The following is a 57,671-nucleotide window of genomic DNA, read 5'->3' as shown; positions in this document are numbered from 1 at the left end:
AATTTGAAGTAATTAAAAACTTAGATGGCGCTATTAAAGCATTGACTAATAACACAGCAGATTATTTCATGTGGGAACATTTTACAACCAAACCACTTGTAGACGATAATATATTTAGAAGAGTTGCAGACTGCCCTACTCCTTGGCCCTGTTTTGTAATAGCTGTTAGAGAGAAGGTTTTAGACTCCCACTTAGTTCAGATCCAAAACATTTTAGAAATAATCAATACTACCACATTGGATTTCAAAAAAATCCCTAGTATCGACAAAACACTTTCTTATCGTTATGATCAACAATTAACTGATATTCAAGAATGGTTACAGCTTACTGAATGGAGTCAATCTTTAATAGATGTTAAAACATTGGAAAAAGTCCAAAATCAACTACTTGAATTAAAAATTATAGATAAAACTGTGGCATCTAAAAATTTAATTTTCGAAATATAAGCAACCTTTTTGCATATCAGACATCTTGCTTACAAAGGAAAACAACTTAATTATTATGAAACCACTTTTAATTGTTAGCATCGTTTTATGCTCGTTTCAATTTGCTCTTGCACAGGATCAATCCAACCTTCCTAAAAGAGACATTAATAAAAATGAACTTAGTCTCAACCCATTAAATATAATCGCTTTTGGAGCTCTCGACGTTGGTTATGAAAGAGTATTAAATAATAATAGCACTATTGGTTTCGATTTATTTTATCGATTAGCAGATAGAGATGACGATGATTCTTTTGATAGTGATGATATATTTGAAAAAGAAATTGCTTTTACAACAAAGTTTAAATACTTTTTTGGTGATCGAGTAGCTAGAGGGTTTTATGTAGAAGGTTTTGGAATGCTTTCTTCGGGAGAGGATGAAAAATTTATAGATGTTTTTGATACTCAAGGAAATTTTATAAGAGTAGACGAAATAGAAGAGGATTTTACAGATTTTGCATTAGGGTTTGGAGTTGGTGGAAAATTTGTAGCTCGTAATGGATTTTTAATAGATATAGGTTTTGGAATTGGACGAAATCTATTTAATAATGATGCTCCAGAGATTATAATAAGACCTAATTTATATATCGGATATCGTTTTTAAAGATTGGATTGAATAAATCTTAATAGAATTAGAGACTGCATATTCTTTCCCGTCAATAATATTCTAGAAAAAATAATAACCTTCCCTACCAAGTTTATAGTTTTTTGGTAGGGTATTTTATATAGTATTTGTTTTAGGTGTAATCTACAAAACGTGGGTACTATAAATTAAAAAACAAAAAAATGAGATTATTATTAATTACCATTATTACCTTATTAACTTCATATATATCTTTTTCGCAAGACACTACAAATAAGTTTCCAAGAGACATTAATAAAAATGAAATTGGAATAAATCCTATTAATATCATTGCTTTTGCGGCATTAGATGTTTCTTATGAAAGAGTCTTAACAAGCAATAACAGTATCGGTGTTGACTTATTTTACAGATTTAGTGAGGATATAGATAATGATGGAGATATTGTAGATAGAGATGGTATTTTTGACAAAAAATTAGCTATAACGGGACATTATAAATATTTTTTTGGTAGCAGAGTAGCAAGAGGTTTTTATCTTGAAGGATTTGGAATGTTATCTACAGGTGATTCTGACAATACCGTTAGAGTATTGAACACTGATGGAGAATTAACAGGCTTTAGAGATATTTCTGAGGATTTCACAGATTTTGCCTTAGGTTTTGGCGTTGGGGGAAAATTTGTTACTAAAAATGGTTTTTTTCTTGATATAGGCTTTGGTATAGGAAGAAATTTATTCAGCGATAAAAGCCCTGAGATCATTGTAAGACCCAACTTATATTTAGGTTATAGATTTTAAAGGTAGGGTATAGAAGAATATAAGCGTTACATAAATAGCGGTAATCGTGGTAAATGTTTAAATTTTTAATATTTTTTTAGCAGATCATAAATTTTATATAATAAATCTTTAAGATATGATGAAATCTAAAGATTACGGGCTTTCCACAGTCTATGAATTAAATATTTTTGTACATTTGCCACGCCTACCCCAATAATCAATTATGAAAGTGTACGCAACCTTATCAAGGTTTTTACATCTAATGATTAACTAACAAATCAATTATGGCAACATTCTTACTAATACTTGGAGGATTAATAGCTTTCAATTTTGTACTTCTAAAATTTAGTGTTCAATCAGTTGATACTAATAAAAAGAAGGCTAAAGCTCTTAAATCGGCATCTGAGACCAAGATTGGAAAAGCTAAAACAACTAGAATAGCAAAAGCTGCATAAATAAATCGATTTTACCATTTAATTGGCGATCTATTTGACTCCTGTAGATATTCATTTGTTTTACTAAAGTGTTTATTACCAAACCAAAATCCTCTGTTAGCACTTAATGGTGATGGATGACCACTATTGAGAACTAAATGTTTCTGGGTATCTATTTTAGCTCCTTTTTTCTTAGCAAAACCACCCCATAGCAAGAAGACAACATCTTTTTTATTATTTGATATCAATTGTATAACTGCGTCTGTGAATTTTTCCCAGCCTTTTCCTTGATGAGAACCAGCCTGATGGGCTCGAACTGTTAAAGTCGCGTTTAATAATAAAACTCCTTGTTTTGCCCAACGTTCTAAATTACCATTTGGAGGAAAGGCTACATTTAAATCCGTTTCTATTTCTTTAAAAATATTTATCAAAGATGGAGGCATTGCAATTCCCTCATTAACTGAAAAACATAAACCATGAGCTTGTCCAACTCCATGATAAGGATCTTGACCTATAATGACTACTTTCACATCATCGTAACTACAATGATCAAACGCTGCAAAAATCTCTGAACCTTTAGGAAAACAAGTTTGTGTTTTATACTCTGTTTTTACAAAATCAACCAAAGTTTTAAAGTATGGCTTATCAAATTCAGTTGTTAATTGTGCTTTCCAGCTATCTTCAATATTTACATCCATGTTAGTATCAAAAAAATATGCAATTGTTTACATTTGCTTCGTCGTAAAATTATGACAAATACTTTTTAAAAATTATACCTTATTTCAAGTTTTATAACAAAGAAATTAACATTTAAAGAATATATCCTAAAAAGATTAGGGCCAAAACATGATTCGCATTTCAGAAAAAACGCTTAAAGACTTAGAATTCGACACCGTATTAAATCATATCGAAGAGTTATGCAATACCGAGTATGGAAAAGCGAAAGCTTTAAACATTGTTCCATTTTCCAAAAAGGAAGATTTGCATATAGCTCTACAAGAGGTTTTTGAATACAAATCTTCTTATTTAAATGATGCTAGGATTCCNAATCATGGATTTGATAGTATTGATACTGAATTAAAGTTATTAGGAATTGAAAATACGTTTTTGGAAAGCTTTAATCTAAAGAAAATCACCTCTATAAATCTAACCACAAATGAATTACTGAGTTTTTTTAATAAGAATAAAGAACTTTATCCAGTACTTCATCAGACATCAGAGAACATAACTCATACTAAGGAAATAATACACCTGATAGATTCGGTTATTGATAAATTTGGTGATATCAGAGATGACGCCTCTCCTACTCTTAAAGTGCTTCGAAAAAATATACACGAAGTACAAGGGAAATTAAATGGAAGTTTCGGAAGAGATCTTAGTAGATATAATAGCTTAGGATATCTGGACGAAATAAAAGAAAGTGTAGTTGACAATAGAAGAGTTTTAGCCGTTAAAGCCATGTATCGTAAAAAAGTTAAAGGAGCGATTATGGGCAATTCTAAAACAGGAAGTATTGTATATATAGAACCTGAAGCTACATTACAATTTAGTCGAACTTTAAGTAACCTTCAATATGAAGAACGTGAAGAAATAGTCAAAATACTCAAAGTACTTACCAATAAAATTAGGCCTTTTATAGAGCTATTAAAAGAATTTCAAGAATATTTGAGCCATGTAGATGTTGTAGCTGCTAAAACTAAATATGCTACTAAATTAAATGGTGTTTTGCCGAAAATAACAGAAGATCGAGAACTAACCATTAAAGATGCGTATCATCCCCTTCTCTACTTAAATAATCTTGAAAAAGGTGAAAAGACACATCCACAAACCATTTCTTTAGATAAAAACAACCGGATTATTGTAATTTCAGGGCCAAATGCTGGTGGAAAAAGTATTACCCTAAAAACTGTTGGATTACTGCAAATCATGTTACAAAGTGGTATGTTAATACCTGTTCATGAATATAGTAGAATGTGCTTGTTTACTACCATACTCACTGATATTGGAGATAATCAATCTATCGAAAATCATCTAAGTACCTACAGTTATCGCCTAAAAAACATGAACTATTTTCTTAGAAAATGTAATGATAAAACACTATTCCTTATTGATGAGTTTGGAACTGGAAGTGATCCTGAACTAGGTGGAGCTTTGGCGGAAGCTTTTTTAGAAGTATTTTACGAACGTGAATCATTTGGTATTATTACCACACATTATGCTAACTTAAAAATGTTAGCTAATGAACTTCCTAATATGACAAATGCCAATATGCTTTTTGATTCTCGTACTTTAGAACCACTTTTTAAACTTTACCTTGGAGAAGCTGGAAGCTCTTTCACTTTTGAAGTGGCTCAAAAAAATGGGATTCCCTATAGCCTAATAAATAAAGCAAAAAAGAAAGTAGAACGTGGTAAAATTAGATTTGACAAAAGCATTGCAAATCTTCAACGAGAACGATCAAAACTACAGAAAACTACTTCTTCTCTTAAAACTAAAGAGCAAAAAGCAGAAGAAGAAAAAGAACGATTAGATAAGATCAATCAACGATTACAGTTAAAATTAGAAAGCTACCAAGAATTATATGACAGTAATCAACGAATGATCTATCTTGGGCAAAAACTAAATGAAATCAGCGAAAAGTACTTTCACACTAAGAAGAAAAGAGAACTTATCGATGAATTTATGAAAATTGTACAGGTAGAAAACTCTAAGCGAAAAAAACAAACTGCCAAACAGAGAAAAGCTAAAAAAGCAAGGCAAGAAAAGGTAGTTAAGGAAGTTGAAAAAAAGGTAGAAGTAATTAGGGAAAAGAAAAAAGAACAAAAGAAGGAGGAAGAAAAAATAGAACAGGCAAAACCAAAAATGGTACTCAAAATTGGAGATCGAGTGCGTATGATTGATGGAAAGTCTATAGGTACCATAGATACGTTGGAAAAGGGAAAGGCAGTAGTAAACTATGGTATTTTTACTACCAATGTAGCTATAGAACAGCTTGAATTTGTGGAGAGAAAAAAATAGCTGAAAAACTAAATAGTTGAACCAAAAGCAAAGGCCATTAGTAAAACACTAATGGCCTTTTTACATAGGTTAAGTCAAGTGATTATTACTTCCCTCCTGCTAATAACACAAATGAATTTTTTGAAATAGGAGATACATTGTAGCTCTTTACTCTTTTTAAGGTTTTTATATACTTTTCTGCTTCTATAAACGCTAATTCCATCGCACTTAAAGAAGCTTCTTCATTAATTTCAATTGTTTTAGAAATAACATCTCCATTAGAATACTCAACTGTCATTTTCCATTTTTTAATAGAATGAAAATTCCTTGAAACCAAGGCGTTTTCTTCTTTCTCATTTTTCTTTTCCTTTTTATCCTTCTCATTTACTGGATTCGAATACAGACAAGCAGCGTTTCCAAAGGTTACACAAAATAATGCAATTACTAATACGAGTTTCATTTTTAGGCGGTTTTGATTTGTATGATTCGAATATACAATTATTATTTGAATAATCAAATATTTTTTTAATAAAAATTTATTTGTATATTTATTCTATATAACACTATTAACAATGGTTAACAGGAAACTAAAAAAGCTTTTAAAAAAAAGTAAAGGAAGCAAAACTGTTTATGGAATTTCTAAGGCATTAGGAATTACACCTCAAGCTGGAGACTATATTGTGAAAAAGAAAAATCTAGCAAAAGATTTTGAACGTTTACAAAAAATTGCAGACTACATGGAAGTAGATGTAATTGATATTGTGGATATTAAAAAAAAGTAATACCATACATAAGCATGTTCAAAAACGTCTTTACAAGAATTTACCATTGTAATGACTTTCAAAATTGTTGTATTTAGTTATTTTTGATCTACATCAATCATCTGCTTTCTATGCAAATCTATCTTTACTTAGTTTCTTATTGTATACTTATCATTGGTATATCTATATATTTATCAAGATCTTCTACAAAAGAAGATTTTTTAATAGGAGGTAGAAATCGCAGTGGTTGGGCCATTTTGTTCTCCAAATTTGCTGGAGCGATTGGTGTAAGCACCTTAATTACTTATACTGGCTATGCCTATAAATTTGGATGGGGACTTTTTGCAATGTCCATTGGTTCTGTAATCGGTTATCTACTATTTGCATTTTGGGCGGCTCCAAAAATTAAGGGCTTATCTCTAAAAGGGAACTTTTATACACAAGGTGATTTACCAGCTTTTGTTACTAATAATACAACCACATCATTAATTACCAATATAATTACAGTAGTTGTACAATTCTTTTGGATATTATTATCATTAGCTGGTGGAGCAAAAGTGATTGAATATTTTGGGTTATTTTCCTATGATATATCGCTTATTATCACGGCTTCTGTTGTTTTAATCTATGTTTTGTTTTCTGGCTTTAAAGCAGTGATCATTACAGATATTATTCAAGCAGTTATTATCATAATATTTCTATGTTTATTGCTTTTTAATATGTTTGATTTAAATGATTTTACTACCATTATATCTACTAAGCCAAGTGAAAGTGTACAAATCGGAAGTATATTAGGACTAACTTTGTATGGAGGGTTATCTGTATTTGGATTAGCCGACAGATATCAGCTTTGTTATGCTGCAAAAGACATTAAGTCATTAAAAAAAGGGTTAGGTTTAGCCATTATACCTGTACTTTTTATTGCATTTTTATTATTGTTAGTTGGACTTTATGTGTATCAACAGAATGCTGGTTTGGATCCTGATATGGTATTTATTTATGCAATGCAAAACCTGGTTTCAACTTCATGGTTACCTATATTACTAGTCCTATTTTTTGCAGGATTAATGAGTACTGCTGATACTTCTGTTTTTGCAGTATCTTCTCATCTCATTTATCAATCTTCAGAAAAGCGAAAGGTACTATTATTACGTTATACTACAGTTATCACAATTATTATAGCTTTCATCATTGCTCATTTCTGGAAAAGCATAGTAGATATTACAATTGTAGGTGCAGCATTGAGAATGACACTTTCTGTTGCTATGATATATGTGATACGTAATAAGAAAAATAGTGGTCGTTTTATCGCAAGCGCTCTTGGTGGAGTTACCGGATTGATAATAGGCTTAGTTATTTTTGGGCCTAAACCTACTATAGCTATCACTGTTCTTTTAGGATCACTATTAGGACTGATCTATAGATCTAAGTAGTGCTGTTAAAGTATCCTTAAACCTAAAAGCTGAGAATTTTATCTTTTTATATTTGGGAAATACTCAAAATAAGTTTCAATTCAATTATTATGCGAAAATTACTATTTGTAATAGCATTGAGCGCTATTTCTATATATACTGCTGAAGCACAACGACCTGAAAAGCCTAATTCTGTTCAAATCCATGAAGCAATTAAAAAATTAAACTTTTTAGGATCCGTGTTATATGTTGCTGCACACCCAGATGATGAAAACACAAGACTTATTTCTTATATGGCTAATGCAGTAAAAGCAAGAACTGCATATTTATCGCTTACACGTGGTGATGGAGGTCAGAATTTAATTGGACCAGAGATCAGAGAATTATTAGGTGTCATACGAACCCAAGAATTGCTAGCAGCCCGTAATACAGATGGTGGAGAGCAAATATTTACACGTGCTAATGATTTTGGGTTTTCCAAGCATCCAGATGAAACATTGGCTATTTGGGATAAAAAAGAGGTTTTAGATGATGTGATTTGGGCGATAAGAAAGTTTCAGCCTGATGTGATTATTAATCGATTTAATCATAGAACTCCAGGAACAACGCATGGACATCATACTACATCTGCCATGTTAAGTGTTGAAGCATTTGACTTGGTTGCAGATCCAACTGTTTATCCAGAACAATTAAAACATGTACAACCTTGGCAACCTAAACGATTGTTTTTTAATACTTCATGGTGGTTCTATGGTAGTAGAAAGAATTTCGAAAAAGCTGATAAATCGAAATTTCTAGAGTTTGATACCGGAGTGTATTATTCTAATTTAGGACTTTCCAATACCGAAATAGCATCTCTTAGTAGAAGCCAACATAAATCTCAAGGGTTTGGAAGTACTGGTGTAAGAGGAAAACAGAAAGAATATGTAGAATTAATAAAAGGAGACTTACCGAAAGATAAAACTAATATTTTTGATGGAATTGATACTTCTTGGAACCGGATTAAAGGTGGAAAAGCTATTGGTGATATTTTGTATGATGTTGAAAAAAACTTTGATTTTAGAAATCCATCAGCCTCAATTAATCAACTGGTTAAAGCGTATCAATTAATCCAGCAATTAGAAGATCAGCATTGGAAGACGATCAAAACCAAAGAGATAAAAGCAATCATAGCAGCATCAACAGGACTTTATTTAGAAGCTGCGGCTACTGATCCATATACAACTGCCAATAGTGAAGTAACAGTAAAAATAGAAGCTATTAACAGAAGTAGTGTTCCAATTGGTTTAAAATCTGTCGATATTGCTACTATTGGCTCTTCTGTTACTCCAGATATTTCTTTAGAAGTAAATAAAAGAACCAATTTAGAATTAAAAGGAAAAATTGTCGCTGAAACTCAAAACACTACTCCGTATTGGTTAAATAATAAAGCTACTTTAGGAATGTATAGCGTAGCGAATCAAAAACTAATTGGAAATCCAGAAACAAAACATCAGACAGAAGCGGTTTTTTATATAGAAATTGGTGGAACGATTATACCATATTCAAAAGATGTTATTTATAAAACTAATGATCCAGTAAAAGGAGAAGTTTATAAACCTTTTGAAATTGTACCAGCCATTTCAGCTAGTATTGCGGATAAAGTAATTATTTATGCTAATGATCTTTCAAAGGAAATACCTATTACTATCAAAGCTTCAGAAGCTAATCTTAATGGAACTGTAACATTAGCACATCCAAATGGTTGGAAAGTTACGCCAGAAAGTTTTGATTTTAACCTTACTCAAAAAGGAGAAGAAAAGATAGTAACTTTTACGGTTACACCTCCTTCAAATCAGAGTGAAGGTTTTATTTCACCGCAAATAAAACTAACCAATGGAAAAACATATTCTGATGAGGTAATTACAATAGATTATGATCATATACCGTTTCAAACAGTTATTCTTCCTTCAGAAACAAAAGTAGTACGACTAGACATCAAAAAGAAGGGTCAAAATATAGGGTATATCGAAGGTGCTGGAGATGTAGTTCCAGAGAGTCTACAACAAATTGGTTATCAAGTAACAACTATTTCTCCAGAATCAATCTCTCAGAAAACTTTAGAACCATTTGATGCGATTGTAGTTGGAATTAGAGCGTATAATACTGTTGAAGAGTTAAAATTTGGACAAAAATATTTATTAGAATACGTTAAAAATGGAGGGAACCTTGTTATTCAGTATAACACAAATAGAAGATTAAAAGTAACTGATAATCTAGGGCCATATCCATTAAAATTATCCAGAGATAGAGTTACTGATGAAAATGCTGCTATCAAATTACTAGCAAAAGATCATGCTGTTCTGAATACACCTAATAAAATAACGAATAAAGATTTTGAAGGTTGGGTACAAGAAAGAGGTTTATATTTTCCAAATGAATGGTCTAACGAATACACACCTATAATAGCAGCAAATGACAAAGGAGAATCTTCGAAAAAAGGAGCTTTATTAGTGGCCAAATATGGAAAAGGATATTATGTGTATACCGGACTAAGCTTCTTTAGGGAGTTCCCTGCCGGAGTATCTGGAGCTTATCGATTATTTGCAAATATGTTATCTTTAGGAAAGTAAAATCAATTAAGATTTTTATAAGATTCATAAATCTTAAATTTCTAAGGAATTCATAGCGATTCAATAAGTTTAATAAATAATATTTCTTGAGATCATTTTTGCATGGAATGAGCCATAACAATTAGTTGATACCCATCTAAATGATTATTGGGGAATTCCATATGAGGATTGAAGAAAAAATAAAACAGAAACAGATGAAAGACTCATCTAAAATAATTTGGAAAAAACTTTATACGATTGTTTTAATAGCTAACATCGTATACTTAGCATTTTTTTATTGGATTACTACAACTTTTTCTTGATAATTCTAAATCTTAAAACTATCTAAGTACTAACAGTCATTTTTTTGACAAAAGACAACTAACTAACATATGCAACTCGTAGACTGGATCATACTTATTGGAACTTTATTATTTATAGTTTTATATGGTGTATGGAAAACAAGAGGTAGTAAAAATGTACAAGATTACATACGTGGTGGAAATGAAGCCAAATGGTGGACCATAGGTCTTTCAGTAATGGCAACACAAGCTTCTGCAATTACTTTTTTATCTACTCCAGGACAAGCATTTCATAGCGGAATGGGGTTTGTTCAGTTTTATTTTGGTTTACCCATTGCAATGATCATTATATGTATTGTATTCATTCCATTGTACCATAAATTAAAAGTATATACTGCATATGAATATTTGGAAAACCGATTTGATCTTAAAACAAGAACCATAACAGCATTTTTCTTTCTAATCCAAAGAGGATTGGGAGCTGGAATTACCATATTTGCGCCCGCTATCATATTATCAGCTGTGTTAGGATGGGATTTAACAACCTTAAATATTATCATAGGTATTTTAGTTATTATCTATACAGTTTCTGGAGGGACAAAGGCGGTAAGTGTTACTCAAAAGCAGCAAATGGCCATCATATTTACAGGTATGTTTATAGCTTTTTTCCTGATTATTAGCTACCTACCTGAAGATATTACTTTTTCTAAAGCCCTTGATATCGCAGGAATTAGTGGGAAAATGGAGGTTTTGGATTTTTCTTTTGATTTAAGTAATCGATATACCGTTTGGACTGGTATTATAGGAGGAACATTTTTAATGCTTTCTTATTTTGGAACTGATCAAAGTCAGGTTCAACGGTATTTATCGGGACGATCTATACGCGAAAGCCAACTAGGATTGTTATTTAATGGTTTATTAAAAATACCGATGCAGTTTTTTATACTCTTAGTAGGTGTTATGGTATTTGTATTCTATCAATTTAATGCAGCTCCACTAAATTTTAATCCTGCAGCTAGTACCGCAATTCAGAACACACAATATGCCGAAGAATATAGTGCATTAGAAGATAAATTATCGGAAATTCAAGAATATAAAAAAACATCCATCCAAAATTATTTGAATTCCAATACTTCGAAAGAAGCTTCGGATGCAAGAAAATTAATGATTGCACTAGAAAGTTCTGAAAAGAAAACAAGACAAAGCGCTAAGGATCTGATAAAAGAAGCAGATGATACCGTAGAAACGAATGACAAAGATTATGTATTTATTCATTTTATTCTAAATAACCTTCCTAGAGGTTTGATAGGTCTATTACTTGCTGTAATCCTTTCTGCAGCAATGTCTTCTACAGCTTCAGAATTAAACGCTTTAGCTTCTACCACTGCTATTGATCTCTACAAGAGAAATATTACCGAGGAAAAAAGTGAGCAACATTATGTGTCAGCTTCTAAACTCTTTACATTGATCTGGGGAATTATAGCAATTTTAGTTGCTTGTTTTGCTAACCTTTTTGACAACTTAATTCAATTGGTAAATATCATTGGATCTATATTTTATGGGAATGTTTTAGGTATATTCTTATTGGCTTTCTTTATAAAATTTGTGAAAAGCAATGCTGTTTTTATGGCAGCTATTATTACTCAACTATTCATTATATATGTTTGGTGGCAAGACTGGCTTCCTTTCCTTTGGTTAAACGCTCTTGGATGCGGAGTTGTAATGTTTTTGGCAGTCTTACTAGAACCTTTTATTCCTACTAGTGAAATTGAGGTGGAAGAAGAATAAACAAATAAAGGGAAGCCATTAATTGGCTTCCCTCGTAAATTTTTTTATACTGTTTAGTATAAATCACAAATCCATAAACAAGCATCGACATCATCTACCATTGCAACAAATTTTCCGTTACAATAACACTCAATAGTTGAATTTGGTATTGTTGGATCTTCTTTTCTACCACCTCTGATGGATTTTTGTTCTACTTTATTTAAGGTATTTCCTAAGTTTGAAATTTTTTTTAACATAATTTTCATTATTCTAATTAACAATAAGTATCATAACAAACAACTCCTGCATATGTCATTCCTATACCGCAGAAGAGTACACAAGCTGGAGTACCAATACCTAATGTACCACCAATACAACCTGCATGACATATAACAGCTCCAGCATAAGCAGCTCCAACACATAAATAATATCTCCAGTTGCAACCAAAATAATCACTTCCAAAAGATGACTTATTTTGCTCAAATACCTTTGCGAAGGAATATTCTAAATCACTTTGTTTTACGTTTCCATATTTTTTTAAAATTATACTCCATTTTTTTGAAAAATTTTTAGAATATTCTGTTGTTTTTGTAGACACAGGATAAGCTAATAATTTGTCTAACTCTCTTGCTTCTTCATTAAACTCTAATCCTTGTTCTTGCAAAGCTATAAGTCTATTCTGTAACTCATTAACATTTAAAGTACTTTTACTAATGACATTTTCAAGAAACGATGCGTACTTTTCCATTTCCAGAGTCAAAGAAATAAAATCTTTATCCTCACTAAGTAGAGCTGAAATTTGGCGAGTACTTTTTTCAATGGAATCATTTTGTATTAATTGATTTTCAACACTATCATCTGTAGAACAACTAATTACAAATAGCGACAAGCAGAATAAGAAGATTGATTTTTGTAAAATATTTAATTTTAATGTTTTCATTTTTAATGAATAATTTAGATTTTTATAAATTAATTATTGGTAAAAAGATCACTCAGGTAAATTATCCTAAGTGATCTCTCCTTTTTTTGAGATAATGCAACTATTCTGGAATACACATTAAATCTCCTAAAAACCTGTTCGCACAGCGATATCCAGGACCACACATAAAATTAATTCCACAAATGTCCGGTTCTCTTTTTAATCCTCCTGCAATAGATTTCTGTTCGTTTTTGTTTAGCTTCTTCCCTAAGCTTGAAATGTTTTTTAACATGATTAAAAATTTTAAATTATGATGAATACTATGATCATTTATAGACATTCATAGCTTATGTCTTATTCTTCGCGAAAGAATTTTTAACTATAAATAGAAAAGAAACAATAGTAACTTTTACTAATTATGCCACCTTGTTACCATAATTAGATTTTTGTTACCCAAAAAAATTATCTTTTTTTCAAAAAAAGCAATAGAGCACTGATTATCAGTGCTGAAAAAACTAAAAAAAGAACTGTATTTAGCAGTAAATTTGAAGAAAAAAGTTTGGTTTCAGAATCACCAATCAATACAAAAGTAGCCCAATAGTATGGAGATGCATCAGACAGAGAGGCTGATGACAAATAATTGATCTTAGCATTATGCAAAGCTTGAGATTTAGATTGTCCTTTACTTAAGTTTTGATAAAAATCTTCCATAATCTTTGCTGTAGCTTTATCATTTGCATTCCATAAAGATGAAACAACTGTATTCGCTCCTGAGTTAAAAAAACCTCTTGCTAAACTCATAATACCTTCGCCTTTTTCTATTTTCCCTAAAGAAGTATTACAGGCACTTAGTACAACTAGTTCAGCTTGGTTTTTATAGGTGTATAACTCATGATACTCTAAATTAGTATCATGAAATGCTATTTGAAGGTTATCAGAGAAATTGGCATGCGTAGCTAAGTGAATTATTTTATAATTTTCTGTACCAGACAAAAAATTCTGTTTAGATGCCTGTTTTCTGCCATACCTATCTCCCACTACACTTTTAGAGATACCTTCTATCTCCATTTTACTATCACTAATATCCTCAAGATCATCGTGCATAAAATATACAGGAGCAAAACTCACTAAATCCTTTGAAGAAGCTCGTTTTACAGTTGTATTATACTTTAAAAAGGAYATAGAATATGCATAGCTTATTTCATTGTCTTGAATAAGATATCTATTTAAATTTTTATCATTTACTAAGGATTCAAATGGAATATATTGTAAAGCTCCATCTGGAATGATAATCAAATGTTTCCCATTTAAAGGTTCTGCTATCTTTTTCTGTGGAATTAACAATTTATATAATCTTGAAGCCGTAGTTTGAAACTTTAACCTATCATCTTCAGTCTCAAAAGGTCTTGACAACTGTTCACGGTACTTTAGAATATGATTCTCAATGGTATCCAGCTCTCCTATTTTTACAACTTCAATCTGGTTCATCGATATGAAAACTGCATACATGAAATTAAAATCATCATTATTTTCATCTCGATTGCTTACATAAGATATAATAACTTCATTCTCCTCTAAGTTTTCCTGAATCTTTGTTACCTCAACAATTTTATTTGTTTGTTTTTCTTTGTAATACTTTGGAAATAAAAATCTTAAAGAATCTTGTAATCTATCATATCTCTGTTTTAGCGAAAAACGCTTATTTTTCAATAATAAAACACTATCACTATTTTTTAGATTAACTAAATCATTTTCTAAAGCTAAAATTTGTCTTTTCAGTCCTATTTCTTGTTGCAAAATTGTATCTGATAGCTGAGACTTATGTATATTTTTTATAATATCTTCAGTGAGTAGTAGTGATTTCTTTTTTTCCGAGAAATAAAACGCTTTTTCTTTATTATCTAAAATTTCACAAACTAATATCCCTTTAAAATAAATTTCTGAAGCTTCTTTACGCCAATATAATCTAGAACCTTCCTCAACACTATCCCGTAATAGAATATCTATTAAATTGTCTGCAGATATTAAATTAGAAAGTGCCAATTCTGCATACGTTTGATCATTTTCTTGTTTATGCAATTTTATGAAAATAGTGGCCTTTTGAATAATCGCAACAAGCGCATTATACTTGTTAATTGCCCCTGTTAAATTTTCCCTATTAGGCAAGCTCTCCACATTTTGAGAAATACCAATACTATAGGTGAGAGATCTATGTATGAGATCCAAAGCATCTTTATATTGGCCTCTAGCATTAAAATAGTTACTCAAATTATGATATAACAAAGATTTTTCCTCATCATTAGTGCTGTATTGTAAACCTAATCTTAGAAAATAACGAGCACTATCTCTTTGTATAGAATTTTTAGCATCGATATATAAATTTCCTAAATTGGAATATGTTCTTGCCAATATAGAAGAGTCTTTTATTTCTGAAGCAATTTTTAGATTTCGTTGATAATAATATTTTGCCTTGTCAAAATTATAAGTTGCATTGCTATTGTAATAATTAGCATAATCATTATTAAGACTTATATAATCTCTTATTGGAAAAGTTGAATCAACTTTTCCAATAAGAGCATCTGTCTTATCCATTACCTTTAATTTTTCTAATGAACTATCATGAGTATCCATCTCCCCTAATAAGTGAGAATACCCAAGATACTTTTTGATCAACAATTTTTTTCTATTAAATTTCTCTAAAATGAAAATACCTTGTGTATAATAATCATTGGCTTTGTAAAAATCACCTTTAAGAAAATAATAATTACCTAATTCACAAAAAGATTTTCCTCTGCTATACTCATCCGTATTGATATTCACCACCTCTTTATAAAACATGTGTGAATAATCTATTTCTCCGGATTTCGCATAAAAAAGTCCTAGGTTATATAGCGCTCCAGCATATTTATCATTTTTCAATTTCAGTTTTTGATATAAGGAAATTTCTAATTCACTATACTTGATAGCATCTTCGTATAATTTCCTTTTATAAAGTTCACGAGAATACTCATGGGCAACCTCAATACTATAAAGCAAATCATTATGAGATAAATGAACTGCTAGTATACTATCAATCTTCATTGTTTTGTCTGATATATCAATATCAGAACGATCCAAAACAGATTTATAATCTGAAGAAAACTGTTGTGAATTCCCCTTTATATTAAATAGTGCTACAAGAATTAGTGTTAAAAAATATTTCACAATATCAATTCCCTTTGTAATCTTCACAAGTTGCGTATACAGTAGCTTTATCTACTTCTTCATTATCAGCATCTATAATAGCTTTCGGTTTACCTTTAAAAAAGATGAGTGTATTTACTTCCCAAACTTCAACATCCTTTATATCGCAAGAATTCCATCTAACAAGCAAACCAGAATTAAAGTAGTTATTACGAATAGAATCTTTTACAGCATCTCTTGTTCCTGACACATATTCTATTAAAACATTTGTAGTCTCAACACTCATTCGTTTCGTAAAATCATATTCTTGATTCTCTTCGGTTATATTATCAACACTACATCCAAAAAGAATTACAGAGCATATTACAAACATTACTATCTTACAAAAATTACCTTTTCCCATTTTTTTACTTTTTATTAATAATTATTAATTTTTAGCTAATTGGTTACCAAAACTTACATTTTGTTACCCAATTTTCTCAAAAAAATTATTTTTGCATCGGATTTACGATACACGAATGACTGATAAAACAGAATATCTTACAAGCTTACTTACTAATGATTCAAAAGGAATAATGAAAATTTATACCTTGGTATTTCCTAGAGTAAGAAAATTTGTTTTACAAAATAAAGGTCAACAACAAGATGCTGAGGATATATTTCAGAAGGCTTTAATACRAATAACGGTTAGATATAGAAAAGAGCAATTTGAAATCAACAACAGTTTTGAAGCTTATTTATTTACTTCATGTAAAAATCTATGGCGTAAAGAATTAAATAAATCCAAAAACAGGGTAACAAATAGTGAAATTGTAGAACTAGTTCCCGAAGAAAGAGAAATGGCTTTAAGTATTTTAGAGCAAAAAAGATGGGAATTATTTAAGGAAAAACTAAACTTGATTTCGGATAACTGTAAAAAGGTTCTAACATTATTTTTCAATGGAGTTTCCTATCCGGAAATTGTCAAAAAAATGAAGTATAGTTCCGAAACCGTTGCAAGACAACGAGTATTTAAATGTAAAACCAAATTATCAGAGACCATAAAAACCGACAAACGTTATATATCTCTTAAAAAACTATGAGTATCGAAGACGACATATTAATTCAAAACTTTCTTAAGAATACCCTTTCGGAGGAGGAAAGGCAAAAAATATTGTCCAAAATGGAGATTGATGAGAGTTTTCGAGAAAAAATAAACTTTGAAAAACAATTATTCCTTAATCTAAATGATTCTGAATGGAGTACCAGTAATGCTCATGAATTACCAGAAGTTAAGGAATATGAGGATTTGATTAAAAGCAATACTACTCAAGAACTTAAAGATACTATTACCAAAGTCAATATAGAATATCAGGATATACAAAAGAAAAGGTCAAAGTCTTCATGGATATATGCTATTGCCGCAACAATTGCAATATTGATTGGAACATATATATTTTCTCTTTATAACACTACATCATATCAAGAACTGTATGCAAATTATTTAAGTATTTCTGATTTACCTTCATTGGTGGATCGTGGCAAAACCAATAAACAACCACTAATAGAAGCGCAGAAATTATTTGAAAACAAAAAATATAAAGAAACCTTAGAAATTTTAACAAAAGAAATAAACACGATAGAAAAGGACAAAGCGACTGTGTATTTATATATAAGTATTTCTCAAATGGAATTAAATCAATTTGAAGATGCTGAAAAAACTTTTGATCTTCTTATTAATAGCAAACTACTAGATGCACCAAAAGGAACGTGGTATAAAGCGCTATTATTTATTAAACAAAACAGAATAGAAAAAGCAAAAGAATTATTGAATGAAATTGCAAAGTCATCTACGAATTACAAATCTCAAGAAGCTTTACAACTTTTAGAAGAGCTATAAAAAATAAGCCTACAAATCTAGATTTGTAGGCTTATTAATTTACTTTTAAATACTATTTATTTTCAAATTACATTTTCAGATCTTTATTATCTTTTTCATAATTAAATAAATAATCGATGTCCATTTCCTGAACCTCTCCTAGTTTTTTCAAAGCATTCATATCTACATCTTTTTTATTACCTATCACAAGAACATTATAATTCTCACCTTTGATATTCTCGTTAAAGAAAGATTTCAGGTCTGCTAGTTCCATGTTCTTGATGGTATTATAAATCTCTTCACGGTTATCATTATCAATACCTCGTTTCTTAAGATTCTCATATGTCCAAAAAATGTTAGACTTAGTAATCCGTTGAGCTGCTATTTTCTTAAGCGTTGCTTCTTTTGCCTGCTTAAATTGTTCTTCTGCTTCTGGCATATCTGTCATTAACTCCATCATAGCATCCACTGCTTCAGGCAATTTGTTTGCTTGAGTACCAACATAAGCCATTATGTAATCTGAAGTTCCCACTTCTCTTCCTTGACTATAGCTAGAGAAAGCGGAATACGCTAGTGATTTTGATTCTCTGATTTCCTGAAACACAATAGAAGACAATCCACTACCAAAATAGGTGTTAAATAATCTAGAAGCTGCCATTTTTTTAGGATCAAATTCTGCTCCTTTTGCTAATAATAGCATCTCGCTTTGTACCATATCATAATCTACAAAGTATACATTACCACCAGTTTCTTTTTCTAAATAAATTGTTTTCTCAGGATAATCTTGTAAATCACTTTTTACAATATGATTTTTATCTAAAGAAGCGGTAGCTGCATTTATATCATTTCCATAATAGAATATACGCTGCTTATAGTTACGCAGTTCTTTAACCTTATCAACCAATTCCTGAGGGTTTATTGCTTGTAATTCTGAGGCAGAATAGATATTACGTAAACGAGAATTTTCTCCATACTTACCGTAACTCATAAGTCCATTCCAAAAGATATTTCCTTTTTGAGTTTTATTGTCTTTACGACCTTTTAATACTTTCTCTACGTATTTATCATATGTCTCCTGATTTGGTACTGCATTATTCCACAATTCCTCTAATAAAGATAGACCAGCATCAAGATTCTCCTTAAGTCCTGAAATTCCAACATAGGTTTTATCGTCTGCTGTAAATACATTATAACTAACTCCAATTTTATAAAACTCTTGTTTAAGTTGTTCTGGAGTATATTTATCAGTTCCTAAGTAATCTAAATATCCAGCAGCCAAAGACATTTTTGGATCATGATCTTTACCCATATCAAATATGATATTTAAGCTAAAAATATCATTATTTGGATTTTCTATATGGGATATGGACAATCCACTCTTAGTATTACTTTCTTTTATTGCTTTTTTATAATCTATAAACTGTGGAGTTAATGCTGGAGTTTTTATTTTATTGAACTCTTTTAAGAAATCAGATTCTTTATCTCTATTTAATTCAATTGGTGTGATACCAGGATTTTCCACCTTCACAATACTCTTATCTTCTCCCTTAATTTTATGAACTTCTACATAATTAGTTCCATATAATTCATTCGCAAATGTTACGATCTCCTCTTTAGTTATCTCTTTCATATTATCTAACATTTCAAGACGACTTTTCCAATCTTGAAAACCAATAAATGCTTCTAAATATGAGTATGCAGTGGAAGAAGCATTTTCATATTCTCTTATTTTAGATAAACGCAGATCATTTACAACAGCATCTATCAACCAATCTTCAAATTCTCCTTTTTTAATTTTATCAATTTGTTGTAACAATAAATCTCTAACTTCATCCAGTGTTTGATCTTCTTTTGGTGTACCATACAAAAGGTGAAATCCATAATCATTATCAAAATTTGTAAATGAAGAAGCATTTTGTACCAACTGTTTTTGATTTAAATTTAAATCAATCAAACCTGCTTGAGAATTTGCCAACATATAATCAATTAGGGTTACTATTACTTCTTGTTTAGACCCTTTTCCTTCTGTTCTAAAAGCTACATATATAGATTCTGCTGTAGGACCATATACTTCCTTTTTTACAGGAGAAGTAAGTGGTTGTAATGGATCAAACTTTGGATGAGAAACCTCTTTCTTCTTATAAGACCCAAAGGATTCGTTTACTTTTTTAATTGTAGCATCAAAATCTATATCTCCAACCAAAATTACGGCCATATTATTTGGCACATAATACTTATCAAAATATGCATGAATAGCCTCCATTGAAGGGTTTTTGAGGTGTTCAGACACTCCTATTGTAGATTGAGTACCATAAGGATGGGTAGGATATAACCCTTGTAAAACTGCATCATATTGTTTCCATCCATCATTATCTTGTCCTCTGTTAAATTCTTCGTATACAGCTTCTAATTCAGTATGGAATAAACGTAATACCAATTTACTAAAACGCTCACTTTCTACTTTTAGCCACTTGTCCAATTCATTAGTAGGAATTTTATTTACGTATACTGTTTGCTCGTTAGAAGTAAAAGCATTAGTTCCTTCAGCTCCTAAAGAACCCACAAGCTTATCATATTCATTTGCAATAGATATCTTCGACGCTTCCTGAGAAACTTCATCTATCTTTTTATAAATCTCCTTCTTTTTTTCTGGATCCTTTTCTGCTTTATGAGACTCATATAAGTCAGAAATCTCTTTTAAAAGAACTTTTTCTTTTTCAAAATCTTGAGTACCTATTTCATCAGTCCCTTTAAAAACCATGTGCTCTAAATAATGAGCCAATCCTGTATTATCAGCAGGATCATAGGTAGATCCGGCACGAACTGCTATAAGCGTTTGTATCTTCGGTTCTTCTGGATTTTTTCCTAAGTAAACTTTTAAACCATTCTCCAGTGTATAAAGACGAAGTCCTGTTGGGTCATTCGAAACTGTTTCATATGAAAATCCAGAAGGATCTGTATGCGTTTCTACTGCAAGTGTTTTCTCTGGTTTCGCTTCTTGATCTGATGAATTCTTACAATTACTCAGTAATAGTACTAAGGATAAAAGTAAGAGTGACTTTAATGATTTCATTTAGATAATTTAAGTTAATTGAATCTTTAATATTTTATGGAACGTAAAATGTTAATATATGTTACAGTTTTTAAGAGTACTTTAACATTGATATGAAATAAAAAAAGCGCAAAAGATTTAATCCTTTGCACTTTTATTTAATTTATAAATTTTACTATTAGAAATAATAATAAAATGCTTGTATTTAAATTAGCCCAAAACTTCAGCTACTTTTTTACCAATTTCTGCAGGAGAATCTACTACATGAATACCACACTCTCTCATTATCGCTTTTTTAGCAGCTGCGGTATCTTCACTTCCACCTACTATCGCACCAGCATGCCCCATTGTACGACCAGCAGGAGCAGTTTCACCTGCGATAAATCCTACGACTGGTTTAGAAGTTCCACTTTCTTTTATCCATTTTGCTGCATCAGCTTCTAATTGTCCTCCTATTTCTCCAATCATAACTACACAACTAGTTTCAGGATCATTGATTAATAACTCTACAGCTTCTTTTGTAGTAGTTCCAATAATTGGATCTCCTCCAATACCAATAGCTGTAGTAATTCCTAAACCTTCTTTAACAACCTGATCTGCAGCTTCATAAGTTAGGGTACCTGACTTAGATACGATTCCAACATTTCCTTTTTTGAATACAAAACCTGGCATAATACCAACCTTAGCTTCTCCTGGAGTTATTACTCCCGGACAGTTAGGTCCAATAAGTCTGCAACCTTTGCCCTTTATATAGTTAGAAGCTGTAATCATATCTGCTACTGGAATTCCTTCAGTAATTGTAATAATTACTTTAATTCCAGCATCAGCAGCCTCCATAATAGCATCTGCAGCAAATGCAGGTGGAACAAAAATAATAGTAGTATCAGCACCAACTTCTTTAACAGCTTCTTCTACAGTGTTAAAAACTGGTTTATCTAAGTGGGTTTGTCCTCCTTTACCTGGTGTAACTCCACCAACCACATTCGTACCATATTCAATCATTTGACCTGCATGAAAAGTACCTTCACTACCGGTAAAACCTTGAACTATTATTTTAGAATCCTTATTTACTAGAACACTCATTGCGTTATTATTTTTTTATTTTTTTTTGCAGTTTCAAAAGTACGGTTTTGAATACGATAGTTAAAATGAAAAGTCAAAAAAATCTTTTTTTAAGACTTTTTAATTTTATCCTACTTCAATACCACTTTTTCTTAAAATTTAGATATGATTTCTTGGATATGACTAAATTAACTAGCCAAAAATGATTTTAAATTTTCTTGAGAAGTATCCCCTTGTTGACTAATTTGATAGCCTCTATATAATTTACCATCTTTTAGTTCCCAAATGGCAATAAAATGAGCAATTACTTCTTCCTGATCTGGTCTTTCGATAGTTTTAGCAACATAAGTATATCTAACTGTAACCATACCATCTTCCTCTAAAAGGTGGCTAATTTCACATCGAAATGTTTCAAAAGAACTTGACATTTCTTTAAACATCGTTTTAATGTCATCAAATCCTTTTTTGTTATAGCCAAAACTACTATTCCAATTCAACTCTACTTCAGGATGTAAATATTCAGAAAAGGCTTCGATATTATGTATTAAATCTGTTTGATAAAAAGATTTTACGACCTCTTTTGCTGTTTTACTCATTATTCTTCAATTTTTCTATTAATTCAGGTATTTGCCTGATGGCAGCAATTTCTTTATATTTTTTTCTAAAATTATCTGCTGGAGTACCAAAATAACTTTTATTACCTTCTAAGGATTTACTTATTCCTGATTGTGCAGAAACAATAGCTTTAGTACCAATTGTAATTCCGCTAGTGACTCCTACCTGTCCCCATAAAGTCACTTCATCCTCTATAATTACACAACCGGCAATACCCACCTGAGATGCAATTAAGCATTTTTTTCCAATAACCGTATCATGTCCAATATGTACTTGATTATCAATCTTAGTACCTTCTTTAATGGTAGTATCTCCGGTAACTCCTCTATCGATTGTACAAAGGGCCCCTAGATCTACATTATCTTCTATAACAACACGACCTCCAGAAATTAGCTTGTCAAATCCTTCTGGCCTATTTTTATAATAGAATGCATCTGCTCCTAAGACAGTTCCTGAATGTATCGTAACATTATTACCAATTACAGTTCCATCGTATACGCTTACATTTGAATGAATTAAGCAGTTATCTCCAATCACTACATTATTTCCAATAAAAGCTCCTGGTTGTACCACGGAATTTTCACCAATTATAGCACTCTCTGATATTATTGAAGTTGCTTTTTCAAAAGGTTTAAAATAATTCGTTAGTACATTAAAATCTCTAAAAGGATCATCAGAAATTAGCAATGCTTTTCCTTCTGGACAATCAACTTTTTTATTAATTAACACTACTGTTGCGGGACTTTCCAAAGCCTTATCATAGTATTTTGGATGGTCTACAAAAACAATATCTCCAGGAGTTACTACATGAATCTCATTCATTCCTAGTACTGGAAAATCTGGGCTACCTATAAATTCTGAAGAAATAATAGTAGCTATTTGTTGAAGTGTATGGGTTTGAGGAAACTTCATTATCTTATTAAAATTCAGAAAAAACTGCGGAATTATTCCTTAATACGTTCTTTATAAGTTCCTTTTTCAGTTTCAATTTTAATCTTATCACCTTCATTGATAAAAAGAGGCACCATTACTTCAGCTCCTGTTTCTACGGTAGCTGGTTTTGTAGCATTAGTAGCCGTATTACCTTTAACACCAGGTTCTGTAGCTGTAACTTCTAGAATAACACTAGCCGGCATCTCCACAGAAAGAGGCATCTGATCTTCAGAGTTGATAATTACCGTAACGATCTCACCTTCTTTCAATAATTCCGGAGCATCAAGTGTAGATTTTTCTAATGTTATCTGATTATAATCTTCTGTATTCATAAAGTGATGTGTATCACCTTCAGCATACAAAAATTGAAATTTATGAGTTTCTACACGTACATCTTCAATCTTATGTCCAGCAGAAAATGTATTATCGATAACCTTTCCGGTTGTCACACTTTTTAATTTCGTACGAACAAAAGCTGGTCCTTTTCCTGGTTTTACATGTAAAAACTCAACAATCTTATAAATATCGTGATTATATTTTATACATAATCCATTTCTTATATCACTAGTATTTGCCATTGTTATTCTTGTTACTTAATATTATTTATATGTATTAATTAGAGAAATATCCTTTCATGATACCTCTTTGTGAGTTTTTAATAAACTCTAATACTTCATCTCTTTCAGGTGTAGCTTCCATCTCAGCTTCTATAATAGCTACTGCTTGGGTATTATTATAATTACTTTGATATAATATCCTGTATATGGATTGAATTTCTCTAATCTTTTCTGTAGAAAACCCTCTTCTTCGTAAACCTATAGAATTAATTCCCACATATGATAAAGGTTCTCGAGCAGCTTTTACGTATGGAGGCACATCTTTTCTTACCAAAGAACCACCAGTTACGAAAGCATGATTACCAATACTACAGAACTGTTGAACAGCAGCCATTCCTGCTAAAACCACATGATCACCTACATTTATGTGCCCTGCTAACGTACTATTATTGGAAAAGATACAGTTGTCTCCAACAATACAATCATGTGCAATATGACAATAAGCCATAATCCAACAGTTACTACCAATTTTAGTTTTCATCCTGTCAGTAGTACCTCTATTGATGGTAACACACTCTCTAATCGTTGTATTATCGCCTATTTCAGTAGTAGTATCTTCGTCATTAAACTTTTTATCTTGTGGTACTGCAGATATCACAGCTCCTGGAAAAATACTACAATTTTTACCTATTCGAGCTCCTTCCATTATAGTAACATTAGAACCTATCCAAGTTCCTTCACCGATTACTACATTATTATGAATCGTTGTAAATGGCTCAATAACTACATTTTTTGCAATTTTTGCTCCTGGATGAACATATGCTAAAGGTTGATTCATGTATCTTATTTTATTTTTTAGTATATAACTTTAAAATATACTAAATAATTATTTTGATTTAACTATTTGTGCCATAAGTTCTGCTTCTGTTACTAACTTTCCGTTAGCATAGGCAAAACCTTGCATATGACAAATTCCTCTTCTGATCGGAGTAAGTAATTCTAACTTGAATATCAATGTATCTCCAGGAAGTACTTGTTGTTTAAATTTAACCTTATCTATTTTCATGAAATAAGTCAAATAATTTTCTGRATCTGGAACCGTACTCAATGCTAAAATACCGCCAGTTTGTGCCATTGCTTCAACTTGCATGACACCAGGCATAACTGGTGCTCCTGGAAAATGTCCTACAAAAAATGGTTCATTCATAGTAACATTCTTCATACCCACCACATGCTTATCTGACATCTCCAAAATTCTATCAATCAATAAAAATGGTGGTCGATGCGGTAACATAGACATGATTTTATTAATATCCATCAAAGGCTCTTTATTCAAGTCAAATTGAGGAACTTTATTTCGCTTTTCAATCTTTATGATTTTTGCAAGTTTTTTGGCAAACTGCGTATTTACATAGTGACCAGGTTTATTAGCAATGATTTTTCCTCTAATACGTGTACCTATAAGAGCAAGATCTCCAATTACATCTAAAAGTTTATGTCTTGCAGCTTCATTAGGATAATGTAGTGTTAAATTATCTAGAATACCATTCGGTTTGATTGCTATGGATTCTTTTCCAAAAGCAACTTTCAACTTTTCCATGGTATCTGGACTCAATTCTTTATCAACATAGACAATTGCATTGTTTAAATCACCTCCTTTAATAAGGCCATGCTCTAGCAACATTTCTAATTCATGCAAAAAACTAAAAGTTCTTGCATCAGCAATTTCTTCTTTAAAATCAGAAAGGTGTTTTAGAGATGCATTTTGAGTACCTAAGACTTTCGTGCCAAAATCTACCATTGTAGTTACTTGGTACTCATCTGAAGGCATTACGATTATTTCGCTACCAGACTCTTCATCAGTATAAGAGATTACATCTTTTACAATATATTCGTCTCTTTCTACTTCTTGTTCTACGATACCTGCTTCTTCTAAAGCTTGTATAAAAAACTTACTAGAACCATCCATTATTGGTGGTTCAGAAGCGTTTAATTCAATTAACAAGTTGTCTATTTCAAGTCCAACACAGGCTGCAAGTACATGTTCTGAAGTTTGAATACTAACTCCATTTTTCTCAAGATTTGTTCCTCTCTGTGTATTTACAACATAATTGGCATCCGCCTCGATAATAGGATTTCCTTCTAAATCCACACGACAAAATGCATATCCGTGATTCTCTGGTGCTGGTTTAAATGTAAGCGTTACTTCTTTTCCAGTGTGAAGACCTACTCCTTTAAGCTCCACTTCTTTCTGAATAGTTCTTTGTTTATTTCCAACGGAATTACTCATTGTCATTGATCTTTTTCTCAAGTTTGTATATTCTATCTACAATTTTGGGCAAATTTTTAAAATGTACATAAGATTTATTATAATCCGAGTACCCTAATGCAGGCGAGCCTTGTATTGCTTCTCCATCTTTTATATTTCTTCCAATTCCAGATTGCGCCTGGATTCTCACCTTATTTCCAATAACTAAATGGCCTGCGATTCCAACTTGTCCACCAATCAAACAGTGCTTTCCTATTTTGGTAGAACCTGCAATACCTGTTTGTGCAGCTATTGCGGTATGTTCCCCGATCTCCACATTGTGGGCGATTTGAATTTGGTTATCTAGCTTTACTCCTTTTCGGATGATCGTAGAACCTAAAGTTGCTCGATCAATTGTAGTTCCCGCTCCAACATCCACATTGGATTCTATGACTACATTTCCAGTTTGTGGAACTTTACTATACTCACCTTTTTCATTTGGAGTAAAACCAAAACCATCTGCTCCTACAATTGCTCCACTGTGAATAACACAGTCATCTCCAATTATAGATTCAGAATATATTTTAGCTCCTGCAAAAACAATCACATTATTACCAATGGTTACATTATCTCCTATATATACATTAGGATATATTTTCGCATTTTCACCTATAGTAACATTATCACCTAAATAAGAAAATGCACCTAGGTACATATTATCACCGTAGGTAGCTGTTTCAGAAATAAAACTAGGTTGTTCGATACCCGTTTTATTCATTTTTACCATATTATAGTAATCCAACAATTGCGAAAATGCTTTATAGGCATCATCTACTCTAATCAAAGTCGTTTTGATTTCAGACTCTGCTTCAAAAGTTTTATCAACAATCGTAATAGATGCATCGGTAGAATAAATGTACGGTGTGTATTTGGGATTAGATAAGAAAGTTAATGAACCTTTAGTTCCTTCTTCTATCTTTGCTAGTTTAGATACTTCTACGGTTTCATCTCCTTCGATTTCACCATTTAGAATACCTGCAATTTGTGTGGCTGTAAAAATCATTAGCAACAAAAGTATAAAAAATGTGTTAATCTATGTACTTTGGATAACAGATAAAATATTTAGTTACCGGTTTTGCCAAAGCCTTTAAATTAAATTGATCTGTAGCACTCACTATATCAACTATTTTGCTTGATTTATATAAGATATTAATATTCTGTTTGTTTTGATGATATGCTTGATTTGCAATCATTCCTGTGAAAACAAAATAACGAGCTTCTTCTTCAGATATTTCAGATTTTATTCTAAAATCTTCGATACGTTTGTTGATTTTTTCCTCGTTAAACTCTTTCTTTTTAATCTTAATTTTCAGTAAATCTCTCTCTATGATCATTTTACACAAATTGCGTAATACAAAATCATTTGATGTCGTCCATTCTTTCATAGCAGAGACAATATCATAATCGTCTAGTTTGGAAAATGTTTCTAACACATCTTCTGTAAAATTACTTGAAGAAATTTTATTTTCTAAAAAGAACAACAAAGGCTTACTAGCATTTAGTTTTTCTCCTTTATCTACTAATTCTTTCGCTCTTTTTAATACTCTTATTAGTAAACTCTCTGCTACCAAACTCGTTTTATGTAAATATACTTGCCAATACATTAGTCTTCTTGCTAACAAGAATTTTTCGACGGAGTATATTCCTTTTTCTTCTACAACCAATTCATCCTTTACTACATTAAGCATAGTAATCAATCGTTCGCTATTGATGTTACCTTCTGCTACTCCAGTATAAAAACTATCTCTTTTTAGATAATCCAAACGATCCATATCCAATTGACTAGAGATTAGCTGATGCAAGAACTTACGATGGTATTCGCCCTTAAATATTTGTATGGCAAGCGTTAAACTACCGTTAAATTCCATGTTTATTTTCTCCATAAACATCAAAGAAATGGACTCATGATTTACTTCATTAACGATACTATGTTCCATAGCATGCGAAAAAGGCCCGTGACCTATATCATGTAATAAAATAGCAACATACAAGGCTTCTTCTTCTTCATCGGAAATGTTAACTCCTTTAAAACGAAGTACTCGCACTGCATTTTGCATTAAATGCATACAGCCCAATGCATGATGAAATCTTGTATGATGTGCACCAGGATATACTAAATAAGACAATCCCATCTGTGATATCCTTCTTAACCTCTGAAAATAACGATGCTCAATAAGATCAAAAATTAGTTCATTAGGAATCGTAATAAAACCGTAAATTGGATCGTTTAATATTTTGAGTTTGTTTCTTTTTTTCAAGTTTACTTTACTTTTGTTAACAAATATATATTATATGTATTTAGAATTGCGAATTAAGTAATACGAATTATCTATTTACCCGTATATTTAAAAATGAAATTGTAATTCTTCAAAAAAGTAACAGTCAATTATAACAATAGAAGATATTTTTTAGGTTATTATTTCGTTGAAATATGATAATCTCACAACAATAAATAAAATTAGCATCGCATGAGCAACATAAAGATTCTTTGGGTAGATGATGAAATTGATTTACTAAAGCCACATATATTATTTTTAGAAAAGAAAAACTATAATGTTACCAAATGCCAGAGTGGCACAGAAGCAATAGAAACGCTGGAAGAAGAAAACTTTGATATTGTATTTTTAGATGAAAACATGCCTGGATTGTCTGGAATCGATACCTTATCAGAAATTAAAGAAAAAAACGATAGCCTTCCTGTCGTTATGATCACCAAGAGTGAAGAGGAATATATAATGGAAGAAGCTATCGGTAGTAAGATTGCGGACTACCTTATAAAGCCTGTGAATCCAAATCAGATTTTATTAAGTTTAAAAAAGAACTTAGACCACTCTAGATTAGTTTCTGAAAAAACCACTTCTAATTATCAACAAGAGTTTAGAAAAATAGCAATGGATATGGCTATGGTAAATTCTTATTCCGAATGGGTCGAACTATATCAAAAGTTATTGTATTGGGAAATTCAGTTAGAAGATATTGAGGATACTGGAATGTTTGAAATTCTAGAATCTCAAAAAGTAGAAGCTAATTCTCAATTCTGTAAGTATATTGATAAAAATTACCCAGATTGGTTTAATGGAAATGAGGAAGCACCGATTATGTCGCATACTTTATTCAGAGAAAAAGTAGTCCCTGAATTAAGTAAAGAACAACCAACGCTCTTTATTGTAATTGACAATCTACGGTATGACCAATGGAAAGCTTTTGAACCTATCGTAAATAATTATTATAAAAAGGAAGAAGAATTATCTTATTGTAGTATCCTACCAACGGCAACGCAATATGCTAGAAATGCTATTTTCTCAGGACTGATGCCAGCAGATATGAAAAAAAGACATCCAGACTTATGGTTGGATGATGTAGATGAAGGTGGTAAAAACATGAATGAAAATGAATTTCTAACTGCTCAATTACAAAGATTAGGATTAGATATTAAACATGAATATTATAAAATTACGAATGAAAGGTCTGGTAAAACGCTAGCTGCTAATTTTAAAGGATTAAAAGATAACGATCTTACTGTTGTGGTTTACAATTTCGTTGATATGCTATCGCATAGTAAGACTGAAATGGAAGTAATCAAAGAATTAGCTTCTAATGATAAATCCTATCGATCGCTAACTCAAAGTTGGTTCAAAAATTCTCCATTACTTGATATGATACAACAAGCACAGCAAATGGGCTTCAAGCTGTTAATTACAACTGATCATGGAACGATTAATGTAAAAAATCCATCAAAGGTTATTGGAGATAAAAACACAAGTTTAAACCTACGATACAAAACGGGAAAAAGTCTTACCTATGAGGATAAAGAAGTTTTAGCGGCAACAAATCCTAAAACCATACACTTACCTTCTATAAACATGAGTAGTTCGTTCATATTTGCTAAAGGAGACTATTTCTTTGCGTATCCAAACAACTACAATCATTATGTAAGTTATTATAGAAACACCTATCAACATGGTGGTGTTTCATTAGAAGAAATGATTATCCCATTTGCAGTATTGAAACCAAGATAGGATTATATAAGTAGAAAGATTAATAAAGAGTATGTAGTATGAAAATATCATATTGCATACTCTTATTTTATATAGTATGTTGCAGCACCAAAAAAAAACATTGTGAAGATTACCTATACTTTAGAAGAACTTTCCGAAACAGCTCAAAAAATTATTGAGAATGCTACCCATAAAACATTGTTGTTTGATGCCGAAATGGGCGTTGGTAAAACCACGCTGATTAAGGAAATATGTAGACAGCTAGGCGTTACTGACAATATTTCTAGTCCAACGTATTCTTTGGTCAACGAATATCAAGGTACAGAAGACACCATTTATCATTTTGATTTCTACAGAATCAAGGAAGAAGAGGAAGCTTATGATATAGGATTTGAAGAGTATCTTGATACAAAATCTTGGATATTTATAGAATGGCCGGAAAAAATAGGTAATTTATTACCAATTGACAGTGTTAAAATTAAAATCGGACTTCAAAACGATGGTAAAAGAGTACTCTCGGTAGGGTAAAATATGTTAAAAAAGCCGTTTTAATAAAATTTAACAGAGTAACGCTTTTTCTTACACTAATAATAAACTATTTTTATTGTTGTTTTTTACAAGTATTTAATCGATAAAAATATGTTTTTTAACAGTATTAACGTAAGAACTATACTTTTTTTAAGTAACAAAAGGGGCTGCTTACAGCTTGCAAAACTACAATTTTTTTGATTCGATTAACTGTTGGATTTTCTTATATGTTTGGGGCCATAACTAATTAAATCCCTATTATAATGAAAATCACAACAACCCTAATGTTCAGTATTTTTTTTAGCTTATCAACCTACATGATCTCCGATGTAGCGACCCATACCCAACCTAAACCTGATACCTCAATCACACAAAATGACAACAAAGGAACAACAATGTCCAAATCCATCGACAAAAAGAAAATTAAAATACCTTCGAAGGGGTAGTATTGTTGCTATTTTTATAGCTATTATACCATTCATGTTTTATATTATTGATATTTTCCCAGATGGCGACATTTGGGAAAATTCATTTTTTACATACCAGAGCAAATACTATGAAAGTGTCAATGTATTTATCTGGGTACTTATTGGTAAACTCATCCCCTTATCATTATTTATAATCTGGTTCTTTACCTGTAAAAATTGGTGGTATCATGTGATTCTTATCCCAATAGCTTTATATGCTTTTCAATTAATTTCAATAATAGTTGAGGATTCTCAATTGATTACTGACAAAGAAGTTTATTATCTAATCCCAACAACAATTATTATTTTGTCAATTGTATACACAGTCAGAACCAAGGTTTTTGATAAAATTCACAACATTGATTTATCAGAATTAGACACATTAAAAAAGACTCGTAAAAAATCTTGGTGGAATCGGCTTCGATAACACTTATATTCAATTATTTATGAGGTTTCTAATGATATATACCAACCATAGATGATTGTGTATCGTATGAATCTTTTTATTACAAATACTGTAATACTAAATTTGGATGCTATTCATTTTTATTCGTAATTTGAGATACAGAATTACACACAAATGAGTAAACCATCCTCTCCTTTTACCAAAGAACAACTCCTGCCACAGGAAGAAATGATTGAAGTGGCAAAGAAAAAAGGAAAACTATTCATAGGCATCCCAAAAGAAACCAGTTATCAGGAAAAACGTGTATGCCTTACACCTGATGCTGTTGCCGCTTTAACGGCACATGGCCATAGAGTCTTATTAGAATCTAATGCAGGTATTGGTGCCAGTTTTACCGATAGAGAATATAGCGAAGCTGGAGCCGAAATTACCAAAGACACTACTAAAGTGTTTGGCTGTCCGATTATTCTCAAAGTAGAACCACCCTCTTTGGAAGAACTGGAACATATCAATCCGCAAACGGTTTTAATTTCTGCTTTGCAGCTAAAAACGCAATCTAAGGGATATTTTCAGGAACTAGCAAAAAAGAGAATTACCGCTCTTGGATTTGAATTTATCCGTGATGCCGATGGTGCATATCCTGCAGTGCGTGCATTAAGTGAAATAGCAGGAACCGCAGCTGTATTGATCGCATCCGAACTAATGAGCAGTGCCACACAAGGTTCTGGTCTTATGATGGGTAATATTAGTGGTGTTCCACCAGTCGAAGTTGTCATCGTAGGCGCAGGTACCGTTGGAGAGTTTGCTGCAAGATCTGCCATTGGACTTGGCGCTAATGTGAAAATATTTGACAATTCTATTACCAAACTACGTTGTATACAAACCAATATGGGAAGACCTTTGTATACCTCAACCATACAACCAAAAAACTTATTAAAAGCTTTACGTCGCTGTGATGTAGTAATTGGAGCGGTACGTGGAAAAAACAGATCTCCCATCATTGTTTCAGAAACCATGGTAGAACGCATGAAAAAAGGAGCTGTTATCATCGATGTAAGTATTGATATGGGTGGTTGTTTTGAAACTAGTGAAGTTACTTCACATGATCACCCCACTTTTGAGAAACATGGAGTAGTACATTATTGTGTACCGAATATCCCTTCTCGCTATGCCAAAACCTCTTCCCTATCCATTAGTAATATTTTCACACCCTATTTATTACAAATTGGAGATGAAGGAGGTATCGAAAATGCAGTGCGTTTTGATCGAGGATTGAAAAGTGGATTATATTTCTATCACGGAATATTAACCAGCAAATCTATTGCCGATTGGTTCGATCTTTCCTATAGAGATATTAATTTATTGATTTTCTAAGAACACAAAATATTCGATCAGTTTTAACTATATGAATTTGCAGATTCTTTGGGATACAAAGAGCATTTAAATCGATAAACTTTCTGTACTTTTGGGCTTTGATTTTTTATAATATATGAAACTAGCACATCGACTTGGATTTTATTTTTTCGGTTTTATTATCGGATTGTTTTTACTGTTCTTTTTTCTAGGTGGTAAAAATGCATCTTGTGATTATTCTCCCAATGCTCGAGTACTCAAAAATATTAGAATTAAAGAACGACTATTTTCTAAAGAGGTATTGACTGCTATGCATAACTACAGCATTGATACTGCTGATATTTCTTCGATTTTAGTTTCAGGAAATGTAGATTTCAACAAGAGCAATACCAAATTAGACTCCTGTAAAACTTACTTTATAGAAGGTATCGCAAAAGAAAAATCCATTGGATTATTAATCGCCAATTGTGATTCTATTGCTAAGATAAATTCTTTGGAAGTTAATAGATAACAACTACAACTCCCTACTCATTACCCAAAACTGAAAATCTTCTTTACCAATACTAAAAGGATGCTCTCCAGCAATCTTATAACCATCCCTTTGATAAAAGGCAACTGCTTTTGTATTTTCTTTCAAAACCGATAGCCATATAGCATCACCACTTTCTTTAGCTTTTTCTAAAATTAATTGTTGTAATTGTCCTCCAATACCCTTTGATAGATAGTCTTGAAGTAGATAGAGCTTTTGTAATTTACATGCATTATCGGACTTAACAAATTCTGAAGGAGTATTCAGTTGGATTTTTGCATAACCAACTGCTTTTTGTTCATAAAACACAATCCAAAAAACATTATTAGGTTTTGCGATACTACTTCTTAGTTTTTCTTCAGAAAATGTCCTATCTAAATAATCTGAAAGATCTTGCTTGTCTTTAAAAAGATAACCAAAAGATTGATCAAAGGTAGTTTTACCTAAATAAGAAATATCAGGAATATCTTCAATAGTTGCTATTCTTATATGTACACTCATAGTATCTATCTTTTTCTAGGATCTATATTTTGATAGGTTTCCAATAATTTCTTGAAAGCTTCCAAATTTACAGGTTTATGAATTACTTTCTCACTTAAAGGGTATTTTTTCAAAAGATGTGAAGGTCTTATAGGTCTTTCCGTAAATCCTCCTCCACAGTTTGGACATACATTATGAAAAATAGTATCTACACAATCCTTACAAAACGTACACTCGAAAGTACAAATCATCGCATCATTACTATCATTAGTTAACGATTTATTACAGTGTTCACAAGTTGGTCTAATTTCCAGCATAATTAAAAGATTAAGGTAATTTATTATCAGCTACATATTTCAATACAGCATCAGGAACAGATACTCCTTCTATTAAGTCGTTTTCTGAAACCGGATCTAGTGCTACTTGCTTTATAGGAACAACACCTGCCCAAATTGGAAGATTATGATCTTCTTTCTCATCTACAACACCTTCTGCTCTAACCTTTGCTGAAGCAGTATCAATTTTAATTGCCATGACTAAAGTGGCATTGAACTCTTTTGCATTTGGTTGTCGGATATTATCCCAATGTCCTGGAATCATATGATTTAAAATACAGGCTAAAGCATCCATTTTCTCTTTAGGATCTTCTACTTTTCTAACATTTCCAAAAACAGTAGCAGAACGGTAATTTGCTGAGTGATGAAAAGCTGATCTTGCCAAGACCAAACCATCTAAGTGTGTTACAGAAATACTTGCTTTACCCACATCCAACAAATTAGTCATCATTCTGTTTTTCAAAGAACCATGAATATAAATAGTATCGCCATCTCTACCATAAGCTGTAGGAATTACAATAGCATTACCATTCCAAGCATATCCAATATGACATAAAAATGCATCATCTAAAATCTGATGAATCTCTTCTACATTATACGTTGCTCTTTTAGCACCTCTAACTACTTTATTAAGTTTTGTTACTTGATATTCTGACATTACTTATTCATTTTTTGATATGAATCAAAATTAGTAGTTTTATGGACTCATTTATTAATCCAGTTTATACATAATGAGTAGTCCAGTTGTATTTCCTTTCAAAAGCAATATTATATTAGATCGTAACTCTAACCGACATCTTTATCTTCAATTATGTGACCAGATGATTGGTTTTATTAAATCTGGAAAACTGGCTCCTTCTACAAAGCTTCCCGGATCTCGTAAATTATCTGAAGATTTAGAGATTCATAGAAAAACTGTTGTCGCGGCCTATGATGAATTGATGTCACAAGGTTGGATTGAAAGTATTCCGGCCAAAGGAAGCTTCGTTAGTAAAGATCTACCCATAGTAGTACCTAAAAAATTTCAAAATGGAAAAAATATYGACCCAAATAATGTTATAGGTTTTAGCTTCAAAAAGAGAAAACATCTAATGATACGAGGAATAGAAAAAATTAAAGCTCCTCTAAAAGTAGACGAAGGTGTTCCTGATCATCGATTAGCGCCTATTGAAGAAATTGCTAAAAACTACCGGAATATTACTAATAAAGTTCATCATCAAGATCTTTTAGGCTATGGAGATACCTATGGAAATATGGATTTAAGAAAAGCTTTGGTTTCCTATCTTAATCAAAGTAGAGGCTTAAAAACTACAGTGGATAATATACTAATTACCAGAGGTAGTCAAATGGGGATTTACCTTGCTAGCCAATTATTGTTACATGACCAAAAGACGATCATTACCGGAAATACGAATTATATGACTGCGGATAATACCTTTATTGAAGCTAATGGTAGTGTAAAACGTGTTTCTGTTGATGACCAAGGAATCAATACAAAGGAGATTGCTACTATATGCAAACAACAAAAAGTAAGTGCAGTATATGTGACATCTCACCATCATCATCCTACTACTGTAACCTTATCAGCAGAAAGACGCATGCATCTTTTGAGCTTAGCGCAACAATATCGTTTCGCTATTATTGAAGATGATTATGACTATGATTTCCATTATTGCAATGCTCCTATCCTACCATTAGCTAGCAATGATACTCAAGGAAATGTTATGTATATTGGCGGTTTTACTAAAATTATTGCTCCCGCGCTACGGATCGGTTATTTTATAGCTCCAAAAGAAGTGGTCGATGAAGCTGCCAGATTAAGACGGATTTTGGATAGACAAGGTGATACTTTATTGGAACAAACACTTGCCAGAATGATTATTAATGGTGATGTACAAAGGCATAGCAATAAAGTAAGAAAGATCTATAAAGAAAGACGTGATCTATTTTGTGATTTACTTAGCGAAAAGCTAGATAACTATTTTGATTTTAAAGTTCCTAATGGTGGTATGGCGGTTTGGGTACAATTGAAAAAACAATACAACTGGGATACTGTAATGGCTGAAGCATTAAAACTAGACGTTGCCTTTAATCCAGAATGGAGACGTTATGATAATGAAAACTTAGGACATAACGGAATTAGAATTGGATTTGCAGCATTAAATAAAGAAGAAATACATACAGTAATCAGCACCTTAGAAAAGGTAATGGCGTCTATAAAGCATCACAGAAGTTGACTAAAATTATTTTATTTTTCGCTAAACCTATAGAAACTGTTTTTAAATATTCATTTATTTTTTCTCCATTAAGTTTATCTTTCAGAATAATTTCACCAAGCTCTTTCTCTATTTTTTCTTTAAAAAAAATTAAATCGATTCCTTCATTGAAAGATATAAGCTCCAAAGTGCAATTTTCAAAAGTTGACACCTCCAAATAACTAATTTGTTTAGGCTCATACTCTAAAAATTCATATACTTCCTCAGAAACTTCGAAAACTTTATCTCCAACAGGAAATTCAAATTCTTCGAGAAGAGTCATATGAGTAATCTGATCGTGATTTAAAATTTTGGTCTTACTTTTTATATTAAAATCAATCTCAAAATTATTCTCGACATAAACAGATTTTATTTCCTTATATAGTTTGAGAGTACCGAAGTGCGGATCATTCTTTAGATAATCAATAAACTTTTCTTTAGATGGATCAAATTTATCGTTATACGTATAAAAATAGAAATAACCTTTATCTGTGCTTCCATCTTCTAATTGGATTGCTACCTTAAATCTAAAAGCCAAACCGGCATCGGCAAAGCAAGGAATTGATTGAATAATGATAAGAACTAACACTATTTTTTTAAAAAAAGCTAGCTTCATTTGATTTGTTGAATTAGTATATAAAGCTTATCAATAATCCAGCCAAACTAACTTTTTTGAATAAATGATTGTAAATAGCCTCATAGAATCTATCAATAATGAAAAACAATTTTTAATAACTCTCAACCAAATGAATTATTCAAAATCGTCAGAAAGAAAATCCATAGCTATTTTTACACTTTCTTCAGGTTTTTCTTCCATTGGTAAATGACCAGTTTCTTTCATAATAACTAATTTGGAATTAGGAATATCCTCATCAAACTTATAAGCAGCTTTTACAGAAATCCAGCGATCATTTTCACCCCAAAGAATAAGTGTAGGATTATTTATCTCTTTTAGTTTATGTGATGTATCTTTTCCTCTCTTCATGGTAAGTCTATCCATAAAAGCTTGTCGATTTCCTTCTCTTAAGGCAAAATCATGGTATTGCTTCACCAAAGCATCTGTTACTTTACTATCGTCATAATACACCTGCTCTAAGTTATTACGGATAATAAATTTTGGAGTAAAATAGAGGAATATTTTATTGATAACTGGGATACGAGCTAATCTAAAAACCGAAAAACTACTACCCTTCTTTTTTTTATTTTCTGTAGTTTGTTTCTTTGGTTTACTTCTATATCCTGAAGCGTCTAATAATAAAAGTTTCTTTACTTTTTCCGGATAATCCAATGCAAAACTCCAAGCAATACCGCCTCCTAAAGAATTTCCTGCAAGATGAAAACTTTTGAGTTCTAACTTATTTACAAAATCATATAGGAACTTTGTATAATCCTCTATCGCATATGCTCCTCGAATATGAGGTCCTGTTAACCCAAAAGCTGGTAAATCTATACTTATCACACGATAATTTGCTTTTAATGTATTAGCCCAGCCTTCCCAAGTATGCAGTGATCCTCCACTACCGTGTAGTAAAACAATAGGAACTCCAGATCCTTGATCTGTATAATGAACCATCATTCCATCTACTTCTACAAAGCTAGAATAGGAATAAGTGTATTCTTCTTTTAACTCTTCTACAGGAATATCGAAATCTGCCAGAAAAAATAACGATAAGAAGATTACAGTTATAAAAATTAGAAATCTCTTATATCTTCTCTTTTTTCTCATGGTATTAAGAGTTTATAGCTACTTGAAAACAAGTTGGTATTGATGGAGTAGCCCTTGTAAATTAGTTTTCGAAAAAATCGCTCCCTTCAACTTATTAATTTCAGGGTTAATTGTGTAATTAAACGCAGTACTAAAATCTACTTTTTCGGCATTGGTTTGCTCAAAAATAGTCTTTGTCAAATCACAGTTCTTAAACTCAGAACCGGTAATAATAGCCTCTGTAAAATCGGTTTCCAGTAATTTGCAATCTATAAACTTAGTATTTTTAAGTTCGAAACCATAAAAAGAAGCATAATCCAACACACAACCTTCAAAGCTAGTAGAAAACATAAACGGATTACAATTACCAAAATTCACACCTAGTAGTTTACAATCTTTAAAAACACAATTGTCTTTAAAAGAAGCTTCTTTCAGCATTACATTAGTAAAATTACATTCGGTAAAAGTACACTCTATAAAGCTAGTAACGGATATATTAGCTTCTGTAAAATTACAATTCACAAATTCGCAATTATCATACTCCTTACCAGGTATTTTCCGATTCGAAAAATCTTGATCGGTAAAAGTTTGATCTATAACAAAGTGGTCCATAATTAATAGAATATTTATGAATACACTTGGAACGAAATTATTCTTTAGTAGAACAAAAATTTAATTAATGCGCCAAGGTGGATTTTTACGATTATCTCCTGCAAAATACAAAATGATATTATTATGATCAGGATCTTTTAATCGTGCTTCTTTCCATAACCAACTTTGTTCAGTTGGTAATAGATCAAACTGTATTCCTTCTTTTTGAAGACGTGCTACTTCTTCTTCTAATTTTTCAGTTTCGAAATATACATAAACACCATCACCTTTCGGTAATTCTTCTACCTGATGAATAGAAAATGTAGCATCACCTTCCTTACATTCAAAACGTGCATAGTGTGGTAATGCTTTTACGATTAAATGCAAACCAAGTAACTCATAGAACTGTATGGATTGTTCTACATTTATAGACGGAACAGTTACTTGATTAAGGTTCATGTTTGTTTCTTTTATATTGTCATCCCGTTGCAGAACGGGATCCATTAATAATTAATGTTGAAAACTCAGTTTGTAGAATAATACTTTATTAGTTTTTGTTTTCTTATTGATTCCAGTTTACACTGAAATGATAAACCACTTAAAATTAAGCTACAATTTCCTTCTTTTCCGTTCTTTAGATAACAAATCCAATTCTCTGGTAGTTTGTCCGGCTACAGAAGTATTTTCTTCCGCTCTACGGATCAAATAAGGCATCACATCCTTTACAGGGCCAAAAGGCAAGTATTTTGCTACATTGTAACCCTCAGCAGCCAAATTAAAACTGATATGATCACTCATTCCGTATAATTGTCCTAACCAAACTCTAGGATCATTCTTATCAATATCTTGTTCCGTCATAAGTTCAATAGCTTTATAACTACTTTCTTCATTATGAGTTCCAATAAATACCGAGATATCTTTAAGATTTTGCAGAATATAGGTCAATGTTGTATTAAAATTAAGATCCGTTGCCTCTTTACTTTCACAAATAGGTGTTGGATATCCCTTTTCCTCTGCTCTATCATTTTCCTTTTCCATATAGGCGCCACGGACAATCTTCATTCCTATTTTGAATCCATAAACTCTAGCTTCTTCATGAAGTTTTTTCAGATATGCTAATCGATCGTGTCTGTATAACTGCAAGGTGTTATAGACAATAGCTTTTTCTTTATTGTATTTACGCATCATCTTTGCTACTAATTCATCAGCAGCATCTTGCATCCAACTTTCTTCTCCATCAATCAATAAAGGAACATCACAATCATAAGCTTTTTTACAAACCATATCAAAACGCTCTTCTATTCTATTCCATTCTTTCTCTTCATCAGGAGTTAAAGGCGTTCCTTCTGTTTTCTTTTGCCATATTAAAAAGCGACCAAAACCTGTTGGCTTAAAAACTCCAAAAGGAATCGCTTCTTTTTGATCCACAAAATCAAGGATCTCTAAAGTCTTATTTAGAACGTGATCAAACTGTTCTTCTTCTTCTTTTCCTTCTACAGAATAATCCAATACCGAAGATACTTTTCCTTTTGCATACATTTTTTCGATAACAGGCATACAATCTTCCTCATCTACACCACCACAAAAATGATCAAAAACAGTCGCTCTAATCAACCCTTGAACTGGCAAATGCGCTTTTAATGCAAAATTTGTCACTGCAGTTCCAATTCTCACAAGTGGTTCGTTGGCTATCATTTTAAAAAGAAAATAAGCTCTTTCTAGTTCAGAATCACTTTTTAAAACAAAAGCAGTCTCAGTATTATCAAATAAAGTACGTTTTTCCATTAACCTTCAATTTTAATAATTCATAACAATCAGGGTAAATTCATTCAAATTATGAATGTATTATCATTTCTTTACCCATTGTTTTAGGATATCTGCAAATATAGAACTTGGAAGTTTATTTTATTACAAATTCTGCTTAATTTCACAGCCTTTAAAAACACCATTTATGAAACCCATAGTTTCTAAAGATTCTATAGTATATTTTAACGAAGAATGTTACACGGCTCTTAACTCCTATTTGGAAAAAGCGAATCATTCTAACATCTTTATTTTGGTAGATAGCAATACCTATCAGAATTGCTATGCTCATTTTATGAGTAAAATTGAAGGTTCTTATGAAATCGAAGTTTTAGAAATAGAGCCAGGCGAAATCCATAAGAATATAGAAACCTGTAGCAGTATTTGGAATGTTTTAGCAGAGTATGGTGCTGACAGAAAAAGCTTATTAATCAATCTTGGTGGAGGTGTTGTTACCGATTTAGGTGGTTTTATTGCTTGCACCTATAAACGAGGTATTAATTACATAAATGTACCTACTTCTTTATTAGCAATGGTAGATGCTTCTGTAGGTGGAAAAACAGGTGTAGATTTAGGTAATCTTAAAAACATGGTGGGTGTCATCAGTGAATCCGAAATGGTTTTGGTAGATACTACTTTTCTAGAAACATTACCGACTAATCAAATGTGTAGTGGTTTTGCAGAAATGCTAAAACATGGGCTTATACAAGACCGATCCTATTGGGAAAAAATGATCGACTTATCCAAACTAACTTTAGATGATCTAGATCAATTAATTTATGATTCGGTAGTCATTAAAAACAAGATTGTTTTTGAAGATCCTACAGAACAGAATATCCGTAAGTATCTCAACTTTGGGCATACCTTAGGACATGCCATTGAATCTTTTTACCTGACACATCCTGAAAAGCCCACATTATTGCATGGAGAAGCCATTGCGATTGGAATGATCTTAGAAGGTTTTATTTCTGCTGCATTACTATCTGTAACAGAGCAGGAACTTATACAAATGAGTCAGGTAATTTTGGCTACATTCCCGAAAGTAGCTATAGATCCCAATGATCGACAAGCAATTATGGAATTATTAATCCATGATAAAAAGAATGAAAAAGGAAATATTTATTTTGTTCTCCTTAATACAATTGGAGATGCAAAATATAATTGCACTGTTTCTGATGATCTGATTATTGACGCTTTTGACTATTATGATTCTCTTTAGTCTCGATAGGATTTAATATCTTTAAACCCTAACAAAAAGCACCATAACTTGAAGAAACGACTCTTTAAACTCCTAAAAATATTCTTTATTAGTATTGCAGTCATAGTCATATTCCTAGTGGCTATACTCTATTTTTCTTTACATAAAAAGATGCCAGAAGGCACTTCCGGAGATGAAGCTGACACTTTTGCAATGCAAATCCAAAAAGCTGTACATCACGATCAATTTGTGAATACAGATTACATACAATGGTCTTTTAGAAACAAAAATCATTATGTCTGGAATAAAAAAGAAGGAAAAGTGACGGTAAAATGGGATACATATGAAGCAAATCTGGATCTTCAAAACGCAAATAATAGTACTGTTACAGAAAATGGTGTGTCTTTAGAAAGTAATGAAAAGAAAAAACTACTAGCTAAAGCACTCGCCTATTTTAATAATGATTCTTTTTGGGTAGTAGCACCACATAAACTATTTGATGACGGAGTTACTAGGAAAATTGTGAATCTGGAAGATGGAAACAAAGGTTTATTAGTAACTTATAGTTCTGGCGGAACTACACCAGGAGATTCATACCTCTGGAAAGTAGATAAAAATTATCTTCCCACTTCATACCAAATGTGGGTTTCTCTTATACCAATTGGAGGTATCGAAGCTAGTTGGGAAAATTGGAAAACTACAGAAAGTGGTGCTTATCTTTCACAACATCATAAAGCTTTAGGAATTGGAATTCCAATAAGTAATTTGAGAGCTTGGAATGAGTAAATTTTGATGATTAGTTTTTAGCTATAGGTACATTTTGAAAATATAATATTAGAGCTTTTACTTGCTCCTATAGATCGATCTATCCAGAGGTGTGTACCAAATACCTATACTTTTTACTCAATACTAAAATAATAACGACACATAAAATTCAAATAGCAGAAGTAATAGCAATACTGATATGACATTCAGGATCAATCCTACTTTTACCATCTCAGATACTTTCACATAACCACTAGCAAAGACAATAGCGTTGGGAGGCGTTGCCATTGGCAACATAAATGCACAACTCGATGCCATAGTAACTGGAATCAATAAATGAAGCATTGGAATATCCAATCCTAAAGCAATTCCCGCAACAACAGGAACAAAAATTGCCACCAACGCTACATTACTCATTAACTCTGTCATAAATAACATAAATACAATTAATAATAAAGCGATAATAAGAACACTCAATCCCTTATTATTTGCAATCATATTAGCTACTAATTCTATAAGTCCCGCATGTGACAAACCACTGGCTAGCGCTAAACCACCACCAAATAAAATTAGGATTCCCCAAGGGAGTTTCTGAGTATCTTTCCAAATAAGTGTAAACTCTCCTTTATTCAATTTGAAAGGAATCACAAATAATGCAAATGCTCCCATCATACTGATTCCTGTATCAGATAAATTTAGACCAGGAAAGAAGCCATTAATGGTCGTTCTTGCTATCCACAAAAATATAACAGCACTAAAAATAGTGAGTACCCTTCGTTCTATTTTTGTGATTTTTCCAAGTTTTCTTAATTCATCATCAATTACATTTTTTGAAGATGAAAAACTTACAATTCGATTAGGATAAATCCATTTTACAATTACAAAATAAATTACTCCTATCATCAATACTGAAAAAGGGAAAGCTAGTAACATCCAGTTTAAAAATGAAATCTCAATCTGATATTCGTTCTCTAAAAAACCTACTAATACAGAATTAGGCGGTGTTCCAATAATGGTAGCTACTCCTCCAACATTAGCAGAGAAAGCAATTCCCAACATAATACTTAAAGCAAAGTTTTTATCATTTTTAGTAAAACCATCTTCGTCATCAACCAACAACTGAATAACAGAAAGTGCAATAGGTAACATGACTACAGTACATGCAGTATTACTGATCCACATACTCATAAATGCAGTAGCAACCATAAATCCTAGAATAACACGATTCGGACTTGTTCCTGTTATTTTAATGATTGATAATGCAATTCGTTTATGGAGATTTACTTTTTCTAAAGCTAACGCCATCACGAAACCTCCAAAAAACAAAAATACTATCGGGCTACCATAACTTTGGGACACCGTTTTGAGATCTAAAATTCCAACTAAAGGAAATAAAATCAACGGAATTAATGCTGTTACTGAGATAGAAACTGCTTCAGTAATCCACCAAACAATCATCCATACTGCTACAGAAATTACTTTATCAGCAACTTCAGAAATCATTATAAAAGGCAGGTTTACCAAAACCAAAAATAATAGTGGTCCTACAATTAAACCAACCTTTTTAATCAGTGGATATGTTGTCATCTACTTTTTACTGCTACCAACGAATTGTTGAGATTTATTCTTAAACAAAACATTAAAAGTCGTTAAACTCCCATATATTCTTGTAATGTACTGCTGCAAATCAATTTTATCTTGATCGTCTATTGCCTTAGAACTATTAATTTTTTGTTCCATTACGCGAATTCGATCTCTCACCATTACAATTTTATGGAAAAAAGTATCAATTGGTATTTCTTTAGAAGCTAGATTGGTATCACCTGGTTCTAGTATCAGTTTACCACCTTTCCATTTATCAGCGATTGGTACTATTTCAGAAATATCACTGTAGCGTTTTAATAATTCTCTAAAAGTTCTTTCAACTTCGTAAAAACTAATAGTATCCACTTCGTCCTCTACACCATCAATTATTTCAAAATCTTCGTCTACATCAATGGTTTCTAAACCGTTTTCAATAAAAGTTACCCAATACATTTTCGAGGTTACATTGGTAACAACACCTAAACCATAAGTAGGGTGTTTAATTCTGGAGCCTATGCCTAATATCATTTGATTTATGTTTTAAGCTAAAATATAAAAAGTATCAAAATTTAGTTATGTCTTTATTTAGAAATTATAACAGCTATTTAACAATTGTAAAAGCTTACCCGATTTTACTAACACAACACAAATAACTACATTTGCAATCTTGGTTAAATTTTTATGGGGTTATCAGAAGAAAATATAGAGGTTTTAGGTGCTAGAGTTCATAATCTGAAAAATATTGATGTCACCATACCTAGAGAAAAATTGGTTGTTATTACAGGTTTATCAGGATCTGGAAAATCATCTTTAGCATTCGATACTATTTATGCTGAAGGACAGCGTAGGTATATCGAAACATTTTCTGCATACGCTCGTCAATTTTTAGGAAGCCTTGAAAGACCGGATGTAGATAAAATTGATGGACTATCTCCAGTAATTGCTATTGAACAAAAAACTACCAGTAAGAGTCCAAGAAGTACTGTAGGAACAATCACAGAAATTTATGATTTCTTAAGGCTTCTATTTGCACGTGGTAGCGATGCATATAGCTATAACACTGGTGAAAAAATGGTGAGTTATAGTGATGAGCAAATTAAAGATCTTATTCTAAAAGATTTCGAAGGAAAAAAAATTAATATTCTCGCTCCTATTGTTCGATCTAGAAAAGGTCATTACCGAGAGCTCTTCGAGCAAATTGCTAAACAAGGTTTTGTTAAAGTACGTACAGACGGTGAAATCAAAGATATCACCAAAGGCATGAAACTAGATCGATATAAAACCCATGATATAGAAATCGTTATTGATCGATTGGCTGTTACCAATGATAATGACAACTCTAAACGTTTAATGGAGACTATTAATACAGCTATGTATCATGGTGATGACGTATTAATGGTTATTGAACAAGGATCTTCAGAGGCTCGTTTCTTTAGTAGAAGTTTAATGTGTCCATCGACTGGTATTTCATATCCTAATCCAGAACCTAATAATTTTTCTTTTAATTCGCCTAAAGGAGCATGTCCGAAATGTAACGGTATTGGTAATCTTTATGAAGTGAATATCAAAAAGATAATTCCAGATGACACTAAGTCTATCAAGAATGGAGGTTTAGTTCCTCAAGGACCTCAAAAAAATAACTGGATCTTTAAACAGTTAGAACTAATTGCACAACGTTTTGATTTTAAACTAAGTGACCCCATAAAGGATATTCCGGAAGAAGCCATGCAAATCATTTTGTATGGAGGGAAGGAAAAATTTAGTGTAAATAGTAAGACATTAGGAGTTACAAGAGAATATAAGATTGACTTTGAAGGTATTGCTACATTTATTGAAAACACTTATAATAATAATGATTCAACTTCTTTAAAGAGATGGGCAAAAGAATTCATGGATAATATCGAATGTCCTGAATGTAATGGATCTAGACTGAGAAAAGAATCATTATACTTTAAAGTTGGAGGAAAAAGCATTGCTGATCTCGCAAATATGGATATTAGTGAACTGGTAGAATGGTTTCAAGAACTTCCAGATCAACTAAGTGAAAAGCAATTACAAATTTCTGGTGAAATCCTAAAAGAAATAAATGCAAGATTACAATTCTTATTAGATGTTGGATTAACGTATTTGTCTCTTAATAGGAGTAGCAAATCTCTTTCTGGTGGTGAAGCACAACGTATTCGCTTAGCAACACAAATTGGTTCTCAGTTGGTAGGAGTTCTTTATATTTTAGATGAACCCAGCATTGGGTTACATCAACGAGATAATGAAAAGCTCATCAATTCATTAGTCCAACTAAGAGATATTGGTAACTCTGTTATTGTGGTAGAACATGATAAAGATATGATCGAGCGTGCGGATCATGTCATTGATATAGGTCCAAGAGCTGGAAAACATGGTGGTCAGATTATTAGTGAAGGGAGTCCTGATCATCTTAAAGATCATCAAACACTCACGGCTGATTATTTAAGCGGTAAAAAGCAAATCAAAGTTCCTGCAAAAAGAAGAAAAGGAAATGGTAAAAAGATTTCATTAAAAGGCGCTACAGGAAACAATCTTAAAAACGTATCCATAGATATCCCTTTAGGAAAGATGATTGCTGTAACTGGTGTTTCGGGTAGTGGAAAATCTACTTTAATAAACGAAACCCTATACCCTATTTTAAATGCTTACTATTTTAATGGGGTTAAGAAACCAATGCCTTATCAAAAAATTACTGGATTAGAACATGCGGATAAAGTAATTGATATTAATCAATCTCCTATTGGTAGAACTCCTAGATCCAATCCTGCAACATATACGGGTGTATTTTCGGAGATTAGAAGTTTATTTGCTAAAACTCCGGAAGCGATGATCCGTGGTTACAAACCAGGACGATTTAGTTTTAATGTTGCTGGTGGAAGATGCGAAACCTGTAAAGGTGGTGGTCTACGAGTTATCGAAATGAATTTCTTGCCTGATGTTTATGTGGAATGTGAAACCTGTCAGGGAAAAAGATTTAATAGAGAGACTCTTGAAATACGATATAAAGGAAAGTCAATTTCTGATGTATTAGAAATGACAATTAATGAAGCCTGTGAATTTTTTGAACATATTCCCAAAATTTACAGAAAACTCAAGACTATTAAAAGTGTTGGATTAGGTTATATTACGCTAGGGCAACAATCTACCACGCTATCAGGTGGTGAAGCACAACGAATCAAACTAGCTACAGAATTGTCTAAAAGAGACACTGGAAATACATTTTACATCCTTGATGAGCCTACAACAGGACTTCATTTTGAAGATATTAGAGTTTTAATGGAAGTATTAAACGAATTAGTCGACAAAGGAAATACTGTATTAATTATAGAACATAATTTGGATGTAGTAAAAATGGCCGACTACATTATAGATATCGGATATGAAGGAGGTAAAAACGGAGGTCAGGTAATAGCCAAAGGGACTCCAGAAGAAGTAATAAAAAATAAAAAAAGTTATACTGCGAAGTTTCTAAAAAAAGAACTAGAACAAGCATAACAATTAAATAAACAACCAATCATAAAGACATGCTTTAAAAGCAGATCTTATAAATTAATATATATGAGAAAAGAACAACGTCATAAAGGATGGAATGAGATAAAAACAAATGATTCTTGGGCAATTTTTAAAATCATGGGAGAATTCGTGAATGGATTCGAGAAAATGAGTAAAATTGGTCCTTGTGTATCCATTTTTGGATCCGCTAGAACAAAAACCGATGATACATATTATCAACTAGCTGTGGATGTTGCCCAAAAAATAGTGGAGCATGGTTATGGAGTTATTACTGGCGGTGGACCTGGAATTATGGAAGCTGGTAATAAAGGAGCACATTTAGGAGGAGGAACATCAGTAGGTCTAAACATTGATCTTCCTTTTGAGCAACATGATAATCCTTATATAGATAGTGATAAAAGCTTAGATTTTGATTATTTCTTTGTTCGCAAAGTAATGTTTGTAAAATATTCTCAGGGATTTGTAGTCATGCCTGGTGGATTTGGAACCTTAGATGAACTTTTTGAAGCAATCACACTCATACAAACAAAAAAAATAGCAGTCTTCCCTATCATTTTAGTTGGCTCTGAATTTTGGGGAGGACTAATGGATTGGGTAAGAAGTACTCTTTTAGATAAATTCGGAAATATTAGTCCTGGAGATTTAGATTTAATTCACCTAGTAGATACTCCTGATGAAGTTTTAGATATTCTAGATAAGTTCTATGCACAATATAATTTAAGTCCTAATTTCTAAAAACATCATTTTCACACAAACTCAACAAACTCAAAAATGAAAAAAATAATCATACCCCTTTTTACCATTTTTTTCATCCAAATATCATTTGGACAAAGTACCATTAAAACAATGTTTTATAATGTACTTAATTATCCTTCAGCGCCTCCTTCAAATCGAGCAGAAATTCTGGAAACGATCATAGATAGCTATGAACCAGATATATTTATGATATGCGAACTTGAAACTGAAGAAGGTGGAGAAGACATATTGAATAATTCATTAAACGATGATAATAATAACTATTCTAGCGCTCCTTTTCTAAGTAATTTTTCTAACTCTGATGTAGAATTACATCAATTACTATACTATAACAATCAAAAGTTTCAATTACTACAAAGCGAAAGAATAATTACAACTATTAGAGATATCAATTGGTATACATTACAACTCATATCTAATGATCAAGTAAATAACCCTATCAAAATAGAAGTTTTTGTGTCTCACCTCAAAGCAAGTAGAGGTTTTGACAATGAGGCTAAGCGTTTAGATATGGTTGAAGAATATATTGATAATTATGTCAATTTAGATGAAAACGCTTATGTAATTTTTGCTGGAGATCTTAACTTATACTCTTCTGATGAACCAGCATATGAAGAGTTATTAGATTCAAATAATAAAATTACTCTAGTAGATCCTATTAATACACCTGGCGATTGGAGCAGTAATAGTACTTTTGCCAGCATCCATACGCAAAGCACCAGACTTAGTAATAATGATTTTGGAGATTTTGGTAGTGGTGGCGGATTGGATGATCGCTTCGATTTCATCTTAATGTCTGAGAATATGGTTAATAGCGAAGAGTTAAGTTATGTACCCAACAGTTACCTAGCTTACGGTAACAACGGTAATTGTTATAACCAAAGGATCGACGATGTAGATTGTACTGGAATTTATGATAGTTCATTAAGAGATGCTTTATATGATATGAGTGATCATTTACCCGTGGTAATGGAATTGCAAACTAATCAACAATTACTTAGCACTCCAGAATTTGAAGAGACTACAAATATCATACAGCTTAATAGTGGTACTATAATTGATGACCTATTATCTTTACAAATTAATAGTAATTCAGAGTCTATAGATTTCGAAATATATAATACATTAGGGCAAAAATTGAAAGCATTTTCTGCAGACAGCAATGGTATTACCAATATTTCAGTAGCTGAATTAAGTAATGGAATGTATTACCTGATTCCAGTAAATGTTCGTAGTAATACGATTAAATTTTTAAAGAAAAATTGAATCTTTGTAAGATATACCATATAATTATTTGCCTTTTAGTATTGCAGTTTGCGACGGCTCAGCATAATGTTAGTATTGATGCTATACTCGATGCCGAAAACAAAGTGATATCTATCAGACAACAAATAACTTATACTAATAGCTCTAGCGATATTCTAGAAGAAATATTTTTAAACGATTGGGCAAATAGCTTTGTTAGCAAAACAACACCTTTAGGAGAACGATTTTCAGAAGATTTTTTAAAACGCTTCTATTTTGCCAAAGATTATGAACGTGGTGCTACTTCCATAACATCTATTAAAGATAAATCTGGGAGTAATCTATCCTTTGAAAGATATAATGAAACTCCAGATATTATAAGACTAAAGCTAAATCAAAAACTACTTCCTAGTGAAAGTATAACCTTTGATTTAATTTATAAAGTAAAATTACCCAGTGAAAAATTCACTAGATATGGCTATCATAAAAACGGAGATNTCAGTTTAAAATACTGGTATATAGTTCCAGCAGTGTATGATAAAGATTGGCAAGTTTATAGTCATAAGAATTTAGATGACTTATTTGCACCAATCGCTAATTATGAAATCAATTTTACAATTCCGAGTGAATACAACCTTACTAGCGAACTAAATCAAATAGAAGTAGCTGGAAAAGATGATCAAAGTAAAATAGTACGACTAATTGGAGAAAATAGAAACGAAGTCAACCTATATCTTGAAAAAGAAAATTCGTTTTATGATTTTAAAATGAATGGTGTAAAACTTATTAGCAATATTGATGATAATGAGTTAATGGCAGATATGAAGAGTGTCGCTTCCAAAAGAATTATAAAATTTCTAGAAGATAGACTTGGCCCCTATCCATTTGATAAAATATTAGTTTCTGAAAATGATTATAAGAATAATCCTGTATATGGATTGAATCAACTGCCAGATATACTTAGACCATTTCCAGATGGTTTCCAATATGAAATCAAACAATTAAAATCCATTACAGAAGCTTATATAGAAAAAACACTACTTATTAATCCTAGATATGATGCATGGATAAAAGATGCTATACATATTTATATTATGATGGCATATACAGATCAGTATTATCCTGATATGAAGATTATAGGTAGTTTAAGTAAAGTTATTGGTCTTAGATGGTTTCATGCAGCTGATTTGAATTTTAATGATCAATACTTCTTAGGATATAAAAATATGGCTCGATTATTTCTAGATCAGCCTTTAACCGAACCGCAAGATAAATTAGTAAAATTCAATAGCAACATTGCCAATGCATACAAAGCAGGTGTTGGATTTAAATATCTAGAAGATTATCTAGAAGATGATAATATTTTACAAGATGCTGTAAAACAATACTACACTGATAATACACTAAAATTAACTTCTTCAAAAGATTTCGAAAAGCTTCTTAATGATCTCACGCCAAAAAATATTGATTGGTTTTTTGAAGATTTTATCCCTACTAATGAAAAATTAGATTTTAAAATTAAATCTGTAAAGAAAAGGAAGGATTCTTTAGAAATCACCATAAAAAACAAGAGAAATAATTCTATGCCAGTGTCCATAGCTGGTTTACGAGATGGGCAATTAGTTTCTAAAACCTGGGTTACTGATATTGTTGGAAAGAAAAAGGTAAAGATTGCGAATGAGGATATCGACAAATTAGTTCTAGATTACGATCAAAACATACCTGAAATAAATAGAAGAAATAACCATAGAAATATAAAAGGACTTCTAAACAAACCTATACAGTTTCGGTTTTTACAAGATGTTGAAGATCCTACGAGGAGTCAAGTATTTTATATCCCAGAATTTGAATTTAATGTTTATGATGGTCTTACTATAGGATCCAAATTCTACAATAAAACCTTCATCAGAAGAAATTTTGATTATAGAATCACTCCTAGCTATGGTTTTCTTTCGAAAAAACTAATAGGTTCTGCATTCTTTCAATACAGAGATCAAATAGCTGATTATGGTTTGTATCAAATTCGATACGCTTTTAGTGGTAGTACGTTTAGTTATGCCCCTGATTTGCTATTCAGACGTTTTTCTCCTTCTGTTAACTTTTCTTGGAGACCGCAAGATTTGAGATCCAATGAGACGCAACGTTTATCCATCAGGAGTGTAAATGTATTTAGAGAGAGAGCAGAAAATAATCCTGTAGAAACTCCTGATTATAGTGTTTTTAATGTAAGATATAGGTATTCTGATTTTAACTTATTAGACTTCAATTCTTATATTATTGATTATCAAATAGCTAAGAACTTCAGTAAATTATCAACTACTATAAATTATCGAAAAGTATTTCTAAATAATAGACAATTAAATCTACGATTCTTTGCAGGAGCTTTTCTATTTAACGACACTGAGAGAGATGGTGATTTTTTTAGTTTTGCCTTAGACAGACCAACTGACTATCTTTTTGATTTCAACTATTTAGGTCGTAGTGAAGATTCTGGATTGGTAAGTCAACAGATAATAATTGCCGAAGGTGGTTTTAAATCCCAACTTGACTATCCATTCGCTAATCAGTGGATTACAACATTAAACGCTAATACTAATATCTGGAATTGGATATATGCCTATGGAGATGTAGGTTTTGTAAAAAACAAAGGCATATCGCCTAAATTTGTTTACGATGCTGGTGTTCGAGTAAGTTTGGTTGCAGATTTCTTTGAGCTTTTCTTTCCAGTTGCATCCAACAATGGTTTTGAAATTAGCCAACCCAACTACGACGAAAAGATTCGATTTATTATTACACTAAGTCCACAAACATTGATTGGTCTTTTTACTAGAGAATGGTATTAAACCCCTTACTAATTATTTATAAAGTTTGAAATATTATAAATATTTCTTCTTATTCTTACTTATATCCTTCTCTGGATCTGTATTAGTTAAAAACAGCATAAATAAATATATACTCAGTACGTGTGCTATATTAACCAGAATGGTAAAAATATTACTAGAGTAAAACATTTCATTTATGGGAAGAAGAGAAACAATAAAAATACATAAACAAGCTACAATAATTAATTTCAACGCATCTTTATATACGTCCTGTTTATAAATTAAGTAAGATATAAATATGAATAAAGTAGAAAAAAACAAACAAATAATTACCTCAAGTATAGCATCTATCACCATATCTTTTAGTAATTGAAAAATCGAAATTATTAAATAAACAATAAGAGCAGAACTTACGATTATTGGTATAGAAGTAAACGTTTCTTTTGTAATAAGATGCACGTGCACATACTTTCTAAATGCTAAAGTACACATCAAAAAATAGCATGCCGTAAGCAAACATATCGTTGAAAAGTTTGTAACAAAATCTGAATAAATCAAAATATCACAAAAAATCATCGACAGTAAACTGATTAAATACCAAATATTTATCTTTTGCACCTTAGTAATATAGATAACCCCAATAGACAGTATCATAATAGGCAATGCATACCGTAACCACATCCTATCGAAAAACGCTGCTATAGTAATAACAGCGATGAAAGTGATATAAAAGAATATATTGGTTAGTTCTATTTTTTTCAAAAACTTAAGATTACATTTCTCATACAAAGTTTTAGCAAAAACAAAACCTTAGTAATGAGCCAAAAATTATATTTCTTCTAATTTATATCTTTTTTTTGATTTGTAGGAAAAAGTAAGAATTAAAATTTTTATCAAATTTATTGCAATAAAAAACTTACAAAAGCACTATATAACAAGCAAAAGTTACAAATGTGAAAATTTTGAATATTTGTTAATCGAATCTTAAAAAAACAACCCAAAAAAAGAATTTAACAACAAAAAGGTTAATTACATGAATTATCCTTAATAAATTAAATACTTCTAATCTTGGAATTGGTCTTAATTTTAGCTAAATTTGCACACCGTAAAAATTCGTTCACATGCAGCCTGAAACAACTATTACACCTAATATTTCTTTCGAAGAATATAGAAATCAAATACTTAGAGATTACAAAATTGCATTAATCAGTAGAGAGTGTAGTTTATTAGGAAGAAGAGAAGTTCTTACCGGAAAATCTAAGTTTGGAATTTTTGGTGGTGGTAAAGAATTACCTCAATTGGCAATGGCGAGAGTATTCCGTGATGGTGATTTTAGATCTGGTTATTATCGTGATCAAACTTTTATGATGGCGATTGACCAATATAGTGTTGAACAATTTTTTGCAGGTTTATATGCCCATACGGATATAGAAAAAGAACCATTTGCTGCCGGAAGACAGATGGGTGGGCACTTTGCTACGCATAGTTTAAATGAAGATGGATCTTGGAAAAATCTAACGCAGCAAAAAAATTCAAGTTCTGACATCTCTCCTACTGCTGGACAAATGCCAAGATTACTTGGTTTAGCACAAGCCTCTAAAGTATATCGTAATGAGAAAAGTGTTGCTGATTACACGAATTTCTCGATTAATGGAAATGAAGTTGCTTGGGGAACTATAGGGAATGCTAGTACCAGTGAAGGACTTTTCTGGGAGACGGTAAACGCTGGAGGTGTTTTACAAGTTCCTATGGTGATTAGTATTTGGGATGATGAATATGGAATTTCAGTACACGCTAAACATCAAACTACAAAAGAAAATATATCTCTAATCCTAGAAGGATTTAGACGAGATGAGAAGCATGAAGGTTATGAAATTATTGTAGTAAATGGTTGGGATTATGCTGCATTAGTGGAAGCATATGAAACAGCGGAGGATTTAGCAAGAGAGCAACACATTCCAGTAATTATTCATGTAAAAGAACTTACACAACCTCAAGGACATTCTACATCAGGTTCTCATGAAAGATACAAAAGTGAAGAGCGACTTAATTGGGAGCGTGAGCATGATTGTAATAAAAAATTCAAAGAGTGGATTATAGAACACAACATTGCTACTGCTGAAGAATTACTAGAATTAGAAAAATCTTGCAAGAAAGAAGTTAGAAAAGGCAAAACAGCAGCTTGGAACGCATATCTTTCTGAGATTAAAGAAGAACAACAACAAGCATTGGCGCACTTAAAAGCTGTAGAATCAAGAAGCACGAATAAGAATTTTATTACGCCTCTTATAACAGCGCTATCAGAAAAAGATGAACCAATTCGTAAAGACATCTTAGAAGCTACTAGAAAAGCATTGCGATATGTTGTTAAAGAAAATTATGCAGAAAAGACTGCTCTCCAAAATTGGGTAAACAGCTATCTAGCTGAAATCCAACCTAAATACAGTGATCATCTTTATAATGATTTTGACAGTAATGTGACCAAAATCAATGAAGTTAAACCTCAATATGCAGAAGATGCACAAGACGTTGATGCTCGTGTAATTCTAAGAGATAATTTTGAACAGATTTTTAGTAGAGTTCCTGAATCTTTAATTTTTGGAGAAGATAGTGGTAAGATCGGAGATGTAAACCAAGGTCTAGAAGGTTTACAGCAAAAATTTGGTGAGATTAGAATATCCGACACTGGAATTAGAGAAGCTACCATTATTGGGCAAGGTATCGGTATGGCAATGAGAGGACTTAGACCTATAGCAGAGATACAATATCTTGATTATATTTTATATTGTATCCAAGGATTGAGTGATGATTTAGCAACCTTACGATACAGAACATTCGCAAAACAAAAAGCTCCATTAATTGTTAGAACTCGTGGACACCGATTAGAAGGAATCTGGCATTCTGGTTCTCAAATGGGAGGTTTAATTCATTTACTACGCGGAATTCATATTCTTGTTCCAAGAAATATGACTAAAGCAGCTGGTTTTTATAACACTTTATTAGATAGTGATGAACCTGCAGTAGTTGTTGAGTGTCTTAATGGATACCGTTTGAAAGAAAAAATGCCTTCTAACCTATCAGAAATAAGAACACCTGTAGGAGTTGTAGAAACCATAAAAGAAGGAACAGATATTACATTAGTATCATATGGATCTACGTTACGATTAGTAGAGCAAGCAGCCAAAGAATTACTTTCAGTTGGAATCAACGCAGAAGTAATTGATGTGCAATCATTAATTCCTTTTGATCTTAATCATGATATCGTAAAAAGTATTGCAAAAACGAACAGAATTTTAATTATTGATGAAGATGTTCCAGGCGGTGCTACAGGTTATATACTACATAAATTAATTGATGAACAAAATATTTATCAATACTTAGATAGTGAACCACAAACGTTAAGTGCACAACCACATCGTCCAGCATTTGGAACAGATGGAGATTACTTTAGCAAACCTTCAACAGAAGATATCTTTGAGAAAGTATATGATATTATGAATGAAGTAAATCCTACTAATTTCCCTAAATTAAGATAAAATAAACAGGGAATTAAAAAGGATCTTCGATTCGTATTCGTTTTCCATCTAATATAAATAAAGATCTTTTAACTCTTTTACAGAAGATTGATCTGCCTTTAATGCGTTTAATTCCGTTTTAAGATTATTAATTTCGGACTGAAAAGAAGAAAATTCTTTATTCTCCACAATCACTGTACCTTTTTCATTATCTACCCAAAAAATTAGATACATAATAAGCACTAATGTTGTAATTAACAAAACCGAACACAACACTTTAAACATAAATTTAGAAGCCCGATTTCTTTTTAACTCAGCAGATTTATCATTAAGAAGATCCTCTAATTTACGCTGCTCTACTTCAGCTTTTTCTATCTGATAATGCAGTGATAAAAGATCTTCATTTTTAATATCTGGCATTTTTACAGTGTATTAGAGGATGATTATAAGTTTATATACTATTATGGTAATTTCTGTTTGGTTATTTTATATACAATTCCGTCATTAATTTCTAAAACCATTATTGGGTTAGTAGATATAATTCTTTCAAAAGCTTTTAAAGGAAATCCTGTAGAAATTTGATTTAAGTTCTGAATACGAACTTTATCATTTAATTCCAGCCTTCTTAATTTGGTATTCAAATTAGATACATAATAATTATTGTATAGAAAATAGAGTGTATCACCATTTTTGTCAATATCGTATTCTGCTTCGTTTTGCTCTTTAGCTTTCTGAACAGCTTTTTTTCCTTTATAAAACTCAATAAAATCCGCTTCAATAAAAATCACCCCATTATTCCTGAATACTCGTTTCACATAACAGTGTTGCTTACTAAATTTTAGTTTTTTAATACTCGTAGAATCAGCTACATCTAAGCTATYAGCAAATACCTTGTTTTGAAGACTATCACTTTTGTTACTCAAATTTTGTTTGTATGCTGAAATATCAGATTTCAATTTAGACAATTCATCTTTTAAAGAATCATTTATTTTTTGAATCCTATCCATATCAGCTTTGGTATCCATTTCTTGATCCTTGGCTAAGTTCTGATCTTCACGGCTTAAATAATACATACCAATAGACATGCTCAAAACTACGAGTAAGAAGAATATCATAAAAAAAAGACTATTCCTCTTACTCCGCTTCAGTTCTTCTGATATGGTCACAAGACGATTCTCCAGCTTTTGCTGTTTCATACCGGATTTTTCGA

Annotated in this window: 51 protein-coding genes (1 of these 51 running past the window's edge); 23 read left to right on the top strand and 28 right to left on the bottom strand. The window is 31.7% G+C overall.

Going from position 1 to position 57,671, the window contains the following annotated elements; translation table 11 throughout:
* The 4 genes from GBO31_RS25115 to GBO31_RS25100 form a co-directional block, all read left to right on the top strand.
* A protein-coding gene (locus GBO31_RS25115) for a substrate-binding domain-containing protein (protein ID WP_219011391.1) crosses the window boundary here: on the top strand, nucleotides 1-446 show its 3' portion. The gene continues 406 nt to the left of window position 1, outside the view; only the last 446 of its 852 coding nucleotides appear in the window; the start codon falls outside the window, past its left edge; its stop codon occupies nucleotides 444-446.
* A 55-nt stretch (nucleotides 447-501) separates the two neighbouring features.
* Nucleotides 502-1,086 (top strand): hypothetical protein, encoded by a 585-nt coding sequence (locus tag GBO31_RS25110; protein ID WP_219011390.1) that lies wholly within the window; start codon nucleotides 502-504, stop codon nucleotides 1,084-1,086.
* 182 nt (nucleotides 1,087-1,268) lie between these two features.
* Nucleotides 1,269-1,859: a hypothetical protein gene (locus GBO31_RS25105; protein ID WP_219011389.1), complete on the top strand. Its 591-nt coding sequence runs from the start codon at nucleotides 1,269-1,271 to the stop codon at nucleotides 1,857-1,859.
* A gap of 263 nt (nucleotides 1,860-2,122) precedes the next feature.
* Complete coding sequence (locus tag GBO31_RS25100) at nucleotides 2,123-2,293, top strand: hypothetical protein (RefSeq protein ID WP_219011388.1); 171 nt, start codon at nucleotides 2,123-2,125, stop codon at nucleotides 2,291-2,293.
* An 11-nt stretch (nucleotides 2,294-2,304) separates the two neighbouring features.
* Here the strand turns inward: GBO31_RS25100 and GBO31_RS25095 are convergent, their stop codons facing one another.
* Nucleotides 2,305-2,970, bottom strand: a complete 666-nt coding sequence (locus GBO31_RS25095) for a uracil-DNA glycosylase (protein ID WP_219011387.1) — start codon at nucleotides 2,968-2,970, stop codon at nucleotides 2,305-2,307.
* Between the two features lie 148 nt (nucleotides 2,971-3,118).
* Here GBO31_RS25095 and GBO31_RS25090 point away from each other — a divergent pair, with 148 nt between their 5' ends.
* On the top strand, nucleotides 3,119-5,290 hold the full coding sequence (locus tag GBO31_RS25090) for an endonuclease MutS2 (RefSeq protein ID WP_219011386.1): 2,172 nt from the start codon (nucleotides 3,119-3,121) through the stop codon (nucleotides 5,288-5,290).
* A gap of 85 nt (nucleotides 5,291-5,375) precedes the next feature.
* On the opposite strand, the gene GBO31_RS25085 is transcribed toward GBO31_RS25090, so the two are convergent.
* On the bottom strand, nucleotides 5,376-5,729 hold the full coding sequence (locus GBO31_RS25085) for a hypothetical protein (RefSeq protein WP_219011385.1): 354 nt from the start codon (nucleotides 5,727-5,729) through the stop codon (nucleotides 5,376-5,378).
* A 112-nt stretch (nucleotides 5,730-5,841) separates the two neighbouring features.
* Here GBO31_RS25085 and GBO31_RS25080 point away from each other — a divergent pair, with 112 nt between their 5' ends.
* The 4 genes from GBO31_RS25080 to GBO31_RS25065 all read left to right on the top strand — a co-directional run bounded on the left by GBO31_RS25080 (nucleotide 5,842) and on the right by GBO31_RS25065 (nucleotide 12,123).
* Entirely contained in the window at nucleotides 5,842-6,051 is a 210-nt protein-coding gene (locus GBO31_RS25080; RefSeq protein ID WP_219011384.1) for a hypothetical protein, read from the top strand.
* A gap of 110 nt (nucleotides 6,052-6,161) precedes the next feature.
* Nucleotides 6,162-7,463, top strand: a complete 1,302-nt coding sequence (locus GBO31_RS25075) for a sodium:solute symporter family transporter (RefSeq protein ID WP_219011383.1) — start codon at nucleotides 6,162-6,164, stop codon at nucleotides 7,461-7,463.
* 89 nt (nucleotides 7,464-7,552) lie between these two features.
* Nucleotides 7,553-10,054, top strand: a complete 2,502-nt coding sequence (locus GBO31_RS25070) for a PIG-L family deacetylase (RefSeq protein ID WP_219011382.1) — start codon at nucleotides 7,553-7,555, stop codon at nucleotides 10,052-10,054.
* A gap of 371 nt (nucleotides 10,055-10,425) precedes the next feature.
* On the top strand, nucleotides 10,426-12,123 hold the full coding sequence (locus tag GBO31_RS25065; protein WP_219011381.1) for a sodium:solute symporter: 1,698 nt from the start codon (nucleotides 10,426-10,428) through the stop codon (nucleotides 12,121-12,123).
* Between the two features lie 53 nt (nucleotides 12,124-12,176).
* Here the strand turns inward: GBO31_RS25065 and GBO31_RS25060 are convergent, their stop codons facing one another.
* From GBO31_RS25060 to GBO31_RS25040, 5 genes are all read right to left on the bottom strand, one after another.
* The gene (locus tag GBO31_RS25060; RefSeq protein WP_219011380.1) at nucleotides 12,177-12,368 is read right to left on the bottom strand and encodes a hypothetical protein; all 192 of its coding nucleotides are present in this window, start codon (nucleotides 12,366-12,368) and stop codon (nucleotides 12,177-12,179) included.
* A gap of 8 nt (nucleotides 12,369-12,376) precedes the next feature.
* Complete coding sequence (locus GBO31_RS25055; RefSeq protein ID WP_219011379.1) at nucleotides 12,377-13,042, bottom strand: hypothetical protein; 666 nt, start codon at nucleotides 13,040-13,042, stop codon at nucleotides 12,377-12,379.
* Between the two features lie 100 nt (nucleotides 13,043-13,142).
* Nucleotides 13,143-13,313 carry a hypothetical protein gene (locus GBO31_RS25050; RefSeq protein ID WP_219011378.1) on the bottom strand — a complete coding sequence of 57 codons (171 nt, stop codon included), beginning with the start codon at nucleotides 13,311-13,313 and terminating at the stop codon, nucleotides 13,143-13,145.
* A 170-nt stretch (nucleotides 13,314-13,483) separates the two neighbouring features.
* Nucleotides 13,484-16,252: a CHAT domain-containing protein gene (locus tag GBO31_RS27345; RefSeq protein WP_219011377.1), complete on the bottom strand. Its 2,769-nt coding sequence runs from the start codon at nucleotides 16,250-16,252 to the stop codon at nucleotides 13,484-13,486.
* Complete coding sequence (locus tag GBO31_RS25040) at nucleotides 16,230-16,607, bottom strand: hypothetical protein (RefSeq protein ID WP_219011376.1); 378 nt, start codon at nucleotides 16,605-16,607, stop codon at nucleotides 16,230-16,232. Before GBO31_RS25040 ends, GBO31_RS27345 begins: the two co-directional genes overlap by 23 nt.
* A gap of 91 nt (nucleotides 16,608-16,698) precedes the next feature.
* Between GBO31_RS25040 and GBO31_RS25035 the strand changes: the two genes are divergently transcribed.
* Nucleotides 16,699-17,286 (top strand): RNA polymerase sigma factor, encoded by a 588-nt coding sequence (locus GBO31_RS25035; RefSeq protein ID WP_246615987.1) that lies wholly within the window; start codon nucleotides 16,699-16,701, stop codon nucleotides 17,284-17,286.
* Nucleotides 17,283-18,083, top strand: a complete 801-nt coding sequence (locus tag GBO31_RS25030) for a hypothetical protein (RefSeq protein WP_219011375.1) — start codon at nucleotides 17,283-17,285, stop codon at nucleotides 18,081-18,083. Before GBO31_RS25035 ends, GBO31_RS25030 begins: the two co-directional genes overlap by 4 nt.
* A gap of 67 nt (nucleotides 18,084-18,150) precedes the next feature.
* Here GBO31_RS25030 and GBO31_RS25025 read toward each other — a convergent pair whose 3' ends face one another.
* The 9 genes from GBO31_RS25025 to GBO31_RS24985 form a co-directional block, all read right to left on the bottom strand.
* Nucleotides 18,151-21,135 (bottom strand): M16 family metallopeptidase, encoded by a 2,985-nt coding sequence (locus GBO31_RS25025; protein WP_219011374.1) that lies wholly within the window; start codon nucleotides 21,133-21,135, stop codon nucleotides 18,151-18,153.
* Between the two features lie 189 nt (nucleotides 21,136-21,324).
* A complete protein-coding gene (sucD, locus tag GBO31_RS25020) occupies nucleotides 21,325-22,197 on the bottom strand; it encodes a succinate--CoA ligase subunit alpha (RefSeq protein ID WP_219011373.1) in 873 nt (290 codons plus the stop codon).
* Between the two features lie 167 nt (nucleotides 22,198-22,364).
* Nucleotides 22,365-22,772, bottom strand: a complete 408-nt coding sequence (locus GBO31_RS25015; RefSeq protein ID WP_219011372.1) for a nuclear transport factor 2 family protein — start codon at nucleotides 22,770-22,772, stop codon at nucleotides 22,365-22,367.
* On the bottom strand, nucleotides 22,765-23,703 hold the full coding sequence (locus GBO31_RS25010) for a UDP-3-O-(3-hydroxymyristoyl)glucosamine N-acyltransferase (RefSeq protein WP_219011371.1): 939 nt from the start codon (nucleotides 23,701-23,703) through the stop codon (nucleotides 22,765-22,767). The genes GBO31_RS25015 and GBO31_RS25010 overlap by 8 nt, the downstream gene beginning before the upstream one ends.
* 32 nt (nucleotides 23,704-23,735) lie before the next feature.
* Nucleotides 23,736-24,302 carry an elongation factor P gene (gene efp / locus GBO31_RS25005; RefSeq protein ID WP_219011370.1) on the bottom strand — a complete coding sequence of 189 codons (567 nt, stop codon included), beginning with the start codon at nucleotides 24,300-24,302 and terminating at the stop codon, nucleotides 23,736-23,738.
* A 34-nt stretch (nucleotides 24,303-24,336) separates the two neighbouring features.
* Nucleotides 24,337-25,119, bottom strand: coding sequence for an acyl-ACP--UDP-N-acetylglucosamine O-acyltransferase (gene lpxA, locus GBO31_RS25000; protein WP_219011369.1), 783 nt, complete (start codon nucleotides 25,117-25,119; stop codon nucleotides 24,337-24,339).
* Between the two features lie 48 nt (nucleotides 25,120-25,167).
* Nucleotides 25,168-26,571 carry a bifunctional UDP-3-O-[3-hydroxymyristoyl] N-acetylglucosamine deacetylase/3-hydroxyacyl-ACP dehydratase gene (locus GBO31_RS24995; RefSeq protein ID WP_219011368.1) on the bottom strand — a complete coding sequence of 468 codons (1,404 nt, stop codon included), beginning with the start codon at nucleotides 26,569-26,571 and terminating at the stop codon, nucleotides 25,168-25,170.
* Nucleotides 26,564-27,592, bottom strand: coding sequence for a UDP-3-O-(3-hydroxymyristoyl)glucosamine N-acyltransferase (lpxD, locus tag GBO31_RS24990; protein ID WP_219011367.1), 1,029 nt, complete (start codon nucleotides 27,590-27,592; stop codon nucleotides 26,564-26,566). The genes GBO31_RS24995 and lpxD overlap by 8 nt, the downstream gene beginning before the upstream one ends.
* 25 nt (nucleotides 27,593-27,617) lie before the next feature.
* The gene (locus tag GBO31_RS24985) at nucleotides 27,618-28,847 is read right to left on the bottom strand and encodes an HD domain-containing protein (protein ID WP_219011366.1); all 1,230 of its coding nucleotides are present in this window, start codon (nucleotides 28,845-28,847) and stop codon (nucleotides 27,618-27,620) included.
* Between the two features lie 210 nt (nucleotides 28,848-29,057).
* Here GBO31_RS24985 and GBO31_RS24980 point away from each other — a divergent pair, with 210 nt between their 5' ends.
* From GBO31_RS24980 to GBO31_RS24960, 5 genes are all read left to right on the top strand, one after another.
* Entirely contained in the window at nucleotides 29,058-30,608 is a 1,551-nt protein-coding gene (locus tag GBO31_RS24980; protein WP_219011365.1) for a PglZ domain-containing protein, read from the top strand.
* Nucleotides 30,609-30,710: 102 nt separating this feature from the next.
* Complete coding sequence (tsaE, locus tag GBO31_RS24975; protein ID WP_219011364.1) at nucleotides 30,711-31,115, top strand: tRNA (adenosine(37)-N6)-threonylcarbamoyltransferase complex ATPase subunit type 1 TsaE; 405 nt, start codon at nucleotides 30,711-30,713, stop codon at nucleotides 31,113-31,115.
* A gap of 375 nt (nucleotides 31,116-31,490) precedes the next feature.
* Entirely contained in the window at nucleotides 31,491-32,009 is a 519-nt protein-coding gene (locus GBO31_RS24970) for a hypothetical protein (RefSeq protein ID WP_219011363.1), read from the top strand.
* Between the two features lie 153 nt (nucleotides 32,010-32,162).
* Nucleotides 32,163-33,362 (top strand): alanine dehydrogenase, encoded by a 1,200-nt coding sequence (locus tag GBO31_RS24965; RefSeq protein ID WP_219011362.1) that lies wholly within the window; start codon nucleotides 32,163-32,165, stop codon nucleotides 33,360-33,362.
* Between the two features lie 115 nt (nucleotides 33,363-33,477).
* Nucleotides 33,478-33,852 (top strand): hypothetical protein, encoded by a 375-nt coding sequence (locus GBO31_RS24960; RefSeq protein WP_219011361.1) that lies wholly within the window; start codon nucleotides 33,478-33,480, stop codon nucleotides 33,850-33,852.
* Between the two features lie 3 nt (nucleotides 33,853-33,855).
* On the opposite strand, the gene GBO31_RS24955 is transcribed toward GBO31_RS24960, so the two are convergent.
* From GBO31_RS24955 to GBO31_RS24945, 3 genes are read right to left on the bottom strand one after another with little or no spacing between them, the layout of a single operon-like run.
* Nucleotides 33,856-34,371 carry a GNAT family N-acetyltransferase gene (locus tag GBO31_RS24955; RefSeq protein ID WP_219011360.1) on the bottom strand — a complete coding sequence of 172 codons (516 nt, stop codon included), beginning with the start codon at nucleotides 34,369-34,371 and terminating at the stop codon, nucleotides 33,856-33,858.
* Between the two features lie 5 nt (nucleotides 34,372-34,376).
* Nucleotides 34,377-34,667, bottom strand: coding sequence for a DUF1272 domain-containing protein (locus tag GBO31_RS24950; protein WP_219011359.1), 291 nt, complete (start codon nucleotides 34,665-34,667; stop codon nucleotides 34,377-34,379).
* Nucleotides 34,668-34,677: 10 nt separating this feature from the next.
* Nucleotides 34,678-35,343 (bottom strand): pyridoxamine 5'-phosphate oxidase family protein, encoded by a 666-nt coding sequence (locus GBO31_RS24945; protein WP_219011358.1) that lies wholly within the window; start codon nucleotides 35,341-35,343, stop codon nucleotides 34,678-34,680.
* A 73-nt stretch (nucleotides 35,344-35,416) separates the two neighbouring features.
* On the opposite strand from GBO31_RS24945, the gene GBO31_RS24940 reads away from it, so the two are divergent.
* Nucleotides 35,417-36,922 (top strand): PLP-dependent aminotransferase family protein, encoded by a 1,506-nt coding sequence (locus GBO31_RS24940; protein WP_219011357.1) that lies wholly within the window; start codon nucleotides 35,417-35,419, stop codon nucleotides 36,920-36,922.
* Here the strand turns inward: GBO31_RS24940 and GBO31_RS24935 are convergent.
* From GBO31_RS24935 to GBO31_RS24915, 5 genes are all read right to left on the bottom strand, one after another.
* Nucleotides 36,900-37,556, bottom strand: coding sequence for a hypothetical protein (locus GBO31_RS24935; RefSeq protein ID WP_219011356.1), 657 nt, complete (start codon nucleotides 37,554-37,556; stop codon nucleotides 36,900-36,902). The two genes, GBO31_RS24940 and GBO31_RS24935, sit on opposite strands and share 23 nt — an antisense overlap.
* A gap of 135 nt (nucleotides 37,557-37,691) precedes the next feature.
* Nucleotides 37,692-38,666 carry an alpha/beta fold hydrolase gene (locus GBO31_RS24930; protein WP_219011355.1) on the bottom strand — a complete coding sequence of 325 codons (975 nt, stop codon included), beginning with the start codon at nucleotides 38,664-38,666 and terminating at the stop codon, nucleotides 37,692-37,694.
* An 18-nt stretch (nucleotides 38,667-38,684) separates the two neighbouring features.
* Nucleotides 38,685-39,257, bottom strand: a complete 573-nt coding sequence (locus GBO31_RS24925) for a pentapeptide repeat-containing protein (RefSeq protein WP_219011354.1) — start codon at nucleotides 39,255-39,257, stop codon at nucleotides 38,685-38,687.
* A gap of 60 nt (nucleotides 39,258-39,317) precedes the next feature.
* On the bottom strand, nucleotides 39,318-39,695 hold the full coding sequence (locus tag GBO31_RS24920) for a VOC family protein (RefSeq protein WP_219011353.1): 378 nt from the start codon (nucleotides 39,693-39,695) through the stop codon (nucleotides 39,318-39,320).
* 150 nt (nucleotides 39,696-39,845) lie between these two features.
* Nucleotides 39,846-41,021 carry a proline dehydrogenase family protein gene (locus GBO31_RS24915; RefSeq protein ID WP_219011352.1) on the bottom strand — a complete coding sequence of 392 codons (1,176 nt, stop codon included), beginning with the start codon at nucleotides 41,019-41,021 and terminating at the stop codon, nucleotides 39,846-39,848.
* 166 nt (nucleotides 41,022-41,187) lie between these two features.
* Between GBO31_RS24915 and aroB the strand changes: the two genes are divergently transcribed.
* Together aroB and GBO31_RS24905 are read left to right on the top strand one after the other, a co-directional pair.
* The gene (gene aroB / locus GBO31_RS24910; protein WP_219011351.1) at nucleotides 41,188-42,258 is read left to right on the top strand and encodes a 3-dehydroquinate synthase; all 1,071 of its coding nucleotides are present in this window, start codon (nucleotides 41,188-41,190) and stop codon (nucleotides 42,256-42,258) included.
* Nucleotides 42,259-42,306: 48 nt separating this feature from the next.
* Complete coding sequence (locus GBO31_RS24905; RefSeq protein WP_219011350.1) at nucleotides 42,307-43,023, top strand: hypothetical protein; 717 nt, start codon at nucleotides 42,307-42,309, stop codon at nucleotides 43,021-43,023.
* A gap of 123 nt (nucleotides 43,024-43,146) precedes the next feature.
* Here GBO31_RS24905 and GBO31_RS24900 read toward each other — a convergent pair whose 3' ends face one another.
* The gene (locus GBO31_RS24900; RefSeq protein ID WP_219011349.1) at nucleotides 43,147-44,589 is read right to left on the bottom strand and encodes an SLC13 family permease; all 1,443 of its coding nucleotides are present in this window, start codon (nucleotides 44,587-44,589) and stop codon (nucleotides 43,147-43,149) included.
* Nucleotides 44,590-45,114 (bottom strand): hypothetical protein, encoded by a 525-nt coding sequence (locus GBO31_RS24895; RefSeq protein WP_219011348.1) that lies wholly within the window; start codon nucleotides 45,112-45,114, stop codon nucleotides 44,590-44,592.
* A gap of 153 nt (nucleotides 45,115-45,267) precedes the next feature.
* Between GBO31_RS24895 and uvrA the strand changes: the two genes are divergently transcribed.
* From uvrA to GBO31_RS24870, 4 genes are all read left to right on the top strand, one after another.
* Entirely contained in the window at nucleotides 45,268-48,105 is a 2,838-nt protein-coding gene (uvrA, locus tag GBO31_RS24890; protein ID WP_219011347.1) for an excinuclease ABC subunit UvrA, read from the top strand.
* Between the two features lie 63 nt (nucleotides 48,106-48,168).
* The gene (locus tag GBO31_RS24885; RefSeq protein WP_219011346.1) at nucleotides 48,169-48,858 is read left to right on the top strand and encodes a TIGR00730 family Rossman fold protein; all 690 of its coding nucleotides are present in this window, start codon (nucleotides 48,169-48,171) and stop codon (nucleotides 48,856-48,858) included.
* A gap of 36 nt (nucleotides 48,859-48,894) precedes the next feature.
* Nucleotides 48,895-50,145, top strand: a complete 1,251-nt coding sequence (locus GBO31_RS24880) for a T9SS type A sorting domain-containing protein (protein WP_219011345.1) — start codon at nucleotides 48,895-48,897, stop codon at nucleotides 50,143-50,145.
* 3,922 nt (nucleotides 50,146-54,067) lie between these two features.
* Entirely contained in the window at nucleotides 54,068-56,482 is a 2,415-nt protein-coding gene (locus tag GBO31_RS24870) for an alpha-ketoacid dehydrogenase subunit alpha/beta (protein WP_219011343.1), read from the top strand.
* A gap of 48 nt (nucleotides 56,483-56,530) precedes the next feature.
* On the opposite strand, the gene GBO31_RS24865 is transcribed toward GBO31_RS24870, so the two are convergent.
* Both GBO31_RS24865 and GBO31_RS24860 read right to left on the bottom strand, forming a co-directional pair.
* Entirely contained in the window at nucleotides 56,531-56,881 is a 351-nt protein-coding gene (locus GBO31_RS24865) for a hypothetical protein (RefSeq protein ID WP_219011342.1), read from the bottom strand.
* Nucleotides 56,882-56,922: 41 nt separating this feature from the next.
* Nucleotides 56,923-57,671: hypothetical protein (locus GBO31_RS24860; protein ID WP_219011341.1), on the bottom strand; the 749-nt coding region annotated here is incomplete at its 5' end.

Origin of the sequence: Aquimarina litoralis (assembly GCF_019295435.1) — a bacterium.
GTDB lineage: Bacteria > Bacteroidota > Bacteroidia > Flavobacteriales > Flavobacteriaceae > Aquimarina > Aquimarina litoralis_A.
The sequence above is the reverse complement of the archived record's forward strand: the minus strand, read 5'-3'. Positions and strand labels throughout refer to the sequence as shown.

Excerpts from the sequence above, each read along its gene's own strand:
- GBO31_RS25110 (WP_219011390.1), top strand. The coding sequence starts at position 502 with ATGAAACCACTTTTAATTGTTAGCATCGTTTTATGCTCGTTTCAATTT.
- GBO31_RS25105 (WP_219011389.1), top strand. The coding sequence starts at position 1,269 with ATGAGATTATTATTAATTACCATTATTACCTTATTAACTTCATATATA.
- GBO31_RS25100 (WP_219011388.1), top strand. The coding sequence starts at position 2,123 with ATGGCAACATTCTTACTAATACTTGGAGGATTAATAGCTTTCAATTTT.
- GBO31_RS25095 (WP_219011387.1), bottom strand. The coding sequence starts at position 2,970 with ATGGATGTAAATATTGAAGATAGCTGGAAAGCACAATTAACAACTGAA.
- GBO31_RS25085 (WP_219011385.1), bottom strand. The coding sequence starts at position 5,729 with ATGAAACTCGTATTAGTAATTGCATTATTTTGTGTAACCTTTGGAAAC.
- GBO31_RS25080 (WP_219011384.1), top strand. The coding sequence starts at position 5,842 with ATGGTTAACAGGAAACTAAAAAAGCTTTTAAAAAAAAGTAAAGGAAGC.
- GBO31_RS25075 (WP_219011383.1), top strand. The coding sequence starts at position 6,162 with ATGCAAATCTATCTTTACTTAGTTTCTTATTGTATACTTATCATTGGT.
- GBO31_RS25070 (WP_219011382.1), top strand. The coding sequence starts at position 7,553 with ATGCGAAAATTACTATTTGTAATAGCATTGAGCGCTATTTCTATATAT.
- GBO31_RS25065 (WP_219011381.1), top strand. The coding sequence starts at position 10,426 with ATGCAACTCGTAGACTGGATCATACTTATTGGAACTTTATTATTTATA.
- GBO31_RS25060 (WP_219011380.1), bottom strand. The coding sequence starts at position 12,368 with ATGAAAATTATGTTAAAAAAAATTTCAAACTTAGGAAATACCTTAAAT.
- GBO31_RS25055 (WP_219011379.1), bottom strand. The coding sequence starts at position 13,042 with ATGAAAACATTAAAATTAAATATTTTACAAAAATCAATCTTCTTATTC.
- GBO31_RS25050 (WP_219011378.1), bottom strand. The coding sequence starts at position 13,313 with ATGTTAAAAAACATTTCAAGCTTAGGGAAGAAGCTAAACAAAAACGAA.
- GBO31_RS25040 (WP_219011376.1), bottom strand. The coding sequence starts at position 16,607 with ATGGGAAAAGGTAATTTTTGTAAGATAGTAATGTTTGTAATATGCTCT.
- GBO31_RS25030 (WP_219011375.1), top strand. The coding sequence starts at position 17,283 with ATGAGTATCGAAGACGACATATTAATTCAAAACTTTCTTAAGAATACC.
- GBO31_RS25025 (WP_219011374.1), bottom strand. The coding sequence starts at position 21,135 with ATGAAATCATTAAAGTCACTCTTACTTTTATCCTTAGTACTATTACTG.
- sucD (WP_219011373.1), bottom strand. The coding sequence starts at position 22,197 with ATGAGTGTTCTAGTAAATAAGGATTCTAAAATAATAGTTCAAGGTTTT.
- GBO31_RS25015 (WP_219011372.1), bottom strand. The coding sequence starts at position 22,772 with ATGAGTAAAACAGCAAAAGAGGTCGTAAAATCTTTTTATCAAACAGAT.
- GBO31_RS25010 (WP_219011371.1), bottom strand. The coding sequence starts at position 23,703 with ATGAAGTTTCCTCAAACCCATACACTTCAACAAATAGCTACTATTATT.
- efp (WP_219011370.1), bottom strand. The coding sequence starts at position 24,302 with ATGGCAAATACTAGTGATATAAGAAATGGATTATGTATAAAATATAAT.
- lpxA (WP_219011369.1), bottom strand. The coding sequence starts at position 25,119 with ATGAATCAACCTTTAGCATATGTTCATCCAGGAGCAAAAATTGCAAAA.
- lpxD (WP_219011367.1), bottom strand. The coding sequence starts at position 27,592 with ATGATTTTTACAGCCACACAAATTGCAGGTATTCTAAATGGTGAAATC.
- GBO31_RS24980 (WP_219011365.1), top strand. The coding sequence starts at position 29,058 with ATGAGCAACATAAAGATTCTTTGGGTAGATGATGAAATTGATTTACTA.
- GBO31_RS24970 (WP_219011363.1), top strand. The coding sequence starts at position 31,491 with ATGACAACAAAGGAACAACAATGTCCAAATCCATCGACAAAAAGAAAA.
- GBO31_RS24965 (WP_219011362.1), top strand. The coding sequence starts at position 32,163 with ATGAGTAAACCATCCTCTCCTTTTACCAAAGAACAACTCCTGCCACAG.
- GBO31_RS24960 (WP_219011361.1), top strand. The coding sequence starts at position 33,478 with ATGAAACTAGCACATCGACTTGGATTTTATTTTTTCGGTTTTATTATC.
- GBO31_RS24955 (WP_219011360.1), bottom strand. The coding sequence starts at position 34,371 with ATGAGTGTACATATAAGAATAGCAACTATTGAAGATATTCCTGATATT.
- GBO31_RS24950 (WP_219011359.1), bottom strand. The coding sequence starts at position 34,667 with ATGCTGGAAATTAGACCAACTTGTGAACACTGTAATAAATCGTTAACT.
- GBO31_RS24945 (WP_219011358.1), bottom strand. The coding sequence starts at position 35,343 with ATGTCAGAATATCAAGTAACAAAACTTAATAAAGTAGTTAGAGGTGCT.
- GBO31_RS24935 (WP_219011356.1), bottom strand. The coding sequence starts at position 37,556 with ATGAAGCTAGCTTTTTTTAAAAAAATAGTGTTAGTTCTTATCATTATT.
- GBO31_RS24930 (WP_219011355.1), bottom strand. The coding sequence starts at position 38,666 with ATGAGAAAAAAGAGAAGATATAAGAGATTTCTAATTTTTATAACTGTA.
- GBO31_RS24925 (WP_219011354.1), bottom strand. The coding sequence starts at position 39,257 with ATGGACCACTTTGTTATAGATCAAACTTTTACCGATCAAGATTTTTCG.
- GBO31_RS24920 (WP_219011353.1), bottom strand. The coding sequence starts at position 39,695 with ATGAACCTTAATCAAGTAACTGTTCCGTCTATAAATGTAGAACAATCC.
- GBO31_RS24915 (WP_219011352.1), bottom strand. The coding sequence starts at position 41,021 with ATGGAAAAACGTACTTTATTTGATAATACTGAGACTGCTTTTGTTTTA.
- aroB (WP_219011351.1), top strand. The coding sequence starts at position 41,188 with ATGAAACCCATAGTTTCTAAAGATTCTATAGTATATTTTAACGAAGAA.
- GBO31_RS24900 (WP_219011349.1), bottom strand. The coding sequence starts at position 44,589 with ATGACAACATATCCACTGATTAAAAAGGTTGGTTTAATTGTAGGACCA.
- GBO31_RS24895 (WP_219011348.1), bottom strand. The coding sequence starts at position 45,114 with ATGATATTAGGCATAGGCTCCAGAATTAAACACCCTACTTATGGTTTA.
- uvrA (WP_219011347.1), top strand. The coding sequence starts at position 45,268 with ATGGGGTTATCAGAAGAAAATATAGAGGTTTTAGGTGCTAGAGTTCAT.
- GBO31_RS24885 (WP_219011346.1), top strand. The coding sequence starts at position 48,169 with ATGAGAAAAGAACAACGTCATAAAGGATGGAATGAGATAAAAACAAAT.
- GBO31_RS24880 (WP_219011345.1), top strand. The coding sequence starts at position 48,895 with ATGAAAAAAATAATCATACCCCTTTTTACCATTTTTTTCATCCAAATA.
- GBO31_RS24870 (WP_219011343.1), top strand. The coding sequence starts at position 54,068 with ATGCAGCCTGAAACAACTATTACACCTAATATTTCTTTCGAAGAATAT.
- GBO31_RS24865 (WP_219011342.1), bottom strand. The coding sequence starts at position 56,881 with ATGCCAGATATTAAAAATGAAGATCTTTTATCACTGCATTATCAGATA.